The following is a 57671-nucleotide window of genomic DNA, read 5'->3' as shown; positions in this document are numbered from 1 at the left end:
CCAGCTGCAGCCAGGATGATGGCATCGAAATTGCCTTCTTGCAGTTTACGCATGCGTGTATCGATATTTCCTCGAAGAGATTCGATTTGAATGTCCGGGCGGTGCGCCAAAATCTGTGCGGAGCGGCGCAGGCTGCTTGTGCCCACGAGTGCTCCCTCTGGCAATTCATCCAGCGTTTTGCCGTCCTTGGACAGCAGTACATCACGTGGGTCCACACGCTTCGGAATTGCCCCGATGACCAAGCCCTCCGGCAGCTCTGATGGCATGTCCTTACAGCTGTGAACGGCAAAATCTGTCTCCTTGTCAAAAAGGGATTGCTCGATTTCTTTTACGAACAGCCCTTTTCCGCCTACCTTGGACAGCGTTACATCCAGAATGCGGTCTCCTTTTGTCACGATTTCATGCAATTCAAAATTAGCTTCAGGCGTAATGCCTTTCAATTGATCGACGACCCAATTTGTCTGGGTAAGCGCCAGATTGCTGCGGCGCGTTCCTACTTTCCAGTTTCCCATGACAGCCTCCTCAAACAGCGGTTACCACCAGCTGTGAAATGTATAAGTATTTGCGCCCAAAAAGTTAATGAGCAGAAGCAAAAACGCCAGTAGGTTCCATTGTGCCAGCCTGCGCCTTTGCATCGTATCGCGGTACCTTTGATACAGCCACAAGGAATAGCTGGCGAGCACTGTGACCGAAAGAACGACTTTGGTATCGAGCAGGAATTTTTCGGGCAACACCATTTTTCCCCAAATAATCCCCAAGACGATAGAGAGCAGCAGCATCGGCACCCCTAGCATGTTCATCCGATACGCGTAGCCTTCTAGCTGATCGAGACTCGGTAATCGGCGCAAAAGCGGCGACCAGCGGCGTTCCTTCAGCATCTTATGCTGCAGCAGATACATCGACGAAAAAATCATCGAGAGCGAAAACGCCCCATAGCTGAACATCGCGAGCGTCACGTGCGTCAAAAGCAGTTCAGAGGTCAATACACTGGATACGGCTACAATCGGTGTCTCTGGCATAAACATGGACATAACCAGGACGACAAACCCGATAATATTTGTAAAAAAAACCAGCAAATCAATTCGAAAAAAATAGTGAATAGCGAGCGAAAGGCTCACTAGCACCCAGGAATAAAAAAAGAGCGTCTCAAAAAGCGTAATGACAGGAAAATAGGCTTTCATGACAGTTTGTGAGACGAAAAAAGTGGTTTGCAAGGCCCAAACGACAACAAGCAACCCGAAAGCCAGACGATTGACTTTCTGGTTGCTCTGCAAGAAGTCGTTAAAATAGAAGAGAACACTTGCAGCGTAGAGAAAGATCGTCAGGTCGTAGATCCATCTCACCTCGGCCATGCATTCTCCCCTCTTTCTCTATCGATATCTATTCGTCGCAAATATGAATGATATGAATGGCTTACTCTCTGATTCTTGATACAAGTGCTTGCTCACGTGTGGACAGCTGTTTTTTTTTGTCGTCTGCCCAGATCGCTTCCTGCTCTGTGCGTTCCAGAATTTCTTCCAGCGCAAACATTTTGGAGAAAATGTCGAGTACCTCTTCCCCATGCTTGGCTGCCGCCATTTCTTTCAGACGAACGACAGGATCATGCATCAGTTGATTCACAATTCCTTTGGTTGTCTTCCGGATAATATGGATTTCTCTTTCAGACAGATTTGGCAGCTTGTTTTCGATCTTCCGCATGGCCTCCCCTTGAATGGTCAGCGCTTTTTCACGCAAGGCAGCGATCAATGGCGCTACTCCCAATGTTTGGTACCATGTCGTGAAAGCTACGATCTCTTCTGCAATCATAGCGTCCAGTCTCTCTGCTTCACGCGAACGCTCTGCAACGTTGCTGGCAACGATCCCTTCCAGATCGTCGATGTCGTACAAAAAGACGTTGTCGAGATCGTGCAGATCAGGATTCAAGTCACGCGGCACAGCAATATCTACCATGAACAACGGGCGATGCTTCCGCTGCTTCATGATCGGGGCCAGCTCTTTTTTGCCCAGGACATAGCCGTTTGCCCCAGTGGAGCTGATGACGATGTCTGCCACGAGCAGCGCCTCAGGCAGCTGCTCCATCGTACAGGAGTCTCCTTTGAACTTTTCAGCCAGCAGCTGTGCACGCTCTAAAGTACGGTTTGCTACCACCACATGCTCCGAGCCATTAGCATGCAGATGCTTTGCTGTCAGCTCGCTCATTTTGCCCGCGCCAACGATCAATACAGACTTGCCTGCGAAAGAGCCAAAAATCTTTTTCCCCAGCTCAACTGCCGCATAGCTGACGGAAACGGCGTTTTGTCCGATTGCTGTTTCGGTATGCGCCCGTTTGGCAAATGTAATAGCCTGTTTGAACAGCATATTGAACACGGTACCTGTCGTCTTGTGCTCTTGTGCCAGCAGAAACGCATCCCGCACTTGTCCCAAAATCTGCGTCTCTCCCATGACCATCGAATCCAGCCCAGACGAAACACGGAATAAGTGATCAATCGCCTGTTCGTTTTCTTTTATATAGAGATGATCCTTAAATTGCTCTTTCTCCACACCGAACCACTCTGCCAAAAAGCGGCGAGTATAGTCGCGACCGATGTTTGCCTGGTCGCAAACGACATAGATTTCTGTGCGGTTGCACGTTCCAAGAATGATACATTCCGCAATGCTCTTCGTCTGGGAGAGAAGATGAAGAGCGCGGGAGGTCCCGTCATCGCTGAATGTAAACTTTTCGCGAATTTCGACAGGCGCCGTTTTGTAGTTAAGGCCCAACAAAAGAATATCCATAATGTCCTCCCAGATTGTCTTTCCTGCTATGGCAATATGTAAAATGCACTATCATTATAACATTATGTCCAGAATCAGCCACGAGTAATTGTGAAAAGTTTATTAACGCAAGTGTAATTTGCCAAAAACAGGCACCCTATTTCCTGTCGAATCAGAAAGGTCGATGGCACTGTAAATCATCTTGCCATCCCCCAGCGAATACCGTATCATGCAGACTAGACAAAGAAACTATGTAAAAGATTCGGAAAACGTCGGGAGGAGAGCGGAAAGAATTGAGAAAACCATGGATGGCAGATATCACTCTGCTTCTAATCGCTTTTATTTGGGGGTCGACGTTTCTCATTGTTCAGCAAGCAATCGTTTCGTTGCCCCCTAATACGTTTAATGCAGTACGCTTCACCGTTGCGGCCTTGTTTCTATTACTTATCCTAGCGATCAAATCCCCTAAGCAGCTCATGGAGTGGCGCCGTCCTCTGCTCAAAGCAGGGATTATACTCGGCTTTTGGCTCTGTCTCGGATATGCGCTGCAAACAGTCGGACTGCTGTACACAACACCATCGAAAGCTGGCTTCATCACCGGCCTGTCTGTTGTTCTGGTTCCGTTATTCTCCTTTATGCTGATGCGCGAGCGTGTCAAGCCAGTAGCTGTGATCGGCGTCATTCTGGCTGCTGCCGGACTGTACCTGCTGACACAAAACCAGGAGTTTTCATTTAATCTGGGTGATATTCTCGTTTTTGGCTGTGCGATCTGTTTTGCGATGCAAATTGTGTTTACGGGCAAATACGCCCCAAGCTTTTCTGCACTGCCACTCGCCATAGTACAGCTTGGCACAGTAGCTATTATGAGCTGGATCTACGCCTTTTTCTTTGAAGATTGGAGCCGTGCTTTTGACCCCGCCATCATCTTCCTGCCGGAGGTAGCCACAGGGCTGGTCGTGACGTCTATTTTTGCAACAGCGCTCGCTTTTCTGGCTCAGACTGCTCTGCAAAAGCAAACCAGCTCTACCCGCGTCGCTCTTATTTTCGCTTTAGAGCCTGTGTTTGCTGCACTGACTTCATACGTGTTCATACATGAGGTATTAAACGGCAGACAGCTAACGGGCTGCCTGATGATTTTCACGGGAATGATTTTGGCAGAGCTACCTATTAAGGAATGGCTCGAAACCGCCCGCAAGCGAAGGGCAGACGGCGGCAGCAAATCCGCGTGAAAAAAGGTTCCTACTCCCTGAACGGGGTTAGGAACCTTTTTCATATCCATTTTTTACGTCGGCTTCTTAACTTCCTGCATGACGGCATCCACAAACAGCTTCATGACCTGACCGCACACTTTTTCTGGCAGACGCTCCGTCCGCTTGAGCCACTGCTTTAATTTAAGCAAATGAAAGGCCGCCTGCGGAATTCGACCACTTGTTCCGTTCTCAATCAGAGCCACGGCCGATTGGCCTACCTTTGCCCAGTGCCGATACTTCTCAATCCACGACCGCGCTTCCTGCGCCAGCTTTTGATTCGTCATGCCGCCTAATAGCTGGTGCGCATTTTGCTCCATCTCATGGAACAAACGTGTAAGCTCCTGGACAGCCTTTTGACGATCTCCCTGAAGGAATTGAAAGCGGAATGTCAGAAACGCTTCGAGCAGGCGCGGCGACTCCATCTCACATAAAAACGAGCCCTGGACATTATCGGCGAACGATAAAAACGCCTCCGCATCCTCTTTGCCTACGATGTCCTTCACCGCAAGCTCCCAGGCAGCTTCTGGATCATATCCTAGCGGATCACGCAAATACGCTGCTGTCGTAATCAAAGGAATCTTCGAGCACTCTGGTCTGGACATCGCATTCGCCACATAGCCTGCGGAATGATTCCACAAGTCCGGATCGCGATGCCTCAGTGGTCCGATATGAAGTTCATTTGCCATCGCCAAATCGTTAACAGGATAGTTATCCCAGTAAAGAGGCTTATGGCCTGTAAACTCCTGAAAGCGAATCGCGTCACCATCAGTCAAATACGGCGAGCAAACAAAGCGCCCTGTCCAAAAAAGGTCAATTTCTTGGGGCAAATGGCGCCCCAGATACATCACATAAGGCTCCTTGCCGATACCGTTGTACTGCGTCGGACAAACGACCAGCTTGACCTGCTCAGGCCAGCTGCACATTCGCTCCCATACACGCAAGGTAACCTGCACATGAGCATCAGCGAGATGATCAAAGCGGTCAATATCAGCATCGTGCAACAGGTGCATCGGGATGTCATCAAAGAACAAGCCAAATTGCCGTACGCCACGCTGATACATTTCCGAGTATTTCTTTATCAGCTGCTCCAAATGCTCTGAGCTGCTGTACTCCATGCTGAGGCCGGGACTCAGGCAATATACAAAATGCATGCTGCCTTTGTTTGCGCTTGCGATCAGCTCTTCGATTTGCACGAGCGCTGACCCCGGGTGTGGCTTCATCCATCTCTCTCGCAGGTACAAATCGTCCTTTGGCGAGTAAAAATACGCGTTGTAACCATAGCGTTGCAAAAAGTCGATCATGTCCAGCCGCTCCGCATGCGTCCAGGGCGTTCCGTAGAAGCCTTCAATCACACCGCGAACGGCAAAGCCCGCCAGCTCGCTCACGAAAGCTGCCTCCCCTTCTCCCCTCCGGTTTGGGGTCAGACTGCTAGGATGGTTCCGTAGTTTTGACGCTAGCCTGCTCAGTTGAAGCTGCTTCTTTCCTGACTTCGTCTCCAGCACGCAAGCGTCGCATGATTTCTCCCCACAGCTCATCCTTGCCTTGTCCTGTCTCCGAGGAAAAGATGATGATCGTATCATCACCGCGAAGCCTCAGGCTTTGACGGATGACTTTGGTATGCTGCAGCCAGCGGCCGCGCGCAATCTTATCTCCTTTGGTAGCAACAACGACGGTCGGAATACCGATCTGCTTGCACCAATCGTACATGGCAATATCGTCCTTGCTTGGAGCGTGGCGAATATCCACGAGCTGGATGACAAATCGCAATTCCTCACGATTTTTCAAATAGCCCTCGATCATTTTGCCCCATTGCTCTTTGATCGTTTTAGCGACCTTGGCATAGCCGTAACCGGGAAAGTCTACAAAATAGAGCATCTGGTTTACACGGAAATAGTTAAGGGTCTGTGTCTTTCCAGGGCGTGAGCTGATCCGTGCCAAGCCCTTGCGATTCATCATTTTGTTCAGCAAGGAAGATTTACCGACGTTGGAACGGCCTACCAACGCGATCTCATGCAGGCCATCCTCCGGGTATTGTTTAGGTCCTACAGCACTGATAACAAACTCTGAAGAGGTTACTTTCATGATTTGTCACCTGCTGGCTGTTTCGTTAATGCAATGCGCAGCACTTCGTCCAAATGCTCTACTGGGTGGAACGTCAGTTCATTGCGGACGCTCTCCGGAATATCCTCAATGTCCTTCTCGTTGTCTTTCGGCAAGATGATGGTCGTGAGGCCCGCGCGATGAGCGGACATGCATTTTTCTTTCAGTCCTCCGATTGGCAGCACGCGACCACGCAGAGTGATCTCGCCTGTCATCCCCACTTCCTTTTTAACGGGAATTTGGGTGAGCGCAGATACGAGAGCGGTAGCCATAGTGATCCCAGCAGATGGACCGTCTTTTGGAATCGCGCCTTCTGGGAAGTGAATGTGAATATCATTTTTCTCGTGGAAGGATGGGTCAATTCCCCATTGATCCGCACGTGAGCGAATATAGCTAAAGGCAGCCTGGGCAGATTCCTTCATGACGTCACCCAGCTTACCAGTCAAGGTCAGCTTGCCTTTTCCTGGCAAAATGCTGACTTCGACATTCAGCGTATCGCCACCAGCCTGAGTCCATGCAAGACCAGTAACAGAGCCGATCTGGTCGCTTTTCTCAGCCAATCCGTAGCGGAAGCGAGGCTTGCCGAGCAATGCTTCCAATGTGTTAGCTGTAACCACTACCCGTTTTTTCTCACCGCCCACAATCAGCTTCGCTGCTTTGCGGCATACGTTGGCTGCTTCGCGGTTGAGATTGCGCACCCCTGCTTCGCGTGTGTAAAGACGCACCAGCTTGAGCATCGCATCCTCGTTCATTTGCAGCTTATCTTTACCCAGGCCATGATCCTCCATTTGCTTAGGCAAAAGATATCCGCGCAAAATGTTCAGCTTCTCCAGCTCGGTGTAGCCAGAGATCGAGATGACCTCCATACGGTCCAATAGTGGGCGTGGAATCGTATCAAGGCTGTTCGCTGTCGTGATGAACATCACGTTTGTCAGGTCATACGTTTCTTCTATATAGTGATCACTGAACTTGTCGTTCTGGTTAGGGTCGAGCACTTCCAGCAATGCAGACGCCGGGTCGCCGCGGAAGTCCGAAGCCAGCTTGTCAATTTCGTCTAGCAAGAAAACAGGGTTAATCGTTCCTGCCTGCTTCATGCCCTGGATAATACGCCCTGGCAATGCGCCCACATACGTACGGCGATGACCGCGAATTTCTGCTTCGTCCCGCACCCCGCCAAGGGAAATGCGTACAAATTCGCGCTCCAGCGCCCGTGCAACGGAGCGAGCGAGAGATGTCTTACCCACACCTGGAGGGCCTACCAGACAAAGAATTGGACCACGCATGGCGTTTACGAGCTTTTGCACAGCCAAATACTCGAGCACACGCTCTTTTGGTTTTTCCAAGCCGTAGTGATCCTCATCGAGAACCTTTTTCGCATTGTGAATATCGAGGTTATCCACTGTTGTACGCGTCCAAGGGAGTGCGAGCAAGGTATCAATATAGGTACGAATGACCGAGCCTTCCGCAGAGGTCGCCGGCATTTTTTCCAGGCGCTCCAGCTCTTTCTCGATCTTGGTTTTGATGCGCTCGGGAGCATCGGAGTTCTCCAGCTGTGATCGGAGCTCATCTACCTCGCCCTGGCGACCGTCTTTGTCACCCAGCTCTTTTTGGATCGCTTTCATTTGTTCACGCAAGTAATATTCTTTTTGCGTCCGTTCCATCTGCTTTTTGACACGGTTGCCGATCTTGCGCTCCAGCTCCAACACTTCGCGCTCGTTGTTCAAAATGGTTAGGAGGATTTCAAGACGCTCCTGAATGTTGGTCGTCTCCAAAATCTCCTGTTTGTCCTTCATTTTTAGCGGAAGGTGGGAGGCAATGACATCTGCCAAACGTCCTGGTTCCTCGATGTCCGTCACAGAGGTCAGTGTCTCTGGGGAAACCTTTTTCGACAGCTTGATGTATTGCTCGAAGTGGTTTAAGAGCGACCGCATCAACGCTTCTACTTCGTTTTCCTCGGCCTTTTCCTCTTGCAGATATGTAATGGATACGACGAAGTAATCATCTTGTTGCAGATACTCATCGATCTTCGCCCGTTGCAAGCCCTCAACCAATACACGAATCGTGCCGTTTGGCAGCTTCAGCATTTGTTTGACACGCGCAACGGTACCGATGCTGTAGATTTGCTCAGCATCAGGTTCTTCTATGTGGACCTCTTCCTGCGTAGCAAGTAAGATCTTGTTATCGTCTACCATTGCCTGCTCCAATGCGCGGATGGACTTTTCCCGTCCAACGTCCAAATGGAGTACCATGGTCGGATACACAAGCAATCCTCGCAACGGGAGAAGGGGTAGTTCTCTTTTACCGGAACGTTCGCCCAAGCGGATGCACCTCTCCTTGTTGATCTATCCCTCTTACCAAGAGCCTTGTTAACAGACAAAAACGGCTTTTGAAGCCGTTTTTAAGTCCAGCCGGCAGAATTGAAAACACCCCAAAAAGTGAAGGTTCATGAGTCATTCCTGCCCATTCCAAGCACTTTTTGGGGACCCATTTCAATAGCCGGACGGGCCTTAAGGCTCTTTGCAAGCAGAAGCTTTTTTCCATTGTAGCGCAAACACAATCCGATGTCTAATCCACGGGCGCTCTGGACTGTTACAGGGACATAGGCGAGGAAGCCAAATCATCTGCAGGCAGCTGGAGCGTGAAGCCTGGCTCTTCGGTTTCAGTTTGAGACCCTTCTTGTATCGCGAGCTCAATGACCTGCGAGACAGTTGTAACTGGAATGATCTCGATCCCCTGGATATCGTTAAAAATGCTCTGCCAGTTTTCCTCCGGGATTAACACACGCGTCGCTCCCGCTTGTCTGGCTGCCTCTACTTTTGCTACGACTCCACCCACTGGTTTTACTTTCCCGTGAATACTGACTTCTCCCGTCATCGCGAGGAGATTGTCAACCGGCTTTTCTTTTATCGCTGAGTAAATCGCTGTGGCAATGGTAATACCCGCAGAAGGACCGTCTACCGGAATTCCCCCTGGAAAGTTAATGTGAAGATCGTAATCGCACGGACGAACTCCCATCCGCTGCAAAACGGTGATCACATTTTCGATAGAGCCTTTGGCCATCGACTTGCGGCGAATCGTCCGGCTGCGGCTACCCATTTCTTCTTCCTCAGCCATCCCCGTCATGGCAATACGCCCTTGGCCTGGAAGCTCTGCAAGTGAGGCTGTTACCTCCAGCTCCATGACGCTGCCCATATTTGGCCCATATACCGCCAGTCCGTTAACCAGCCCGACTTGTGGAGTATCGTGTACATGCTTTTCGGGTCGAGGTGATTTTTGACTACTGTGCATGACCCATTCCACGTCAGAGGCATGAATCTCCTTACGCTGTTCGGTCAGGGCAATCCCCGCTGCAATTTGAAGTGTATTTATCGCTTCCCGGCCATTGGTGGCATAACGCTCGATGACTGAAACAGCGTCATCGTCGATCGTCATTTGCATTTTCGGTACCGCAGTGCGAACAATGCTTCCAATCTCACCCGCTTTTAACGGACGGAAAAAGATTTCCAGACATCGCGATCGGAGTGCAGCAGGCAATTCATCCGGCAGCCTAGTCGTAGCTCCCACCAATCTGAAATCCGCTGGCAAGCCGTACTTGAAGACATCGTGAATATGCGAAGGAATCTGGTTGTTTTCCTCGCTGTAATAAGCGCTTTCCAGCATCACTTTCCGATCTTCCAGCACTTTGAGCAGCTTATTCATTTGAACTGGGTGCAGCTCACCAATCTCATCTAGGAAGAGCATTCCCCCATGGGCTTTGGTGACCGCTCCTGGCTTGGGCTGTGGAATTCCTGCTTGTCCGAGCGAGCCTGCGCCTTGGTAAATCGGATCATGGACAGATCCTATCAGCGGGTCCGCAATTCCTCGCTCGTCAAAACGTGCAATCGTAGCGTCAATCTCAATGAACTTGGCATCTGATGAAAAAGGAGAAAGCTGATTCTTTTTCGCTTCTTCCAGTACTACCCTCGCTGCTGCGGTTTTTCCCACACCTGGAGGGCCATAGATGATGACATGCTGTGGATTTGGTCCACACAAGGCTGCGCGCAAGGCACGAAGCCCATCCTCTTGTCCTACGATTTCTTCCAATGTACTCGGTCTTGTTTTTTCAGAAAGCGGCTCTGTCAAAGCAATCATTCTCATTTTTCGGATGGTGTCGAGGTCCTTGCGCGATTCTTTTTCCGTTGAGGTCTTGTTGTTTCTTTGCGCTCGCAGTAAGTTCCAGAAGTAGGTGCCAATAATGATTCCAACCACTACTTCTATAACTGCAATGACCAATGTATAGTTCATGTGAATCCCTCCCATTGCGGCTGGATGCTTTTTACCGATATGTAAAAGCGTCTCTTGAACGATATCAAGTAGTATTGCCCCGCAAACGAAGTCATAAACCATAAACCAGTACCGGCACAGGAGTTACCAAATCATTCAACCAGAATAAGAAAAAACCACCCCGCAATGTACGGGATGGCTCGTGTGTATAGAATCGTTGATTAAGCAGTTTCGCCGCGCATCTCTCTGCCGTCTTTGGTGGTAAGCTGCGGCTTCACTTTGTCGCGTACGGTTTCTTCCGTAATCACGCACTTGGTGACATCCTCGCGGGATGGCAGCTCATACATCATATCCAGCATGATTTGCTCGATAATCGCACGCAGTCCGCGCGCACCGGTGTTTCGCTTGATGGCTTCTTTCGCGATTTGCAAGAGAGCACCAGCATCAAACTCCAGCTCTACTCCATCGAGGCTCAGCAGCTTTTGATACTGTTTGACCAAGGAGTTTTTCGGTTCAGTCAGGATGCGGATGAGTGTTTCTTCATCCAATGGCTCCAGCGTCGCAAGGACTGGCAAACGTCCCACAAACTCTGGAATCAGACCGAACTTCAGCAGGTCTTCCGGCAATACATACTTCAAGTATTCGCCAGCTTTCAGATCTGCTTTGACGCCATCGCCGAAGTCTGCACCAAAGCCGATGACTTTTTTGCCCAGACGACGCTTGATGATTTGCTCTACGCCGTCAAACGCACCGCCACAAATGAACAAAATGTTGGAGGTATCGATCTGGATAAACTCCTGATGTGGATGCTTGCGTCCGCCTTGTGGTGGAACACTCGCTACCGTACCTTCCAAGATTTTGAGCAAAGCTTGCTGTACGCCTTCACCAGAAACATCACGAGTGATGGATGGATTTTCAGACTTACGTGCTACTTTGTCAATCTCATCGATGTAGATAATGCCTTTTTCCGCTTTTTCTACATCGTAATCAGCCGCTTGAATCAGCTTGAGCAAGATGTTTTCCACATCTTCACCAACGTAACCCGCCTCAGTCAAAGAGGTTGCATCCGCGATTGCGAATGGTACGTTCAGGATACGCGCCAATGTTTGTGCAAGCAACGTTTTACCGCTACCAGTCGGACCGATCAGCATGATGTTGGATTTTTGCAGCTCTACATCCTCGATCTTAGCTCCGGAGTTAATCCGTTTGTAGTGGTTGTATACCGCAACCGAGAGAGATTTTTTCGCCATGTCCTGTCCGATGACATAATCGTCGAGGATTTTGCGAATATCTACCGGTTTTGGGATTTCCTTCATATCAATTTCTTCTTCAGTGCCCAGCTCTTCCTGTACAATTTCGTTGCACAGTTCGATACACTCGTCACAAATGTATACACCAGGACCAGCTACCAGCTTGCGCACCTGTTCCTGGGACTTGCCGCAGAAGGAACACTTCAGTTGGCCTTTGTCGTCGTTAAACTTAAACATGCGCTTCACCTCACAACAGGTCAGTTTTTGCGTTCGATAATCGTGTCAATCAATCCATAGGCCTTTGCGTCTTCTGCGCTCATGAAATTGTCGCGATCGGTATCCTGCTCTACTCTCTCGTACGGCTGACCCGTGCGCTCAGACAAAATCTGATTGAGTTGGCGTTTCGTTTTGAGAATCCACTCCGCATGAATACGGATATCCTCAGCTTGGCCACGCACGCCGCCAAGTGGTTGGTGAATCATCACTTCACTGTTCGGCAATGCAAAACGTTTCCCTTTTGCACCAGCCGCGAGTAGGAATGCACCCATACTTGCAGCCATGCCCACACAAATCGTGGACACATCAGGTTTAATGTACTGCATCGTGTCGTAGATAGCCATGCCTGCTGTTACAGAACCACCTGGTGAGTTTATGTATAGGGATATGTCTTTGTCCGGATCCTCCGCCTGCAAAAAGAGCAGCTGGGCTACTACCAGATTGGCAATCTCGTCGTCAATCTCTGTACCCAGTAGAATAATCCGGTCCTTCAAGAGGCGCGAGTATATATCGTAGGAGCGCTCGCCTCTACTGGTTTGCTCGATGACCATAGGTATTAGCATATGTATCTTCCTCCTTTACCGGTAAAAGGGATTCCCCTTTAATTGAGAAGGATCGCGCAAAAAAAGTCCAATGGTGGAAAAACAAGGCACGATCTTCTCGTGCCTTGTAGTCTTCCAGCCAGCATTCAGGCGTTGCCTGCCCACTGACCAATCATGCGTTCTTCCTAAGCTTATGCATTTACCTTGCTTTCTGCAACTAGGAAATCAACGGTTTTGCGAGTTTGCACATCGCGGTACAGTGCTGCCATACCGTCTTGAGCGGAGAAGATTTTACGCAACTCGTCTGCAGGGCGGCCATAGGTTGCTGCCAGCTTTTCCAGCTCTGCTGTTACGTCTTCTTCAGTCGCTTCGATGTTTTCTGCTTTGCCGATTGCTTCCAAAGTCAGGGAAGTGCGAACACGGGATGTAGCGTCTGCACGCAATTGATCACGCAGCTGGCTCTCATCCATACCGGAGAACTGGTAGTACAGCTCCAGTGTCATGCCTTGGTATTGCAGGCGTTGACCAAATTCGGATACCATTTGATCCAGCTCATGCTCAACCATTACTTCTGGCAGTTCGATCTCAGCATTTTCAGCTGCTTTCAGCACGAGTTGTTCACGAACGTATTGATCTTTTTCTTGTGCTGTTTTTTCTTCGAGTTTTTTCTTGGTGTCAGCTTTCAGCTCTTCCAGCGTGTCGAACTCGCTCACGTCTTTTGCAAACTCATCGTCCAAAGCTGGCAGATTTTTGCGCTTCAGGCTGTTCAATTTCACTTTGAATACCGCTTCTTTACCTGCGAGGTTAGGAGAGTGGTACTCTTCTGGGAAAGTTACAGTGATTTCTTTTTCTTCGCCTACGTTCATTCCTACTACTTGCTCTTCGAAACCAGCGATGAAAGTACCGGAACCCAGCTCCAGGGAGTAGTCTTCTGCTTTACCGCCTTCAAAAGCTACACCATCTTGGAAGCCTTCGAAATCGATTACAGCCTGGTCAGTGTTTTGTGCGGCGCCTTCTTCAACTGCTACGAGTTCTGCGTGACGCTCTTGCATACGCTTCAGTTCAGCATCTACACTCTCGTCGCTTACAGTGAATTCTTTTTCTTCGATGCTGAGGTTTTTGTAGTCGCCCAGCTTCACTTCAGGCTTCACAGTTACAGTCGCCTTGAAGATCAGGTTTTTACCTTTCTCCATTTGCGATACGTCTACTTCTGGACGATCTACTGGCTCGATACCAGCTTCACGAACAGCTTGTCCGTAAGCATTTGGCAACAGGATGTCAAGAGCGTCTTGGTACAAAGATTCTACACCAAAACGAGCTTCGAACATTTTGCGTGGAATTTTTCCTTTACGGAACCCTGGAACCTGAACTTTTTGTACCACTTTTTTAAACGCCTGATCCAATGCTGCGTCTACTTGCGAAGCATCTACTTCAACCGTCAGGACTCCCTGGTTATTCTCTACCTTTTCCCAATTTGCTGCCACGTAAACTTCCCCTCCTAAATCGAATCAACAGAACATCGCCAGCCGCGCCGTGAAATCTTCGCAGGCTCGGATGATAATATTCTAGCCATTTTAACCATTCTAGTATAGCACAAATCTTTCACTTTACAAGAAGCCGCCGAATCAGCGCCGAAGCGAGTAATTCCCGCCCAGCTCCCGTACCGGATTGCCCATATGATCATAGAAAGAAACCGTTACATTCACAGCCTTTGGTGTGACCCCTGACTCCTCTAAAATCGCGTACGTCGGAACATCAAAGCCACGGGGCATTTGCAGGCTGCCTGGATTGAGAAACAAGATTCCCCTCTCCACACCACAGGCAGGGACATGAGAATGACCAAATACAACCACATTTGCCCCTGTCTCCTCCGCCCTGTAATGTAGACGCAAGAGCGAGCTTTTGACGCCATACAAATGGCCATGAGTCTGGAGAATGTTCAAGTCACGCCAATGGGTTTGCTGCTCTGTAGGCACTGCCTTGGTTGTGTCGCAGTTTCCGCGAACGAGAGTCATACCCGAAAACGGCTCGCGCTCGTGATCTACACAAAAGTCTCCACAGTGCAATATTTTCTCCACTGTATGCCGATCTGTCACCTGTCTGACCTCGCGTACCAGTCCATGACTGTCACTCATTACGAGAATCCCCATCGCGACTCACTCCCTTGTTCTCGCTCTCCTTGGAGGCTTTTATGTCCTCCTCTTCACTCTAAAGGGTTCCTGCAAGAGCCTATTTGAGTGCTTCTAGCAAATGATTCATGGCACGGGCTCTGTGGCTGATTTGATTCTTTTCCTCAGGCAAGAGCTGAGCCATCATCTTCTCCATTTCTGGAATATAGAAGACAGGATCGTATCCAAAGCCATTTGTTCCTTTTGGCTCTTTTGCAATCAATCCCTCACATGAGCCAGTCGTAATCACAGGCTCAAAGCCAGGCACCACGAATGCAATCGTACAGCGGAAACGCGCTGTCCGCCTTTCCATCGGCACACCATCCAGCTCATCCAGCAGCTTGCGCCAGTTTTTTTCATCAGTTGCATCCTCGCCAGCATATCTGGCGGAGTAGACGCCTGGTCGACCGTCCAGTGCATCTACCTCCAGCCCAGAATCATCGCCAAGTGCTGGCAGGTTTAAGTATGTAGAAATCTCAATCGCCTTTTTCAATGCATTGGCTTCAAATGTCTCGCCGTCCTCTATCACTTCTGGCACGCCCTCAAACTCGGCCAGACTGATTCCTTCCCATCCGAGATCAGCAAACAGCCGATTAAACTCTTTAACTTTCCCCTGGTTGCGTGTGGCCAGTACGACCCTTCTGCGCTCAGACATGGCTTTGCTCCGCTACGTTTTCTGCAAAGGAAAGCGACACACCTGTGAGGGCCTGTTTTTGACTTTGGATGAGATTATCGATACCGATTTTGGCAAGGGCGATCATTTCCTGTAGCTGTTCGGGTGAAAACGGTGCATCTTCACCAGTTCCTTGCAGCTCAACAAATTTGCCTTTGCCTGTCATGACAACGTTCATATCAACAGTCGCGCTCGAGTCTTCCTTATAATTCAGGTCAAGCACGGTCTCTTCACCAACGACACCGACTGAAGTCGCTGCAAGAAAATCGTTCAAGGGCAATTGCTTCCACGTGCCGCTGTCCACCAGCTTTTGCATCGCATCTACCATCGCTACATACGCTCCAGTAATCGAAGCGGTACGCGTTCCGCCATCTGCCTGAATGACGTCACAATCCAGCCAAATCGTACGCTCTCCCATCGCTTCTAAATGAACAACCGATCGAAGTGCGCGTCCGATCAGACGCTGAATCTCCATGGTGCGTCCTCCAACTTTTCCTTTGGACGACTCCCGGGCGTTACGTGTCGCTGTTGCTCTGGGAAGCATGGAATACTCGGCTGTGATCCAGCCCTTCCCGCCACCACGCATAAAAGGTGGAACCCGATCTTCCAGAGTCGCCGTACAAATCACCTTGGTATCTCCTACTTCGATTAGGCACGATCCTTCTGCGTGTTTAATGTAGTTGCGCGTAATAGTAACGGGACGCAACTGGTCATGGGCACGGCCATCCACTCTCATTCCAAGTTCCTCCTAAATCACTTTGATACACTTCGCTCATTATACCAGAGGCAGGAAACGATCTGCCACTGCCCAAACAACGATCCCCTATTTACATCAATTTCAAATATTCGCATGACTTTACCATCGCCAATTCCACTTCAAACAAAAAAACGCTTGCCACTTGATTTCGATTTAAATAATATCTAATTAGATAAATGACTAATAAAAGGTGATGAATTCATGTGAAACTGTACCCCGTCCTGCAAAAACCGAATGTAAGAAGGCTGCTCTCTGCAAATTTGTTAAGCGGTATTGGCGATTGGTTCAACAGTGTAGCTGTACTTAGCCTACTGCTCGAAATTACCGGTAGCGCCATGGCCATCGGCATAACACTGGCACTTCGAACCTTGCCACATCTCATTTTCGGCCCACTCGGCGGCTGGTTAGCCGATCGCTTCAATCGTAAAGGCGTACTCATCGCTTGTGATTTGGCCCGTGCTGTCATTGCGCTTTCTTTTCTATTCGTATCCAAGGAGGCTGATTTATGGATTGTGTACACGGGTACTTTTTTACTCGTCGCCTTTTCCGCGATGTATAATCCGTCCCGGCTCTCCATCCTCCCTCAAATCGTTTCCCAAAATGAATTGGCCTCCGCTAACGCACTTGATCAAAGCGTATTCGGGATCGTCATGGCCATCGGCTCGCTTGTCGGTGGTGTGTTTATCGCCCTGTGGGGGAGCGACATCGCCTTCATTTATAACTCCCTGTCGTTTGTGGCTTCAGCAATCCTATTAGTCAGATTGAACGTCCCAAAGAGTCAGATTCAGGAGGAGGTACAAAACCAAACAGCGTCCGAGCAAGCCACCTCTTACAAGGATGTGCTTCATTTCATCCAAAAGACGCCCATCGTTTATGCCGTTTTGCTGCTGACGACCCTTTGGCCAATCGGCGGCGGAATTATCAATGTGCTGATCAGTGTATATGCCTATCAAGTTTTTGATGCAGGAAAAATGGGAATCGGGCTACTGTACGGGGCGATCGGACTTGGCTTTATTGTCGGCGGACTGATTGCTGGACGGCTCCAACGCTACCCGTATGAGGTTGCTTCGGTCGGCCTTGCAGTTGAAGGATTTGCATTTTTGTTGACCAGCTTCTCCCCGACGATTTACGTCACGGCTCTTTTTTACGCGCTGTCTACGATTGCAGGTGGAATGGGCAATGCCAGCCTGAATACGCTATTGATGCGTCATGTCAGTCCGCAGTATCACGGGCGCGTGTTTGCCCTGGAAATGACTCTCTCCAACGTACTCATCGGCTTATCGATGCTGGTCGGCGGTTGGGTGCTGACCATAGCTGATCCTCGGTTGGTATGCTTTATCGCAGGATGTTTTGTTACGTTATTCTCGATCATGGTTGGCCGTTCCATCTGGCGGATGGCAAAAGCGAATCAAGCAAAAAACCACGCTCGCGGGGACGGGCGTGGCATAGAAACATTTGTGGATTAGAACTGCATCGAATTGAGTTGGATTGGGCGACTGACAGGCTTTGTAAAGTCTGTGTTGGCAAGTGGTTTTCCCTCAACCAGGAGCTGTACTTTTTTGGCCCCGGTGCTCTCCGTCAGTGAAAGAACGAGAGATTGCAAGGCTTCCGGACTTGCTTCTTTTCCGTCATCGTATTTGAGGATATCGCTGCTCAGGTTGACGGTAATCAATTCTTTTTCCTGTTTGACATCCAATACACGGGTAGTACGGAGCAGCGAGCTGAACAATTGGGAGCCTTGTTTTGGACCCTTGATCAACTCCTCCACCGTCGCCTTGGCTACGTCAGCCGTTTCGGGAACCAGACGAGTGACTGGCACATAGTAGGTACGTGCATCATCCAGCTGTCCCTGGAAATAGACCGTAACCGCGGAGGTGTTTCCAGGGATAGCACCATCAGCCAGCTCCAGATTGACCCCTTGATTGCGATCAAGCTGGGTAATCGGTGTATTCGCTGCTGGCATCTCGGTCAACGGGGTTCCATTCACCCAGATTTGCACGCTTTTTACCGTACTAAACTCAGTCATTGCTCGGGTAACCGCATCGAGAATCCGCTTTTCGTCCTTTTCGTCATAGGTTTTGAATTCCTTGGAAAAGTCGACTGTCGCAACTCCGTTTTTAATGAGTAAGCCTTTGACTTCAGTGCCCTGTGGCAATACGGCAGAGAATCCGCCTTGGAGCATTCCCTCTACTGGACCACCCTTCACCATGTAGCTTAACACTTGCTTGGCGGGGCCTTCCACTTTAGGGAGAACCAACGAAACGGGTACCACATATCCATTCGCATCCAAGAGATACACCGTATGTTCTGAGGTCGCTTGGACTGCAGGCTCCGTCCCTTCTGTTCCTGGCGCAACGGTACCAGCCGTCGGAGTTCCATTTTCGACTCCTGCGACTACCTCCGATTGCGGCGGTGCATCAATACTGATCGTTTCTTTTTCCGGGCCAAAGAGACCGCAGCCCGACAACAGCATGGCGCTGACCCCCAGCACAGCCGTCATTTTGCCTATGTGTCTTTTCTTCATATCCCCAGCCTCCTCCAGACACTTTGTACTACCATGTATACGAGCAGGGCTTGGGTTTATGCGTTGAAAGTTTGTCTGACGGCTGCTGTCTGAAAGTTATGCCTCGACCGATTTTTCCAGAGAGTGGTGCTGTACCTCGACGTGACAATCCAGCCACTCTTCTGCAATGGAACGAAAGCGATCTCTGTCACCGCTCGTAATGAACAGATGCTCCGGCTGAATGCTAACGCTATTGCGACTCTTGGCCTCCGCAATAATTTGGCTTGACAGCTCGCGTGCTGTTTCCTCAGCGGAATTGATCAAGCGCACCCGATCTCCCATGACCTCCTGAATAATCGGTGCCAGTAGCGGGTAATGGGTACAACCCAAAATCAGCGTATCCAGCTCTTCACGGATCAGTGGCGCAAGCGTCTCTTTTACTACTTCCCGGGCTTTATCTGAGCTGGCCAGATGATTTTCTACAAGAGGCACAAAATCGGGGCAGGCCAAGCCTGACACAAACAAATCTGGCTGAGCACGCAGCAAGGCACGCTCATATGCTTTTGTACGGATCGTTGTTTCGGTACCGATGACTCCGATTCGTCCGCTTTTGGTTGCTTGGACAGCTGCACGCGCCCCTGGTTCAATCACCCCGATGACGGGTAACGGTAAATAAGCCATCGCTTCATCCAAGACGACAGCTGTTGCTGTATTACAGGCAATGACCAGTGCTTTTAGTGGTGTCTGCCGAACAAAGTCAATCATTTGAAAGCTGAACGCGCGAATCTCCTCCGGTGACTTGGAGCCGTACGGACAACGTGCATTATCTCCTACATATAAGATCCGTTCCTCGGGCAACTGTCGCATGACTTCCTTGGCTACGGTTAATCCTCCCACTCCTGAATCAATTACGGCTATCGCGTATTCTCTACTCATGCAAATGTGTCTCCCCTGTTGTAATGAATATAGTACAGCATACCACTATGGCATTTGTGCTACTACCATATGCGGAGCCTAAATTTCTTGTACTCCGCGAATGCCGCACCTTCTCTGGGCTCCTGCCATAGATTGTAGAGGAGAATTGCCCACAAGAAGGAGGGACCTAAATTGGATGAGCAAACAAAACATTTACTGGATTGGAGCCAGTGGGGCCGCCAATGGATTGAACATCTGAGAAAAAGCAAACCGCTGGGTCGAGAGCTCGAACGGCATTTGCATAAATTCGAGGAGACGTTCACCCAAATCGGGAGAAAGGCTTCCTTGCTTGATGCAAATAAAAACAGGGAAGAGCTCCCTGCCCTTCTCTTTAAAGCTGAAGAGGTACAAAAACAATTTCATCACTTCTTGCGGTTGGCCCAGCTGCAGGAGGAAGAGCTTCCTGAGGAGACAACCACTACCTCCGTGGCCCAGCCTGCTCAAAGTATCCCTAGCATTCAGGAACCCGAGCCTATTCCTGAGGTCATGCACGATGCAATAATCGCCATCCCCACACCGATCTCCTATCCTTCTGCTCGTGAGCCCGTACGCGTCGCCAGGCCTGTCGGAGTCGGTCGACATACACTACCACCCTTGCCCTACGCCTACAATGCCCTGGAGCCTTATATTGATGAAGCAACCATGCATATCCACCATGACAAGCTGCATCAAAAGTACGTAGATGACCTCAATACAGCGGAACGCAAGCTGGCAGAAGCCCGAAACAGCGGCAATTTTGATTTAATTCGGCACTGGGAGCGTGAGCTGGCCTTTAACGGAGCCGGTCATTACTTGCACACCATTTTCTGGCCTTCGATGAGTCCAAATGGCGGCGGCGAGCCGTCCGGAGAGCTAGCAGAAGCGATCAATCGTTACTTTGGTAGCTACGCCGCTTTTCAAAAACAATTTAGCCAGGCTGCTGAAAAAGTGGAAGGCCCTGGCTGGGCAATCCTTGTTTGGTCACCGCGAGCCCAGCACCTGGAAATTCTCACCGCAGAAAAGCATCAAAACCTTTCACAATGGGATGTCGTACCGCTCCTTGTTCTCGACGTATGGGAACATGCTTATTTTCTGTTGTACCAAAACCAGCGCGACAAATATGTAGAGGGCTGGTGGAATATTGTAAATTGGCCGTATGTACTGGAACGATACACGCAGGCTCGCAAGCTGCGCTGGGAGCCGCATTGATTATTTTGGTGAAGATGTAAGCACCCCTCCATTATCCCGTGTTCGGGAGGGGGGGTGGATCTGTGTTACTGATTGGGTAACCAGCATGTAAAAGTACTGCCAGTACCAAGCTCGCTCTCGACCTCGATCACACCGCCCATCAAGATACAAAAGTGCCTGCTGATCGCCAGCCCGAGACCTGTTCCACCGTATTTTCGTGTGGTTGACGAGTCTGCTTGCATGAAAGGCTGGAATAGCTTGTCCGTTTGCTCAGGAGTCATGCCGATACCTGTATCTTGAATCCGAAAGCAAAAGCCCGCTTTACTGTCACGAGCTTGCGGAAAAATATCAAAACGGATCGTGCCTGCTGTCGTAAATTTGCTGGCATTACTGAGCAGGTTCATCAAAATTTGGCGCAGCTTCATGACATCTGTACGAAGCTGACCGTCTACTTTCGACACAATTAATTGGTTTTGATTTCGTTCGATCAGTGGCGCGATTGTGTTTTGCACCTCGCTAATCAAAACGGCCAAGTCGCAGCTTTCATAGAAGACATCCATTTTCCCCGCTTCAATCTTGGAAATATCCAATATGTCATTGATGAGCGAGAGCAGATGCTTCCCTGCTTTATTGATTTTCCCCAAGTCTTCTACAAAGACAGGCTCTCCCAAATCTTCAGCGTCTTCCATCAGCATCTCGCTATACCCGATAATGGCGTTCAAAGGAGTACGGAGCTCATGGCTCATATTGGCTAAAAACTGGCTTTTGACCTGATTCGCCTGTATCGCGTCATCATGAGCTTTTTCTAGCTGGGCTGTCCGTTCCTTGACCAGTTGCTCCAAATTCTCGTTTAGCTCACGCAATTCCTGATTCATCAGATAAATCTCATTCGTCTTTGCTTCGATCTCTGAATCTTTCGTGGACAAGCGCTTGGAGATGACGATACCGATCAGCGATAACCCTAGTGTCATCAAGGTACCAGCTGCAATAAAATAAGCGAGCCACTCCTGGTCCAAAAGTTTTCCTGAGGAAAGCGCAGTTCTGTCTTCGAACGAAAAATGCGCTGCCATCATCCCTGTGTAATGCATGCCTGTAATCGCAGCGCCCATGACGAGTCCACTGGCGAGCTTTCTCCAGACAGCCCCTTGCTTTTCCCCCCTGCGAAAGGAAATTGCCAGCCATAGTGCAGCCAGAGAGGCAACGATTGCATTTACGATCGAAAGTGAAAAATAAAGGGGATCGTACGTGATTTTAATGAGCATCGCAGACATCCCGATATAATGCATCGAGGCAATTCCAGCAGCGAGCAGCAGTCCACTACCTAGCAGCTGACGCGAAGTGACGTGCTGGCGGCAAACAATATGCAAAGCAATGAAAGATGCGATAATGGCAACAACCACAGAGAGAAATACAATGAGTAGATCGTATTCCACTGGAACCGGCAAGGAAAAGGCTAGCATCCCGACAAAATGCATCGACCAAATCCCCATTCCCATGGCAACCGCGCCAAATGAAATCCATAACCATCGCTTTTCCCCTGTGAGCGTGCTGATTCTCCCAACCAAGTCGAGAACGGTGTACGAGGAGACAACCGCAACGATATACGATAATACTACGAGTGCTGAGTCGTGTGAACCACTAAGATGTTCCACCTAAAATCCCTCTCTCTGCTTGTTCCTGCCCCCTATTATAGCGTAAAAATACGGACATTTTTCCATGAGAATCGCGTCCTGATTTCGTAAAACGGCAAAGAAAAGAAAAAATCCCCCTAGACCTGCTTGTTTCGGTCTCAAGGGGGGACTGGCTCGCTGCTTTATTCCAACGGCAAGCCTAATTCTCCTGCTATCGTTATATGCGCCTCACCGGCAACACGAATAACCGGATCTTGTGCCGATGTATTGATCGTAATGTAAAGCGTGCCTGGTCGATTAATCGCCTGTCCTTGACCGACCACGAGGTGATGCTCCTCACCTGCAGGGAGCAAATTCTCCAAGGCCAGATACCCAGCTAGCGCCCCGTTTGCAGCGCCTGTTACCGGATCTTCTGGAATCCCGATAGCAGGTGCAAAGTCACGGGTATACAGATTGTAGCCATCAGGAGCATCCCAAGAGAACAAATGTGTGGTCGTAATGCCATGCTCCTGGTTCATCGCAGCCAGCTCAGCCAGTGATGGTACTGCTTGATTAATCGCCTCTTTTGTTTGCACGGGGACAAGCAGATGCAGTCCTCCCGTAGAAGCCAGCTTCATGGGATAGCGTTCATCGATATCATCTGTCCGTATCCCCACCATCCTTGCAACTGCTGCAGGGTCCAAAGCTATTTCCTTGACGGAGGGCGTGATCTGTGTCATCGTTACCCGTTGCAATTGACCATCCTGTACTTCGAGCTCGACAGGAATCAATCCCACATTAGTTTCGAATACGATGCGCTTTCCTTTTTCCAGCCAACCAAACTCGGTTGCTAGCACCCATGTTGAGGCTACTGTTGCATGCCCACAAAAATTGATCTCGACGGTCGGCGAGAAATAGCGGATGCGATAATCTGCCTCTGGATGCGAAGACGGCAGCAAAAATGCTGATTCAGGCAGGTTCAGCTCATTGGCAATCTGCAGCATTTGCGGTAAAGTCAAAGTACTTGCATCTGGTATGACACCTGCTGGATTTCCGGCAAACGGTTTCCTGGTAAATGCATCTACATGGTATACCTTCACAGCTTTCATCGTTTTCTCTCCTTCATGAACCGATGGAATCGTTCTTGCTTTCATCATAAATACAAGAAGATTCCAAGTAAACTGAAGGTTTCGCATACCTAGCATGAATAAAACTTCATGGAAGGAAGAAGTCGAATGACTTTGTTTCAAATGGAGGTACTCGTCGCAGTCAGTGATAGTGGCAGCTTCACCCGTGCAGGTGAAAAAATCGGCTTGAGCCAATCAGGTGTCAGTCATACCATCCATGCGCTGGAAAAGGAGCTGGGCATTAGCCTGTTCACACGAAGTCGCACTGGCGTCAAGCTGACAGCAGCCGGAGGGCAGGTAGACGCCAGTGCGCGAATCATTTTAGAACAGACAGCTGCCATCAAGAGAATCTCTGCCCAAGCTGCTGGGATTCACCAAGCTACAATCCGCATCGGTTCCTTTCCCAGCATGACCACAAGCTTTTTGCCTGCTTTATTACAATCCATTCAAAAGCGCTATCCACAGATGGATACACGGGTGTTCGAAGGCTCCTATCAGGAAATCAAGCAATGGCTGCAAACTGGCGTGGTTGATGTCGGCTTTCATCCCTGGCCCGAAGCAGGATTAGAAGGAACCTTGCTGATTCGTGACAACCTGCATGCTGTACTGCCAGCTCACCATCCACTCGCGACAAAGTCCTCAGTGACGTTGGAGCAGCTAGCAGATGAACCCTTCATCATGCCTATGGCGGGCTGTGAACGATTGATCAGCAGCGAGTTTCAAAAGAAGGGATTAGAGCCCCAGACGGCATATGAGGTAGCTGACAACGCTACGATCCTTGCTATGGTAGAAGCCGGAGTCGGAGTCTCAGTCATACCTGCCCTCACCCTACCAGCCTCCTTGCCCCAGGTAGCAGTCATGGAGCTCTCCCCACTCGTTACCCGTCACATTGGATTAACAGTACCTACTTTGGCGAATGCTTCACCTGCAGTGCTCGCTTTTATGCGAGAGGCTGAGCGTATCGCTACAAATTTTCAAAAGGACGTGTTTTGTACGTGAAAAAATGGATAACTCTCCTACTCGCAATGGCAGTTATTAGCAGCCTAATCCTCGGAATGACTATGCAACCTATGCTTTTGTTATCCATCATTAATCAAAGCTTTTTATTCGGCCTTTTCTTTTTGATGGTCGGATGCTTAGCCCTTGTTGTTCGTTCCGGTTTCTTTGTCGTCTTCTTGCGCGGCTTCAAACAGCTGAAAGGCATGTTCTTCCGCAAGCCGCGCATGATCGAGAATGATATGTTCCAATCAAATGATCCTGCTTTTGAACAAAAAAAGGAAACAATTGCACGGCTTGGAACGTATCTTCTTTTGACAATAGGAGCCTGTCTGATTTTGTTCTCTCTGATTCTTACCTGCTTCTACTATATCTAAGTAAATTGCGAGACTTACACACTTTAAAAGAGGGAGGATTCCTCGCGTTGAGAACAGAGCATGAAATGATGAGTATGTTTGTAGATTTTGCCGTGAAGGATGATCGAATCCGCCTAGTCACATTGGAAGGATCTCGGACAAATAAAAACATTCCCTCAGACCAATTTCAGGATTATGACGTTTCTTATTTCATCACGGATATGGATTCTTTCAAGGAAAATGATCACTGGCTCGACCAATTCGGGAAACGGCTCATGATGCAAAAACCCGAAGACATGGAGCTGTTTCCGCCAGAACTAGGGAACTGGTTTTCCTATATCATTCTTTTTGAAGATGGCAACAAATTGGACCTGACGCTCATTCCTTGTGACGAGATAGATGATTATTTTGCCAGTAGTGACGGTTTAGTGGAGGTCTTGCTGGATAAAGATAGTCGCATCAAAGAAGAAGTGATTGCGAGCGACCGCAAGTATTGGATCAAAAAACCGACGGCAAGAGAGTTTGATGATTGCTGCAATGAATTTTGGAATGTCTCTACTTATGTCGTCAAAGGATTAGCGAGAAAAGAGATCCTGTTTGCGATTGACCATCTACATGAGGTCGCCAGGCCCAATTTGCTGCGTATGATGGCTTGGCAAATTGGTTCAGAGCAAGGCTATTCCTTTAGCGTCGGAAAGAACTACAAATTTATAGATCGCTATCTTCCAAAGGAAGATTGGGAGGCACTACTGTCCACCTATTCCGGAAAGAGCTATCAAAGCATGTGGGAGTCATTGTTTACTTGCTATGAGCTATTTCGAAAATATTCCAAAGCGGTTGCAAAAGACCTGGGGTATGCGTATCCGATGTATGACCATTCGATCAGTACGTATACGGACAAAATTTATGAAGCGTGGGCAGAAACGAAATGAGTTGGCTCATTTTCCACACTGTACGCAAAAAAGACGCTCCGGCATCGGAACGTCTTTTTATCATGCTCACACAGTCAATTTCCTCAAATCATATGACAAGCAACCCAGTGTCCAGCCTCTGCCTCCTGCCATACAGGCTCTTCCTCTGCACAGCGTGCTGTCGCCAGCGGGCAACGAGTGCGAAATCCACAGCCACTCGGCTTGTTCGCCGGACTTGGCAAATCCCCCTGGAGAACAATTCGCTCCCGCTTGACAGTCGGGTCTGGTACCGGCACGGAAGAGAGCAGCGCCTGCGTATACGGATGAAGCGGACGAGCATACAGCTCGTTACTCGTTGCCAGCTCTACCAGCTTGCCCAAGTACATGACACCAATCCGGTTTGATATGTGCTTAACCATAGACAAGTCATGCGCGATGAACAAATAGGTCAGACCGCGATCTTGCTGCAGGTCTTCCAGCAAATTCACGACCTGTGCTTGAATCGAGACGTCCAGTGCAGAGATCGGCTCGTCAGCAATGATAAACTCCGGCTCTACAGCTAGCGCTCGCGCAATCCCGATCCGCTGCCTCTGACCACCACTGAATTCATGTGGGAATCGCTGCGCGTGATCACGATGCAATCCTACCAGCTGCAACAGCTCCGCCACACGCTCCCGGCGCATTCCCCGGTTGAGACCGTGAATATCCAGACCTTCTGCAACGATATCCTCCACCGTCATGCGCGGGTTCAGACTCGCCTGCGGGTCTTGAAAAATCATCTGCACGTCGCGATTAAACTGACCTGCTTCCTTTCCACTCAGCTTGTGCACATTCTTTCCTTTAAACAAGACCTCTCCGTCCGTATTCTCATACAGTCTGATAATCGTACGTCCCAGCGTGGACTTTCCGCAGCCGCTCTCCCCTACCAGACCAAGCGTTTCGCCCTTATTGATCGTAAAGGAAACACCATCTACCGCTTTGAGGTCAAACTCTTGTCCAATTGAAAAGTACTTTTTCAAATTACGTACTTCTACAAGTGCCTGCGTCATACTCCTTGCCTCCCTGCTGCAACCAGCTCTTCGATACGTGGCGCCCGCGGGTCGTGCAGCCAGCATGCTGCCTGATGTCCCTCTGCAAACTCACTCGTTACCGGCATCTGTTGATCGCAAATTTCCATAGCAAAATCACATCGAGCAGCAAATGGGCAGCCCTTTGGCGGTTGGAATAAATCTGGCGGACTTCCTTCAATCGGTATCAAGCGCTGCTTCTCACCCTCATCCAGACGTGGCAGCGAACGCATCAGTCCCCATGTGTACGGATGGCGGGGATTGGCAAACACATCTTCGACGGTTCCCGTCTCTACGACCATTCCCGCATACATGACAACCATGCGATGAGCAACCTCTGCTACCACTCCCAGGTCATGGGTAATGATGACAACCGATAGCTCCTGCTCTTCCTGAAGTCGCTTCAACAGGTCAAGAATTTGCGCCTGGATGGTTACGTCGAGTGCAGTCGTCGGTTCATCAGCGATAACCAGCTTTGGCTGACAAGCGAGTGCGATGGCGATAACGACACGCTGACGCATTCCTCCACTAAATTGGTGCGGATATTGATCAATCCGTTTTTCCGGGTCAGGGATGCCTACCAGTCCGAGCATTTCAATTGCCCGTTTTCGCGCTTCTTCTCTCGTCACCTTTTGACTGCGAACGAAGCCTTCTACAATCTGGGTTCCTACCTTCATCGTCGGATTCAGGGCAGTCATCGGATCTTGGAAGACCATCCCGATCTGCGTCCCACGAATACCAAGCAGTTCCTTCTTCGGCAAATGCGTGATCTCTTTCCCTTCGAAATTCACCTTGCCCCCCACAATTTTACCTGGAGGATTCGGGATCAGCCCCATAATAGCTTGAGCCGTCACACTCTTGCCACAGCCGCTCTCTCCCACAATCGCGACCGTTTCGCCTTTGTCTACATGAAAGGAAACCCCGCGCACAGCCTGGACTTCCCCACCGTACGTCTTGAAGTTCACTTTTAAATTCTCGATTTCTAGCAAATGCTGCTTCATCGTTATTACTCCCCCCGTCTCTAGTCGCCTTTGCTGGGCAATCTATTAAACGACCCTAGTCACGCAACCGTGGGTCCAGCGCGTCCTGCAAGCCGTCACCAAATACGTTAAAGGCAAACATCGTCAAGGAAATCATCAAGGCAGGGAAAAACAGACGCCACCAATCGCCAGTCAAAATAACACCAAGGCCATCGTTTGTCATCGTTCCCCAGCTCGCTACAGGTGCTTGTACACCAAGCCCCAAAAAGCTCAGGAACGACTCGGCAAAGATCGCAGAGGGAATCGTAAAGGTCAGATTCACGATAATGACGCCAATTGTATTCGGAATCAAATGCTTCAATAAAATTCGTGTAAATTTGGCTCCCAGTACTTGAGCTGCCAAAATAAATTCCTGGTTCTTCAGCTGCAAAATTTGACCGCGCACCAGTCGCGCCATCCCGGTCCAGCCAGTCGCGGACAAAGCGATAATAATCGTAAGCATTCCTGGCTCCATGACTACCATCAGCAAAATGACAACCAACAGGTACGGAAGTCCATACAGTACCTCAATAACGCGCATGATAATTGTATCGATGCGATCGCCGCGCTTGCCACGCCCTGCCATGTAGCCAGCAATACCTCCAACCGTAACACCGATGACTAGGTCAATCAGCGCTGCTACGACACCAATCGTCAGTGAAATCCTCGCTCCATACCATGTACGGGCAAACATGTCGCGTCCCAGCTCGTCGGTACCAAACCAATGCTCCGAGGAAATCTCCTGGTTTTTTGTCAACAAGCTCTGATCCGAATAGCTGTACGGAACCATGCTCGGTCCAACAATCGCCATGCCCACCAGCAATACGATGATAACCAGCCCAAGCATCGCCAATTTGTTTTTGATCAGCTTGCGAATCACTTGCTGCGCATTGCTAAGACTCGGCCGTGAGATCACATTGGCCTGCGTGCTTTTGGTCAACGGGCGAAATAACGGGTCTATTCTTTGTTCCATTGCCAATGGTTATCTCTCCTTATTGGTCAGCTTGATCCGCGGGTCAATCAGGGTGTACGCGATATCGATCAAAAAGATCGTGACAATCAAAATCGCACTGTAAAAGATCGTCGTCCCCAAAATCACCGGATAGTCACGGTTGAAAATTCCATCTACGAAGTACTTCCCGATACCTGGAATCGCAAAAATTTTCTCCACGACAAAGGTTCCTGTAATCAAAGAAGCAATCAGTGGTCCCAAAAACGTAACGACTGGCAGAATCGCATTGCGAATACCATGACGAATGACAATGATCCACATCGGGATGCCTTTTGCCTCTGCTGTACGAATGTAGTTCTGATTCATGACTTCAATCATGCTGGCCCGCATGTATCGCGTGATCACCGCGACAGGACCGAATGCCAGGGCGAGAGACGGCAAAACGGTATGCATCCACGTCCCCCAAGTCGCAACTGGAAAGATCGTAACCTTGATTGCAAGATAGTTGATAAGAAGCGGTGCCATGATGAAGCTCGGAATCGCAACACCCATGACAGCGAGCGCCATCGCCACATAATCAAGCCACTTGTTGCGATTGAGTGCAGCAATAATTCCGAACAGAATACCGAATACGAGAGCAATGCTGATCGCTTGCGCACCCAACCAGGCTGAAGCGCCAAAGCCATCGGAGATCATATCATTGACCCCGCGCGAGTCGGATTTAATAGACGGACCCAAATCAAACATCAGCAAATTTTTCAAATAAAGCACGTACTGCACGGGCAAAGGCTGATCCAGATTGTATTTGGCCCGCAGGTTGTTGAGAATTTGCTCTGGAAGCTGATCCGATTCAGAGGCAAACGGATTGCCCGGGATCGCATGCATCAAGGAAAACGTCAGCGTCACAATGATCCAGAGCGTGACGATCATCATCAAAACGCGTTTTACCAGATAGTTTGACATCGAAGTCCTCCTCGTTTTATTTCGCCAGCTCGTAGATTGCATGGGCGTAAATGGCCATCGCCTTCAGCAGATCATCGATTTCGGCGTACTCATTCGCCAAATGAGCGGTGGATTCTTTTCCTGGGAAAAGCGGTCCGAAAGCAACACCGGCACTCATGATTTTCGCGTAGGTAGCTCCCCCGGAGGACAACAGATGAGCAGGTAGCCCAGTATGCTCCTCATAGACGCGAGACAATGTTTCTATGACGGGATGATCCTTTGGTACGTAATGCGATTTGGAGGTGCGCAGATTGGAGATCGTCCAGCCCAGCTCGTCCACTCGCCGCTCCAGCTTTTCCACGTATTCCTGACAGGAAATTGTTGCTGGGTAGCGGATATTCAGGCGGACACTGCCTCCTTCTAGTTGGTTGTAGCGCAATATCCCTGCATTGACGGTCAGCTTGCCTGATACCTCATCCTCGCAGGCCATGTGCAGCTGCTCGCCATAATGATCCTCATGCAAAATGTCCGAGAGAAGCGAAAGAAACGAAAACTCAGAAGCTTCAAACGAGAGCGTTTTCAAAAACGATGCGAGCAGTGTTCCTGCATTCACACCTCGGAATGGCTCCATCCCATGTGCAGGCTTGCCCGCTATCGAAAATTGCAGCTGCCCGACTTCTGTTTGCTCCAGTTCGCCAGTCGCTCGATGCATCTGAAGGAACTCCCTCCACTGCCCTACAATCTCCTGAAGGGCTGCTTCATCCTTTGCCTCATGATCGTAGTTAATAACGGCAACCGCTTTGTCCGGAACACTATTTCCCTGATCGCCTGAGACAAACGATACCAAGCTCCAACCATTTGCCTTGCCCGTAGGTACATGATGCGGGATTGTCAGTGTCGGATTGATTTGACCCTTTTCCGCATGTGTCATTGGAAAGGAAGAGTCGGGAGAGAAGCCGATTCTCGGAACCTGATCGTGCTCGGCAAAATATTTCATGCACAGCCAGCCGCTTTCTTCATCCGTTCCGATGATGAAGCGAACACGCTTCTGTAACGGCTGCCCCGAGTCCTTTACCATTTTCAGCGCATAATAGGCAGCAAGTGCCGGACCTTTGTCGTCGATCGCTCCACGCGCATAAATTTTCCCATCACGTATGCTCGGTTCAAATGGAGGGGTAATCCAGCCTTCTCCCACCGTCACGACGTCCACATGCACGAGGACGCCGACTTCCTCCTCTCCATCCCCGTACTCGATCGTTCCTGCATAGCCCTCCAGATTTTTCGTCTGGAAGCCGTCATTTTCGCCACGAGCGAGCATCGCTTCCAGTGCCTGTGCGACCCCTTCGCCAAAAGGCTTACCTTCTGTTGCCGTCGACATGTCTTCGATGCTGTTGATTGCAAGAAACGATTTCAGATCAGCGACATAGGCTTCTTTTTGCGCTAACGCTTGCTGCTCCCAGTACTCCTTCATGTCAGTTCGCCTCCATTTTCCTCATTTGAAAATAGGAAAGAAACGCCTCTCCCTTGGATGAAATCTGACTCCCTTGTCTTCCTTTCCCGACGTGAATCAGCTCTTCCTGCTGCAACAGCTTTAATCGGTAGCGTAGCTGCTGTGATGACATCGTAAGTCCAGTCTCCTGCAGCTGCTCCTGCAGCACGTATCTGCCCGTCCCGCCTCGCTTCAGATTGTGGAGGATCGATACCATTTCCTCAAGAAACCCTCGCTTCTCGAATTCTTCACAGATCGCAGCGCATTCGTCTGAGAGAGAATCCGCAGGCAAAGGCGAATCCATTACCTCGCGGAGAAATGGCAGCTGGTACACATACGCCTCATCCTCGACCACGTGTGCCAAATATTCCACGACATTCTCCAGCTCGCGGATATTTCCTGGCCACTCATACTGCTCCATCGCCTTTAGCGCTTCACTCGACAACGTGAAGGGAGCCCGCCGCAAATCGAACGAATACTTTTTCACGAATTGCTGAACCAGCCAGCCAATGTCCTCACGACGATTGCGAAGCGGCGGCAGATGGATTGGCAAAATGTTCAACCGATAGTAAAGATCAGCGCGAAAGGAGCCTTCGCGAATCATGCGTGGCAAATCCTGATTCGTCGCAGCGATGACGCGTATATCAGTCGGAATAACCTTATTGCCCCCAACTCGCATGATCTGGCGCTCCTGTAGTACGCGAAGCAGACGATTTTGAATCGCTCCGCTGGCGTCTCCGATCTCGTCGAGAAAGATCGTGCCCTTGTGAGCGAGCTCGAACCAGCCCATGTGTCCGCCCTTTCTCGCTCCTGTAAAAGCACCCTCCTCGTAGCCGAACAGCTCACTCTCCAAAAGCGTCTCGGAGATCGCTGCAAAGTTGACACCGACGAATGGCTCTCGTCTGCGCGGCGAGGCATTGTGGATAGCCTGGGCGAGCAATTCCTTTCCTGTCCCTGTTTCACCCAAAAGAAGCACAGTAGAGTTGCTACGGGCAATTTTCCGGGCGATCTGGATTACTTTTTGAAAGGAAGGGCTTTCCCCATAAATATCTTCAAACTGGTATTTGGCTACCAATCCCTTGCTGTAGAGACGCATGCGATAATCATGCTCCAGCTTTTCAATCTCTTGCGCTTTGCGAAACAACAGCAAGCTCCCGAGAAAACTGCCTTCCATGACAATATGCATTTTGCGGAAAAAGAAGGTTTTGTTCGCCCAATCTACCAAAATATCCTCGTTTTCTTCACATTGCGAAATACATTCGTAGAAATCCTGCGGCAAGCAGTTCACCGCTGCCTCACCCACGACTTGGCTTCCTCCGAGATTGAGCGTTTCAATCGCTTTTTGATTGACGAATCGAATCAGTTCTTTTTCATCAAAGGCGATAACCGCATCCTCGATCCGATTGACGATGGACTCCAAATACTGGCCGAGCAGACGAGCGTGCTGGATTTCATGACTTAATTGCTTGGTGATATACATGAGCGATTGCATGGCACGCGCTGTCACCCGTTGAAAATTGCCGCTGTTAAAATGAGCGTAGATTGCCAGCCACGTAGACAAATCAATGCTGCGCGAACCGATATCCACGACCTTGCGAATATGGGCCGGCACGTGCTCGGGCTCGCCCGGAGTTACAGCGATTTCGATATCTGCCGGATAATCCGCACCAGGATAGTACGGGTAGATGTCAAAGTCCATTCCCGATGCTCGCAGCAGCTCAGCATTTTCAAACGCCGTCTCTTCTGTGTCGCTGACGAGCAGCACCTTGACTCCCTTTGGAATCTCCAGGACACCGCGCAAATTGTTGTACGGCAGCATCCGTGTCGCCACAATTATTTTCGAGCCCTGTGGTACGTACGGCTCTACAAGTGGCATGATGCTATTGGTCGAAATAACCACCAACGCTCCCGGGCTAATCGATCGAAGCGGCAGCTGATCGACCCGAATGGCCTCAATGTGGATATCTTCAGAAACGCCCAGCTCATGACATTGACTCACAACGTTTTGCAAAAACTCATCCATCTTTGCAACAAAGGTGACGGTTTTTTTCTCCATTTCACTCGCTCCAGGATGTAAAGTGAAGACAAGAGCTGCAAAGAAACGTAGCCCTTGTCTTCGTCTATCTTACTATTTTTTACCGATCTCTACCCACTTGTAGTCGAGTGTTCCTACAGGATGGCGGATAATGCCTTTTACATTCTCTTGATCCATGAAGACTTTGGTAGCAAAATAGATTGGCACGAGCGGCATGTCATCCATGAAAATCTTCTCTGCATCATGCATTAGCTTGAAGCGCTCGGTCTCATCTGCGGTGTTGCGAATTTTTTCAACCAGTGCATCATACTCTTTGTTGCTGTAGTTAATCCGGTTACCTGGGTGATCGGTCACATACAGCTCCAAATAGTTGACTGGATCACCATAGTCGGCTGGGATAGTCGAACGGGAGAACTGCAAATTACGTGCGCGCTGATCGGACAAGAATACTTTCCATTCCTTGTTCTCCAGCTTTACATCGACACCGAGGTTTTTCTTGTACATTTCTTGCAAAACCTGCGCGATCGATTTGTGAGCATCGCTTGTATTGTAGGTCATGGTTACTGGCGGCAGTGTCGTCCAGCCTTCCTCTTCCATTCCCTTTTGTAGCAGTGCTTTTGCTTGTTCAATGTCGTTATCCTTGATGAAATCTCCGCCTTTTTCGCGGAAATCACCACCAGTCGGCTCAGGGAAACCGAGCGGTACGTGTGCGAGTGCAGGAGTCTGCTTACCCTGTACCACGTTGTCGATCAAGGTTTGACGATCGATTGCCAGCGCAAACGCTTTGCGGATGTTGACGTTGTTGAAAGGAGGCATCTTGGTATTCATACGGTAGTAGTAGATGGATGCTTCAGATTCTACTTTTGCCTCTCCTGAATCAATCAGCTTCTTTTTCATGTCATTCGGAACGGTCTGCACCATGTCGAGCTGACCAGTTTTATACATTTGGTACTGGGTATTTTCATCGTTTACCATGACCCAATCAATGCCCGCGTACTTCACGGAATCTTTATCCCAATATCCGTCGTTTTTCACGACCTTTACCGACTGATCATGCACCCAATCCTCCATTTTGAAAGGACCGTTTGTTACGAGAGTGGAAGCGTTCTCAGACCACTTCGGATTGCTCTCTGCTACCTTTTTGTTCACAGGGAAGAAGGTAGGCTGCGTGAGAATATGCAGGAAAAAGCCTGCTGGCGCCTTGAGCTGTACTTCCAGCGTCTTGTCGTCTACTGCTTTTACCTTGACTCCATCTGCGTTTCCTTTTCCGTTGTTGAACTCCTCAGCCCCAGCGATGTAGTAAGCGAGGAAAGCGGATGGGAATGCATTGTTCGGATCGAGGATACGCTTGAAGGCAAATTCGAAATCCTGAGCGGTAACCGGGTCTCCATTTGACCATTTGCTATCACGCAGGGTAAAGGTATACGTCTTGCCGTCTTCACTTACTGTCCACTTCTCTGCCATGGCAGGCTGTGGCTTGTGCTCCTTGTCGAGACGCGCCAAGCCTTCCATCGTCGCATTCAGCACCTCATTGGATGTACTGTCGAAGCCTTTTGGCGGATCAAGTGAAGGTGGCTCTGTCTTCAAATTGAGCTTGAGCATCGCCGTCATGTCCGCTTGTCCACTATCTGTTTGTGGTGCTTGTCCTGTAGCTCCTCCTGAGCCTCCTTGCTGTGTTGGCGCTGCTTGTTGGCTACAGCCAGTCACTGCCAGTACAGCTACCAGTGCAGCTGTGCTGAGAAGCCTCCATCCTTTTTGCAACTTCATGTCATGTGACCCCCTTTTTCTTTGTGAAGGAATGGTTATAGATAAACGGCTCCCGAATGAGATGCCATTTATGCACGTAAGGATTTTTCTGTCGCGCTGAGTGTGAAAGCCGCCTCAATACGACCGACAACCGTACCGCTCATGTTCGTAATCGCAGGGTTTGTATATTCTGCAAGATCGTTGAGCGGACCATCGATGCCAATCCCGAGCTGACGCAGGACTTCGTTGACTACCAAATTGATGGCTCGTGGTCCCCCGTCTTCGATTTTTACAGCAATTCCGAGCCCTGTTTGACGATCGCCCAGACAGTACACAGATTCTGCTCCTGCTTTTCCGACGATTCTGCCTTTAAAGGCTGTCATCAAATCAGTGCAGTAGCGATTGTTTCCACCTACCATCTCTGGATGAGCTGTCATGGCATCCGTAACACGAATAACTGCTTGCTGCCGCGTCGGATTCGAGATGACCTCTGGTTTCGCAAGCTTTGCAAAAGCCCACGCGTAATTCGCCAGAGGCAATTGATGAACAGGAACACCACAGCCATCTGTTCCCATGTAAATCTTATCTTTTGGATATCCCGTCATGTCTTCTACGACGTCGAGAATTCGCTGCTGAACAGGATGCTCCGGCAAGTGATACGTAGCAACGTCCTCTCCCATATGTGTCGCAGTCGCGATCATTCCGGAGTGTTTTCCAGAGCAATTGCTATAAATCGGCGTGAGTGGTTTTCCCTCGCGGATCAGCTGTTTGTAGCTCTCCTCATCACGTGGTACATGAGTGCCGCACTGCAAAACTTCCTCTGGCTGTCCAGCACGCTCTAGCATCGACATGGCACGCGATCGATGGCGCGGCTCTCCGCTATGGGACGCACAGCATAGAGACAAGTCTGCAGGCTCCAATTGATAGCGATCTGCAGTCCCTGTTTCGATGACCGGGATTGTCTGCATCGGCTTCATGCTGGAGCGCGCATACGTCAGCCGAAACGGATCACCGTATGAATAAAGTAATGTACCTTCTGAATTGACGACAGCGATGTGACCGAGATGGGAGCTTTCTACCTTTTCTCCCCTGTATACGTTGGCTACCACGTTCATAAGAAGTCTCCTTTGATAATGAATGTTAGAATGTTTGTATTTTTCTTTATAAGCAAGTGGCGTGCCAACTTATGAAGCCCACCCACAAAAACGAATTTTCTGCCTATTATCAATACTCTGGACTCATCAATCGTTACTTTTTATTCGAAATAGGTTATCCTATTTCCGTTAACGGGTTATCTCGTTAAATTAATAGGTTCATTTTAAATGATGCGCGCATAGAAATACCCCTTTTTCCTACTCATTTCTGGAAATAGGGGTACCAATCAGTTTTTTATGTTCTTCCTATTGGACGAAACGATCATCTTACGTTACTTTTATGTATAGAGCATTCACTTGTTTTACCGTCGTATATATGAATAGAAAGAGGGATCTCAATCTATGTTGAAAATAGGTTCACATGTATCTTTCTCTGGCAAAGGACTTCTAAATTCTGCCCAAGAAGCGACTGCGTATGGCTCTAGCACGTTCATGATCTATACGGGCGCTCCGCAAAACACGCGTCGCAAGCCGATCGAAGAGCAGTTCATCGCAGAAGGAAAAGAAGTCATGGACAAGCACGATATAAACGAGATCGTCGTCCATGCCCCATACATCATCAACCTCGGTTCTTATAAGGACGACACCTACGAGCTGGCTGTTCGCTTTTTACAGGAAGAAATACGCCGTACGGACTACCTCGGCGTAAAAAACATCGTACTGCACCCTGGTGCCTACACCGATAAAGATGCGGAATACGGCGTTGCACGTATCGCTGAGGGTCTTAACGAGGTGCTTAGCGGCGTCAAGGACACTAATGTAAACATCGCGCTGGAAACGATGGCTGGCAAAGGGACAGAAATTGGCCGCAGCTTCGAAGAGCTAGCGGGGATCATGGAAAAAGTGGAAGACAATCGCAGGCTGCGCGTATGCATGGATACTTGCCATATTCACGATGCCGGCTACGATATTGTCAATGATTTCGATGGTGTACTCGAGCAATTCGACCGGGTCATCGGTCTGGATCGTCTGTCCGTCGTCCACCTGAATGACAGCAAAAACTTCCGTGCAGCGGGCAAGGACCGCCATGCTCCTGTAGGTGCTGGCTTGATTGGGTTTGATGCGATGAAATACATCGTCGATCACGAAAAGATTCGCCATTTGCCGCTCATCTTGGAGACACCGTGGATTTCAAAGGAAAAAGGTAATGAGCGCCCAATGTATGAGGCTGAGATCGCTTTGCTTCGCGGCAACGTAGAGAGCCGCTTCGGCAGCGACTTCCTCGACCATGTGGAGCGTATGGAATTCTTTTTCCACAAGCACGAAGTAGATCGTCGTCTGTTTGTCGTAAATACCTGGAACCTGCTCAAAAATGATGCCAAGGCAAAGAAAGCTGACGGCCGCGAGCCGATGGAGCGCCTGTACGACATGATTGTCGATGCTAAGCTGTTCGAGGAGCTAAGTGAGGAGCAAATCAATCAGCGTATGGTGGCATGGTTTGCTGGCAAGCAAGCATTTTAACGGATAATCACCTGTTCCTTGGAACGAAAGCACGTACAAAAAACGAGGTTGCACCTGTGATGTGCAGCCTCGTTTTTTTCTCATATGTTTTTGGTTATAGGGTACTCGCAACCCGCTGCAAATCCGCTTCCACCATCATGTGAATCAATTGCTCCAGATTCGTTTTCGGCTTCCACCCTAATTGCTGCTTCGCCTTTTCCGGATTCCCCAGCAATAGATCAACTTCTGCTGGCCGATACAGCTCAGGATCGATTACCACATAATCCTGGTAGTCTAATCCCACGTAGTCGAAAGCAATCTTGCACATTTCCTCAACCGTAGAAGTTTTTCCTGTGGCAATGACAAAATCATCCGGATTATCCTGCTGAAGCATCAGCCACATCGCTTCCACATAATCGCCGGCAAAGCCCCAATCTCGCTTGGCCTGAATGTTGCCGAGGCGCAGCTCCTTTTGCTTTCTTCCCGCTATTCTGGCTACAGCATGTGTCACCTTTCTCGTAACAAATTCTAACCCGCGCAGCGGTGACTCATGATTAAACAATATTCCGTTACAGCTATACATTTGAAAGCTTTCCCGATAGTTCTTGGTCATCCAATATCCAAACAGCTTTGACACAGCATAAGGACTGCGGGGATAAAAAGGGGTATTTTCTGACTGCATCGGTTCCTGAATCAGCCCATACAGCTCACTAGAAGACGCTTGGTACATTTTTATGCCTGGGTCCGTTTCGCGGATCGCTTCCAATACGTGCAGGACTCCCATCCCCGTCACTTGTGCTGTAAGAATCGGTTGCTCCCAGGACGAGCCGACAAAGCTCTGCGCGGCCAAATGATAGACCTCATCTGGTTTACATGCTTTCATGGCACGAGTCAGAGAAGAAACATCAAGCAAATCTCCGTCTTTGTACTCCACCTGATCGGCAATCCCCAAGTACTCCAGCCGCCACCTGTCGATGGTAGCGCGACGAGGAACCAGTCCAACCACTCGATACCCTTTTTCCAACAATAGCTTTGCCAGATAAGCGCCGTCTTGTCCGGTGATTCCTGTTAGGAAAGCCGTTTTCATTAGGCACTTCCCCTCCTTCAGGCTCTGTCAAGATTTACTCTCCCGCAAGTTCCATTGATCATCTCTTAAGCATATGCCAAACCATACAAATGCGTTCAACGCCCAAGGATAATGCTGGAGACGACAAAGGCTCATGAGCGATAGGGCAATGCTAGAATCTGGTTTCCTCTATACTTCAATCATACTCTTCAAGTCGCCATTTCATGTCGAAGTACCTCTTGCGCTTCACTCCCTTCTGGTATCGGTAATACCTTACATAACAAGGACTTTTTTTCGATGAGGAGTGAATCGAGCAATGAAAGCTGATTGGCAAACAAACTATACTCGCTGGAATGAGTTTGCTGCTCTCGACCCTGCGCTGCGGGAGCAATTAGATTTGATCCAAATGGATAGCAAGCATCTGGAGGATTGCTTTTATAAACCGATTGATTTTGGAACAGGGGGCATGCGTGGTGTCATGGCACCAGGAATTAACCGAATAAACCTGTACACCATTCGTAAAGTAAGTGCTGGTCTTGCTCTCTATTTACTTGAGCAAAATGCCGATGTCGCGGAAATGAAAGTCGTGATCGCATATGATTCCAGACAGCACGCCAAGGCTTTTGCCATGGAAACAGCAAAGGTTCTAGGAAAGTACGGCATAACCTCTTGTTTGTTCTCCAAGCTGACACCGACACCCCTGCTCTCTTTTGCCGTACGCCAACTTGGTGCTTGTGCAGGAGTTGTAATCACCGCCAGCCATAATCCTCCCGAATACAACGGCTACAAAATTTACGGCAGTGACGGAGGACAAATCCCACCCCATACGGCCTCACGAATCCTTGAAAAAATGGACGAGGTAGGAGACGAGCTGCTTGTCGAGGTCGTCGATGAAAGCGAGCTGCTCGCATCTGGACGTCTACGCATGGTGGAGAATGAAATTTTTGATACGTATTTGGCTTCCCAGGAGCAGCTTCGCTTTTCCTCAGCTCGTCTCGTTTTGAAAACACACCAGCCACGTATTGTTTTTTCGCCATTGCACGGAACTACGCACGACCCGATCCTGCATGGACTTGTCGATCGTGGCTTCCAACAAGTAAGAGTCGTACCCGAACAGGCCAATCCTGATCCTGAATTCACGTATGCAAGCTCACCGAACCCCGAGAATCCCGAAGCGTTCAGACTCGCCTTGAAATATGCTCGCAAAAAAGGAGCAGACCTGATTATTTGCACCGATCCTGATGGCGATCGTCTAGGTGTTGCCGTACGCACAAAACCCAATCAGCACATCATTCTGACCGGCAATCAGATCGGAGTGCTCCTACTTGACTATCTCCTCTCACACAAAAAAGCTGAGAGCAGTCTCCCAGCTAACAGCGTGGTAGTAAAAACCATTGTGACATCGGAAATGGTCCGTGCAATCGCAGCGTCCTACCATATCAGCACTGTGGACACCCTTACCGGCTTTAAGCATATCGGTGAAAAAATGTACGAATTTGAGCAAACCAGGCTGTATCATTTCCTGTTCGGCCTGGAAGAAAGCTGCGGGTATTTATACGGTGATTTCGTCCGTGACAAGGATGGTGTGCAAGCCGCCTATTTACTTGCCGACGCCTGTGCCTATCAGCTTTCCCAAGGCTCAAGCCTCTATCAGCAATTACAGCTGCTTTATCAAAAGTACGGCTACTACCAGGAGGATTTAGTCTCCATTACGTATACGGGCCGAGACGGGATGGAAAAAATGACAACACTCCTCACTTCCATCCGCCACGCACCACCAAACGCAATCAGCTGCCAGAGCATAGCAACTGTTGAGGATTATAAGACAGGATTACGCCATGACCTTTTGTCAGGAGAAACCACTGGCCTTTCCCTGCCCACAAGTGACGTTTTGAAATTCCATTTGGAAAATGAAGCCTGGTTTTGCATCCGCCCTTCTGGCACAGAACCGAAGCTAAAGCTGTATTTCGGCGTCAAGGAGCAGTCACAAGAGTCCGCTCAGACTCAGCTTGCAGCGTTGAAGCAGCACGTACTTGCTTACCTGCGCCGTCTTATGCCCAGCTAAATTTCTACGGTTGGTCCACTTCCTTGTGGATGCCCGCCTTGGTTCAGTCCATAGCTCGGCGGATGATACGCTTGCTCAGGTGTCAGCGCAGGAAAGCCCGATTTCTTGCATAAATCACGCCTGATAAAGAACGCATTTACGCCCTTCGAATCTGTTCCAATCAAATCATAGCCGAGCTGGTTGCCCAATTCTGCCAATGAGGTCAGGCTCGCACCGAAATAGGTGGTTCCATTCCACATAAACTGCGGATCATATGCGACCACCATTTTTTGCGGCGGCGGAAAAGAGGCATTGTACTCCATGATGACGACACGCGGCTTGTAGGAAGCAAGTGCTTGCCACACCCAGTAATCAATACCATCTAGATCGATGGTAAGCAGGTCAAATTCTATCGGTACTTGCAGCTGTGCGAAAATCGCAGCAATATTTTCTCTCGTAATAAAAGAATAGTGCGTGACAACGTTAGGAAATGCAGCATAGTTTGCTCGCAAATGCTGGTAGTTTAGTGGGTGACCCTCGATCATGACCCCGGACCAGTGATGCGAGCATGCTAAATTTTTGGACATGCATTCCAAACCGCTCTGCACGCCGAATTCAACGAAATAGCGATTGGTCGTTCCGATCCGTGAAAACAGCTCTTCGATGATACCATCTTCGCCGTTTTGTGAGAAAAGCCGTTTTTCGTACTTGTTAATCCTCTCCATTAGTCTAGCCTCCCTTCTCTTCCTCCCTATTCTTCATCGTATTTGACTCTTCTCCAAAAGGTATTAGTCGTCTGCTCCCTGTTTGAAAAAAGGCAATTCCACACGCCAGTGTATTCATATGATTAAGGAAGGAAAGAAAAGGAGTGCATGACATGGGCATACCCATCATTTTTTTCCAGCGAAACTTCCAAGAACATGTGTTCTTTAGTTTACAACAAGCAAAGCTTAGCAATAAGTTTTCACGTGTCATCCTTCTGGGAACAGAGGATACCCATCCGTTATGCAAGAATAACATGGAGCACTACCTAATCAGCGATTACTGCAGAGGTGCCCGTCAATTTGAAGCCATTTATGTGCACCAATCCACGAATTCCTACGAATACAGCCTTTTTAATTTTCAGCGCCGGTTCATCTTGAAGGATTTTATGAAACAGCAAAACTTGGAGCTGTGCTTAGTAATAGACTCCGATGTTCTTTTATTCACTCCCATTGATTCTTCTGACTTTCATTCTTTTTCCATGGAGTTTTCATGGACTTCGTTTATTTCCCTCGAAAAGGCAAATGCCTTTTGTAGCTACGTTATGATGCAGTTTCAAAATCCCGTTCTTCTTTCCAGAACCTTGTTCTACGCTCAAAAACTCGGGCATGGTCTCGTATCCGACATGGTTTTGTGTGATCTCTTTCATCTCGATCACCCGGAATTTCCTAAGTGCTTTGGTATTTTTTCCGACTGCTTTTTTGATCATAATCTGAACTGTTCCTTGCCCCTCTACCTCCCTCAATTAGAGCTATTGGATGGCAGAAAAAAAGTATATCTACGTAATAACCAGCTCTATTGCCAAAAGGTGAACTCCCGTGATTTGCTGCGTGTCTGCTCCCTGCATTTTCAAGGGCATGCAAAACCATTTATGAAACACTTCATATCCTCTAGCTTCCCCTCTTCCTCTTCCCCTTTATTTTTCGATTACCAGTTCTCCCGGTGGATTCCTTGTGATCCTTAGCTTTTCGTAATCAGTCTTCGGCAAAAAAGACATTCGCCGTGCCAGTGTGCTCTTGATTGTACTATATATAAAACATCTGCTTCCTTGACAAATGATTATCCAGCTCGCTTTGTAAGGAACATCATGAACAAGGGGGGGCGCCTCTTGAAAGCACTCATTACGGGCATTACCGGCTTTGCAGGAAGTCATTTAGCTGAGTATTTGCTCGCTCGCGGCAATATCGAAATCTATGGAACATACCGCATACGTAGCCGGATGGACCATATATCGCATCTGGTAGATCACATTTCGCTGGTCGAATGCGAACTTACGGACCCCCATGCGGTCGATCAGATGATTAAGCTCATCCGACCAGAACAGATTTACCATCTCGCAGCGCAGAGCTTTGTCCCAACCTCCTGGAACTCCCCTGCCGATACACTCACGAACAATATTGTCAGCCAGCTGCATCTTTTTGAAGCGGTGCGAAAATGGGATGTAGACTGCAAAATTCAAGTGGCATGCTCCAGTGAAGAGTACGGTATGGTTTATCCGGGGGAAATCCCTGTGCAAGAAAATAATCCACTGCGCCCGCTCAGTCCTTATGCGGTGAGTAAAATCGCGCAGGATTTCCTCGGCTATCAGTACTTTCAGAGCTACGGTCTCTCGATCGTTCGTACACGTACCTTTAATCATACTGGGCCACGGCGTGGAGAACACTTCGTCACCTCCAATTTTGCCAAGCAAATTGCACAAATTGAACTAGGCTTGCAGCCCCCGTTTGTCGATGTGGGAAATCTGCAGGCCAGACGTGATTTTACAGATGTCAGAGATGTTGTCAAAGCATATTGGCTCTCTCTTGAGCGCGGAGAACCGGGAAGCGTCTATAACATTTCCTCAGGGACGACGAGAACCATCGAAGAAGTTCTCCAGATACTCCTGACCTTCACCACGGCCAATGTCCAGATCCGCGTTGATCCCAAAAGGCTTCGCCCATCCGATGTAGATGTTCTACTCGGCGACTCCAGTCTGTTTCAGGAAAAAACCGGATGGAAGCCGGAAATTCCCTTTCACCAGACATTAAAGGATCTGCTTGAATATTGGAGAAACATCCTGCGCTGCAAGCAGCAAAGGGAGGGAGACCAAAAATGAGGAACCAGGAACTGCCTCTGATCAGCGTCATTACCCCCTCCTATAACCAGGCTACCTTCATCAAACAAACAATCGAGAGTGTTCTCATGCAGGATTACCCCAATATCGAGCATATTGTGGTCGATGGAGGATCAACTGATGGGACACTGGAGATTTTGAACAGCTACCGTTATTTAGGCGATCGCTTTCGCTTTGTTTCCGAACAGGATCGTGGACAATCCGATGCCATTAACAAAGGGATGAGCATGGCGAGGGGTGAGATCATCGGATGGTTGAATTCGGATGATACGTATTTGCCTGGTGCTGTTTCCAAAGCCATGCACGCTCTTGCCCAGAATCCTGCATGGTCGATGGTGTATGGAAACGCCTACCACATTAACGAGCAAAATAAATTCATAGGTGTATATCCTACCAAACCATTTTCACGCCAAAGCCTTTTTCTGTTCTGCATCATCTGTCAGCCTTCTGCTTTTGTGAGAAAAGAAGTCTTCCAGTCTGTCGGCGGTGTCGATGAGAGTCTTCATTATTGCATGGATTACGATTTGTGGATGCGTATCTCCAAATCCCATCAGGTTGGACACATCGGCGATTTTCTTGCCGCTTCACGCTTGCACGCAGCCTGCAAATCCATTGCTCTGGAGATCGAGCTCGGACTCCCAGAAATTCTCAAGACGAGCATACGCCATTTCGGTACGGTGGCGAACGACTGGCTCTACCACTTTTTAACTCACTATCCGCAAAAAGGCGTCCACTGGTTTCTCGATCTGTTCAAGGCACACCACGTATTCGGAAACACGCCGATTTTGGTTGACAGCAATCGTTATTCAAGCTCCTGGGTTCCACCACGCTACCGTTTATCGTTGTTCGTCGATCCGCTCACCCCTATGCAGGCGCTTCTAATCAAGGGTGTAAATACACTGTTCAACCAACCCGTGCACGCTCATGTCCTAGTCAACAACGTCCCAGCTGCCTACCATGTCATTCCTGCCGGTCATTTTGAGACATGTATCACTCTCCCCGTCCACGAACCCAATTCTACAGTAGAACTCGTATGCAGCCGCCAGCAGCTCATCTCTTCCCCTGAGGATGAGTCGATTCGCCAGCCTGTCAGCTTTCAGGTTCAGCATGTGTTTCCCTTGTCCGCACAGGAGCATCAATTTTATATGCAGTTCAAGAAAAATCCCCAGCAAGTGGCTGGTTGGCTGCTGAAAAATCGTCATCCTGTGCCAGCGTTATGAGCCTAAAAAGGAAGGTGTTGCATACATGAATCTGTCGGAAAAACGGATCGTTGTTACCGGCGGAGCAGGATTTCTGGGTAAACACGTCGTGGAAGAGCTTCACGTAAAGCAATGCCAGCACGTGTACGTTCCCCGAAGTCGCGACTTTGACCTACGCAAAGAAAACGACATCCGCCACATGCTGCAAGCCTTCAAACCAGAAATCATTATCCATCTCGCTGCAGTTGTCGGTGGGATCGGCGCCAACCAAAAGAATCCTGGCAAATTTTTTTATGACAACCTCATTATGGGCACCCAGTTGATTGAGCAAGCTCGACTTTTTGGCGTCGAAAAGTTTGTAGCGATCGGGACGATTTGCTCGTACCCTAAATTTGCAACAGTGCCTTTTATGGAGGAAGATTTGTGGAGCGGTTACCCGGAAGAAACGAATGCCCCTTATGGTATGGCGAAAAAAATGATGCTGGTTCAGTCGCAGGCTTACCGCGAGCAATACGGCTTTAACTCCATTTACTTGTTACCCGTTAATTTGTACGGTCCACACGACAACTTCGACCTGGAAACCTCTCATGTAATCCCAGCGATCATTCGAAAATGCATCGAAGCGAAGCAAAGGAAGGAAGAGCAGATTGTTTTGTGGGGAACCGGAAATGTAACACGGGAATTCATCTATGTAGAGGATGCAGCTCGTGCCATCGTGAGCGCGACGGAATGCTTTAATGCCTCAGACCCCATCAATATCGGCTCTGGCGAAGAGACCACTATTCGCCAGCTGGCAGAAACGATACAACAGCTCTGTGGCTATACGGGACGGATCGTTTGGGACGCAAGCAAGCCGGATGGCCAGCCACGCAGGCAGCTCGACACTCGCAAAGCAAAGACAGCTTTTGGCTTTAAGGCGAGTACTCCCCTGCTCTCTGGCTTGCAAAAAACCATTGAATGGTACTGTCAGCATTCGCTCAGTAACGAGGTGAAGGCTCCATGAGAATCGGTGTGAATTTGCTTGCTGTCATTCCTGGCAAAATCGGGGGCATGGAGCAATATGTACGCAATTTGCTCTCCTACTCCATTCAAACCCATGACCAGAATCAGTGGTTTCTTTTCCTGACCAAAACCAATTACCATACGTTTCCGAACCACCCCAAAATTCAAAAGGTCATGATGCATGAGCATATCGATTCCCAGACCCAGTTTCATAGCTGGATTCGCAGTCTTCGTCTGGACCTTTGGTTCTGTCCTTTGCTGGTCCTCAATCCGTTTGACGTTTCCATACCGAGTGTGATTAATATTCCGGACATTCAACACGAGTACTATCCGCAATTTTTTGATGCCAATCAATTATCATGGAGAAAAACAACCTATCAGGCTTCAGCGCAGCGGACCAATGCCGTACTGACGCTTTCTGAGTTTTCCCGGGCAAGCATGATCGAAAAATTTGGGCTGCCTGCCCACCAGGTTCATGCCATCCACCTCGACTCTGCACACGAATTCTCTCTTCCCTTTGATGCGGCGATGAACCAACGCGTCAAGCAAAAGTACGCATTACCAGACCATTACGGCTTTTATCCAGCCAATACGTGGTGGCATAAAAATCACGTCAGCCTTCTTTCGGCCATCGCTTATTTGCGCGATGTACATCAGGTACGAATTCATATGGTTTTCACTGGCGCTCCCCAGGAAGCTCACGGACAAGTGATGCGCTCCATTGCCGAGCATCATTTAGAAAATCAGATCACGTGGCTAGATTACATTCCGCAAAATGAAATGCCTTACGTGTTCCGTAACGCTTACTTCCTCTGCTTCCCCTCCCTTTTTGAGGGCTTCGGTATTCCTTTGGTTGAGGCGATGCGGACCGAGCTTCCCATCATCTGCTCCAATTCTGGCAGTATTCCCGAAATTGTGGGAGAAGCAGCTCTGCAATTCGATCCAGTGTCTCCTGAGGATATCGCCAAAAAAATCGTAGAAATACACGATGTCAACACGAGAGAAAGCCTGATCAAAAAAGGCATGGCACAAGCAAGCAGATTTTCCTGGGCAAAATGCGCGCAACAAACGCTGTCGGTCTTGCACCGCGTCGCAGGGAGATCATTTTCCTAGAAAGGAGTATGCATATGTCGCGAATGAATCAAATTCGCCAGATGTGGCAAACGGAAATGCGCGTTCCCTCTGGTCTTACTGCACAGGAGGCTTGGGACTTCTGGATACTGGAATCCCCTCCTTACGATGTAAAAACGGCAGCTGTCAAAGAGTATGGAAGCAAGCACCAAATACGTACACTTGTCGAAACTGGAACCTTTCACGGATACATGGTGGCAGCTCAGAAACAGCATTTTGACCAGATTTATTCCATTGAATTGGACGAAGCGCTATTTCTGGCAGCCAAAAACAACTTTGCAGGAGAGTCCCATATCTCCATCCTGCACGGGGATAGCAGCAAGGTGCTTCCGAGCTTACTGGCATCGATTAACGAGCCATGTCTGTTCTGGCTTGACGGTCACTACATTCCTCTTTCCATAGAGTCAGCCAAGGGGGATCTCGACACTCCCATTTTGGAAGAGCTGGCCACTATTTTATCGCATCACGTAACAGACCATGTCATTTTGATTGACGATGCACGCTGTTTTATCGGACCCAATCCGTTGCTTAAGGATTACCCTACGATCGAGGAGCTGAAGCAGTACGTCGCCACTCTGCGTCCTGACCTGCATTTCGAGGTGAAAAATGACATCATACGTATCCACCCGCCTCGAACAGTAAGTGCGACAAAGACGGTTCAGTTTCGTCTGCCATTTGATCAGAAAAGCTTCTTGATCCACGGCAGCCATTCTGATCAGAGTGTTCTTTATTATGTGGAAATGGCCGATGGTCTATATGAGGATTATGTCATCAACCTATTGCGAAAGGTTGTCCAGCCCGACTATGTTTGCCTGGATATTGGTGCCAATCTCGGTACCATATCGCTTGCCCTGAGCTATCTAGCACCATCTGGCAAGGTATATGCGTTTGAACCCTCGAGCATCAACTACCACTTTTTAACGAAAACGCTTGAGGATAATCAGATCCAAAATGTAGAACCGGTTCCATTGGGCGTATTTGACCGAAACGGTACCGTCGAATTTTGCGAGGTCGATCGCGGTGGCGGCTGGTCCTTCGTCGCCAGCGAAGCAACCTCCGCTGCAACGGATACCATTACCTGCACACGTCTGGATGACTGGGTTGCGAAGAATCATTTGTCCCGAATTGACCTGATAAAAATCGATGTAGAGGGCTCAGAGGTCCAGGCATTAACTGGCGCTGTCCAGACGTTCAAAAATTTCAATCCTGATCTCGTCATTGAGTTCAATCCTGACAATCTGCGTGGCTATTTCGGCAAAGATCCCAATGAGCTCTTTCTCAGGATCTTCTCCCTCTACAACCATGTCTATTTGATTAAAAGGGATGAGTCATTAGTTGAGATCAGTACCTATCATGAACTGCTTGAATTAATCAAGCCATTCCACGGGGATTTGTTCTGCACAAACAAGACCATTCTTTGATAAACTCAAATCCACCTAATGTGGGCTACTCAGAAAACGTGGCAGCTAAAGCTGACCATGTTTTTTGGTCTATACTCCGTTCTATACAAAAAAGACGGACAGAGGAAGCTTGCGCCCTGTCCGTTTTCTTCATTCTTTTGTTTATACGAGTCCTTCTAGTTTCATCATCTTAGCAAGCCCAGCGTCTAGCTCCACTTTACTTTTCCAGCCAAGCATTTGGAGAGCTGTCGTGTCAGCTTGTGAGCACATAATCTCCTGCTCACGATACGGAATCGCCCCAAATTTCAACTGCGCAGATGACTTAGTCAACGCATGTATTTTTTGTACCAGTACGCGAATGGAGGTAGCGTGACCTGTTCCCACCTGATATTCGTTAAACCCTTTTGGCAATACCGTACTTTCACTTAGAAGTGCGAGATACGCCTCTACTACATCATCTACGTACACAAAATCTCTCTTCTGTTCTCCGGCGGTGAGCGCTATTTCTACGTTTCTTCTCATACATTGCCTAATCACAAATGGGATGAACTTGGTCGGTTGATCCATTGGTCCGTACACATGCTCCAGCCGTATATTGACGAAGCTTGTTTGGTGCATCGCAGAGAAATATTCGCCCCACTCCGCGAACTGTTTTTTGGTCAGGTGATATCCCAGCATGTACGTTGCTTGCCAAGAGAGTGCCCTACGTGAAAAAGTGTCTGTATTCAGGAACAGACTGATGCCATACTTGATCGAAGCTTGCAGGAGTCGGAGCGGAAAGACGACGTTCGTCTCAAGCAGTGCTGCATCCGATTCATCACGACGCCCATATGCAGTTGCCGTATGAATAATGGCATCAAAAGGCTGATGGCGCTCAAACGGTACGCATAAATCTGTCGTATCCAGATCGTAGCTGGTGATATCGCTCGCAATATCTGTCAGGCGCGCGCAATCCGAAAAGCTTCTCTTGAGAATGACGACATGATGATGATTTCGCACCAGAGCTCTTGCCAGATGGCTTCCCAAAAATCCGGTAGCTCCCGTAAGCATGATTCTCAAGCTCTTCTGCCTCCCCGCATCTGTCCTCCTACTTCCACTCCGCTTTTCCGCTTTTCCATAACGACTCCAGGTAGTTTTTATCCCGCATCGTATCCATCGGGTGCCAAAAACCTGTATGCTTGTATGCAGCGAGCTGCCCGTTCTGCGCTAATTGCTCCAGTGGCTCGCGCTCAAAGACCGTTTCATCCCCATCCAAATAAGAAAAAACATCTGGCTCCAGAACGAAAAATCCGGCATTTATCCATCCTCCGTCGCCATTTGGCTTTTCTTGAAAGCCCCTCACTTGATTATCACTGCCAAGGTCCAAAGCACCAAAGCGACCTGGAGGCTGTGTAGCTGTAATCGTAGCCAGCTTTCCATGGCCGCGGTGATAGGAGACCAGCTTTTCAATATTGATGCTGGAGACACCATCTCCATAAGTGAGCATAAATGGAGCGTCCCCTACGTATGACTGGATTCGCTTGATTCTGCCCCCTGTCATTGTATCCTTGCCTGTGTCAATGAGCGTGACCTTCCACGGGTCCTGGCATGGATTATGCAAAGTCATCTCATTGCCCTTTGAAAAATCAAATGTGACATCTGACTGATGCAAAAAATAGTGTGCAAAGTATTCTTTGATCATGTAGCCTTTGTAGCCCAGACAGATGATAAAGTCGTTGTAGCCGTACCGGGAATAGGTGGACATGATATGGCAAATAATCGGTTTATCTCCTATCGCTATCAGGGGCTTTGGTTTAAGCTGTGATTCTTCGCCAATTCGTGTGCCATATCCACCCGCCAAGATGACCACCTTCATGAAGCCCCCTCCTTCAAGTAATGATCAATCTGCTCCAAGCAAACTTCCTTCATATCCTTTTTTTGCTGATAGGCTCTTGTCCATTCCATAATAGCATCGAGCGCTTGCTCCAGTGACCAGCGAGGATGCCACCCCAGCTGTGTGATCGCTTTTGCACAATCTAGCTTTAAGTACGTCGCTTCGTGAAAGGGAGAGTCTGAAGTGATTTGGTAGGAAGCCTGTGCCCCCCATTTCTCACACATACGCGCTGTGATCCACTCTACCGTTTTGGCATCTCCTGGGTCGGGACCAAAATTCCAGCTTGATGAATAGCGCCGTGGGTCCTCCCAAAGCTTCTCTGCCAGCAGTAGATAGCCGCACACCGATTCGAGAACGTGCTGCCACGGTCGTATAGCTTGCGGATTTCGAAGCACGACCTTATCTTTGTTCAATAGGCTTTGAATCAAATCGGGGATGAGCCTGCCAAAGGTCCAGTCTCCTCCTCCTATCACATTGCCTGCCCGCGCAGTAGCTATCCCGAGCTTTCCGCCTGAGGCATCGGATTGAAAAAAGGATTGTCGATAGCTGGCTGTCACCAATTCGGAGCACGCCTTGCTATTCGAATAAGGATCATGCCCACCCAGCGTGTCCACCTCGCGATAGCCCCAGGGCCATTCCTTGTTTTCGTAGCATTTGTCCGTCGTTACATTAATGACAGTCCTGATCGGAACCTGTGCCAGTGCGGCTCTTCGTACCGCTTCTAGCACATGAACCGTCCCCATCACATTTGTCTCATAGGTTGTGAGCGGGTCGAGATAGGACATGCCAACCAAAGGCTGTGCTGCCATATGAATGACGATATCTGGCCGTGCCTCCATGACTGCCTTTGTTATGTCTTCCTTTTTGCGGATATCTGCGCAAATATGCTTATGGAGTACTGATTCCAGGCTACAAAGCTCAAATAAATTGGGCTTTGTCTGCGGGGCAAGTGCGTATCCTGTTATCTGTGCACCGAGCGCGTGCAGGACCAGACACATCCATGAGCCTTTGAAGCCTGTATGGCCTGTCAAAAAGACTCTTTTATTTTTCCAGAATACGTTATCTAGCATCATTGCTACTCACTTACCATTTCGAGAATGTCGTTCCAGCTCATGCCTATGCGAACAATATCCTCTTCTATTAATTTGCTGCCCATCTGCACCTCGATGATATCCAGATCACTGATTGCTTTGATGGCATGCTTGGCACCTACAGGTATTTCTAACACATCCCCTGGGCGAATGCGAAATAAGCGGTCATTCAGGACAAAATCTCCTTCACCCTCCACGACCATCCACACCTCGCTTCGATAGTGATGGTATTGGTAGCTCAAATTTTTGCCGGCATGAATATGAAGCCGCTTCGTCAAAACCTCTACTTTTTCACTCATTTTTTGAAGTTGCAAAACATGGTACCAGCCCCATCTTCTCTCCTCAAACATAGGACGCTGGCTCCAGTCCCTTGCGATATCCTTGACGACATGACTTTTATCCTTAGCAGAAACCAGGATGCCATCTGGACTAGCCGCAATTACTAGATCTGACACCCCAATCGACACGATCGGCAGGTCCAACTCGTTGATGACATGCGTATTGCTGCTCTCTTCCAGATACACGCGTCCCACAGAATGCTCGCTCATTTCTTCTGTCAGCGTATTCCATGTCCCCAAGTCTTTCCAATCACCTGCATAAGGGACGACCACTACATGCTTTGCCTTTTCCACTACTTCGTAGTCAAAGCTAATTTTGGGCAGCTGAGTGTATGTTTGGAGCAATTGGTCATGGTCGATTGGTATGTTTCTTTTATTCATTTCCTTCAGCAAATAGCCCAAACGAAATGCAAAGACGCCGCAATTCCATAATGCCTGTTCGGAAAGGAGTCCTCTCGCCTGTTCTTCCGTTGGTTTTTCCGTAAATCTCGCTACTTTTTGATAAAGCTGAGATTCGTCTGTTACGGGCTTTGGCACAATATAGCCGTATTTGGTTGACGGGTACGTAGGTTTCACACCCATTAAGGCCAAATCAGCACCCGAAGCCTCGATCACTATCTCCAATTGCTTTAGCTTCTGGAAAAAATGATCCTCCACAAACGAGTCGACAGGCATAACCGTTACTATCTCGTCACGTCCTAATTTTTTAACAGTGTGCAAGTAGCTCGCTACTAGAGCAATTGCTGGAAACGTATCCCGCTTCTGGGGTTCCAGTATGAGTGGTACATTCATTCCGAGCTGACTATATATCAGATCTACTTGTGATTGGCTTGTCGAGATAAAGGTCATATCCAGACACTGATTGGAAGCTAACTGCCGCCACATTCTCTGCACCATCGATTCTGGACCGCCGTTTGGACTCTCGATTAGTTTTAAAAATTGTTTGGAGCGAACATCATTGGAGAGCGGCCACAACCTTTTCCCTGAACCGCCCGATAGCAATACCAGTTTCATCTAGGCCACCTCTGTCCGTTATACTTCATGCATGAACCATCATATGAAAGCAGAAATAGCGATGACCGTTTTACCCGCTAAAATGGTCGATTCTCCCGACTGTCACGACTTTTTCCATAGACAAAACCCCCGTTAGTCACATAACGGGGGTACACAGGGACAATCATTACATCACAGGTGTCCATTGTCCTGTCAGATAATCGTAATACTGGGCGCCTGTACTTTGTGGAATGTTGGAAAATAAGAAATCGTGCATGAAGTTTTTTGACTCTAATCCTTGAAAATGCAGGGAGTTTATTCGTTTGTACGAGCCGCTGGTCAGGTCCTTGCAGTAGAGGAGTCCTTGATTCACATACACTTTTTTCTTGTCGGCAAGTGCTTCAGCCCAAAGTGGCCGATTTATATTTTCATCGAAAAAGGAATCTCCGAATGTCCCATGCGTGTGCGTCTGCCCAGAGTAGTGTCGAAAATACAGCAAGCAGAGCACCATGTCAGAGACGAGAGGGACTCCATTTATGACTTGATCATATTCGATCGTAATTTGTACGAGCTGACGGAATAACGAGGGATTGACAAAGTACTTCATCATGAGGTTACAAAAACGATCCAATGTGTCGATGCCTACGAAACTTGTCCATGCAAATTCCATGGAAAATGGGCGAAACTCCGGATTGGAAACATTTGTATACAACATCACATCAGAATCGACATAAAAGCAGCTCTGCATTCCTCTCTTTCGCATAAAATCACGCAATATGAACCAGCGCTGAAAGCAAAAAAGATTATATTCGTAGCTCATCACGTGCATATGCTGATAAACCTTGGCAAAGCTTTGGGCAGTCACCATATGGTAATCCATCAGCTCGTGGATGATTCCGGCCGTCGCAAATTTTCGATTCGTGACTTTCCCAAGCAGGTAGACGGGTGAATGGGGGTTGCTTAACTTGGCTTGCCGCAGGCTGTAGGTAAGATAATCGTCATCTCCCCTGTGCATGAATATGATAGGCAAGGTCATCGCTTCCGCCCCTCCTTTGGCTTTCATTCTTCCTTTCACCGTATTCACAAGAAGCAGGCTCGGAAACGGCCAACTGTCGTGGGCTTCCTGCCTAAATTTTTGTTCATCTATGTGAATTTGGGGCTTCTCCCCCGTATCCCGTCAACCTATGTGTACATATCGTAAAGATAGCGTGATGACATTTTTTGATCGCTTTTTTGCCAAAAGGAGGGAACAAAAGTGGGAGGAACATGGACAGACAGTGAAATTTTAGCTGAGATCGGAAAACGCAGCTGGTACCATAAAATCTCGCTTCGCCCAGGTATATCTACACCAGGTCTCGCGATCTTGGAACCACTGTGGGAGAGTACTCGCAGATCAAGGCAGCATTTGAATTATGCAGGTAAACGAGTCCTCGACGTCGCCAGCTTTGACGGCATGTGGGCTTTTGAGGCAGAACAGCTCGGGGCATCTCTTGTTGTAGCAACCGACTGCATGCAGCCCCTTTACTCCAATTTTGAGCTGTGCAAGGATATTCTGGGCAGTAAGGTTCTTCCCTTGTACAACATCTCTCCCTATACCCTCTGGGAGGGCCTGAAAGTCTTGTTGATGGACGACTTTAGCGCCCCACTCCCGTTTCCTCAGCAAATCCGTCACAACTTGTTCGACATCGTCCAGCATACCGGACTGCTTTATCACGTACGCGACCCGTTGTGGACCATTTCGCAAGCACGGAGCGTCGTCAAAACGGGTGGACACCTGCTCATCGAAACAGCTTGTATTCTTGATGACAAGGAATCAAGAATGATCTTTAACGGGCCTCCCGGAAGCATGAATCGAATTTATCATGATATCACTACTTATTGGGTGCCATCCATAAAATGTCTGAAGGAAATGCTTGCAAGCACGCTCTTTGAACCTCTTCCCCACACGATTCAAACGATCAGCTCTGGCACCAAAAATAACTACCCGATCGGACGCGTCACCATGGTGGCAAGGGCAATTAGCGCCCAGGAAACAGCCGCAGACTCTTATGCAGAATTACTGCGCATTTATCGAAATCCAGGGTTAGTCCCAGACTATCTGTAAGGAATTTACTTTTTATATCGGAGTGTGTGCCATTCTGCGGGAGGCCACACTCTTTTGTTATTTTGCTTCAAGCTGTGCCATTGTTTGGATTCAAAATAAGAAATGTATCCCGATACCAATGCTTCTCCTTGTACATATCCTATTTCAGGCGTGCCGTTTTTTGGCGCTGGAAATTTTTGAAAGGAGTGGCGCACATGTCTACCCCCCAGCTTCCTCTCGTCAGTATCGTGACTCCTTCCTTTAACCAGGGAAGATTTATCCGAGAGACGATTAACAGTGTTCTTCTTCAGGATTACACCAACATTGAGATGATTGTCATAGATGGCGGCTCGACAGATGATACACTCGCTATTTTACAGGAGTACGCACAAGCAGACAGTCGCTTTCGATATATCTCTGAACCAGACCGTGGACAATCCCACGCAATTAACAAAGGGTTTGCCAGAGCACAAGGGTCCATTATCGGCTGGCTGAACTCTGATGATACTTATTTGCCAGGTGCGATTCGCAAAGCCGTGCAAGCCTTTTTACAAAACCCGCAATGGGGTATGATTCATGGCAAATGTCAGGTCGTGAATGAACACAGCCTGGCAGTGAATACGTTTCCTTCCGATCACGCAGATGCCAAGCGCTTATTTTATACATGCTGTGTCTGCCAGCCGGCCGCTTTTATTCGCAGTCATGTGATTGCACAAATGGGTGGTGTGGATGAAAAGCTGCACTTTTGTATGGACTACGAGCTGTGGATGCGGATTGCCAAATTTCATCAAATCGGCTTTATACCCGAGTTTTTTGCAAATGCACGCATCCATACCACGTGCAAATCCATGACCCAGTGGCACTCGATCGGGATTCCGGAAGTGTTTAAATCGTTAGCGAAGCATTATTTGAGCATTCCAAGCGGATGGGTGTCCCACGTTTCACAATATCGAGGTCTGGGCGTGATTGAATTATTAAAGCAGTACAAGACCTTCCCTTCCAACTCGTCTCGAATCGCGAGCATGAACCGATTCCCTGACTTGTGGGCACCGCCTGTCCTGCGGGTTATGGTCGAATCTGATCCCAGCAACCCGTCACACATTCTGTTGCTGAAAGGTTCTGTTCCTGGTCCGACTGCCAAAGTGACAAAACCGTTCACCTTGACTGCTTTGGTAAACGGCGTCAAGGCTAAATCATTTACAGTCGAAAAGCCCATTTTCGCAATTGAAGTCCCACTCGATCCACGGACACATATTCATCGGGTAGATATTGCTTCCTCCAGTATTGGTCCTGCTACTCCGCCACAAATCCACAACAAGCTCGTAGGCGGTTACCGAGCTGATGAAGTGATCCCGCTTTCACACGATGAGTTTATCGTTTACCATACCTTTTCACGCAGCTAATTTTGTCATCACATATACAGCTTCGTTTCGATTACAGCCGCCGCTCCCGCTATCGCCAAAATAAGCAGGATAGGATAGGCGGCTGGTACATACATGTACAGCGCAACAATGAGCACTCCAATCCAAATGCCGACACACCAATGGCAGCTAAGTAGCTTTCCAATCCATTGGCGCACCGCTCCCCCTTTGAATTGGAAATCACGAACGACTTGACCCGATGAATCGGTGACATAAGTGACCTTTATAAAGGGCTCGCGCAAAAAAGAAGTAATCTCATCAAAGACAATCAGATGGGTAAGTCGAAAGCTTGCCAGCACAAGGATAACCATGTCGATCCAGGAGAGATCAAACACCTCTTCTCCACCTCTTTCCAATATTTTGAGCTTTTTTATTCCACTGGCAATTTAGTACCATTACAAGGAGCGACAAACCAGAGAAAGGCGTGATGACATGAATCGCAGCATGAAGAAGATTGCCGCTATCCTTTCCCTGTCCGTCTCCGTCACCATGATCGGACAACCTGCCTTTGCGAAATCGACTTTTACCCCTTTGAAAAAAGGGATGAATAACGCACGGGTTTTAGAAGTGGAAAAGATGCTCGACGCTTTGAAATTTGATCACAAATTAAAGGTAGACAAGCTCTATAACAGCTACACTGCTTACAACGTCAAGCAATTCCAGAAGAAGTACAAGCTAAAGCAAACAGGAATTGTAAACAAAGCCACGTACGATAAAATGAAAAAGACTTATGCCTCTCTAAACAAAAAGCCGGAAACAAAACCGGAGACTCCGTCAAAGCCAGCCGATCAAACGGGAACGCTGAAGCTGGGATCTAGTGGAGAACGAGTCAAAGAGCTGCAAAAAATGCTTGCTGCCCTCGGCTATAAAATAACAGTGAATGGCACGTATGATGATTCCACTCGTTTTAATGTGATGCTATTCCAGTCGCGAAACAAGCAGACCTTGACAGGCGAAGCAGACGCAAAAACGTACAGTACAATCCAGACGCAATACAAGAACAACAAAGGGCAAACAAAGCCTGATCCAGTGACTCCTGTTACTCCTTCTAATCCTGATCAGCCGCAAAAGCCTGGCACAGGAACTGTAAATCCAAGCGTTCCGTTGCCTTCTGAATTGACTGCTGATGAAAAGGAAATGGTCCAGCTCGTGAACAAGGAGCGTGCCAACAGCGGGCTTGCGCCATATCAGGTCGACATGCAATTAGTGAAGGTAGCACGTGTGAAGGCACAGGAGATGGTCGATAAAGGGTACTTCAGCCACACCTCTCCTACGTATGGCTCGCCGTTTCAAATGATGGAAAGCTTTGGCATTAACTACCGAGCAGCTGCTGAAAACATTGCTCAGAATCCATCCGTAAGTGGCGCTCATCAAATGTTTATGAATTCTTCGGGACACAAAGCCAATATTATGAGCTCTGCTTATGATTATGTGGGGATTGCTGTAGTGAACGGCGGCCCACACGGAAAAACATTCGTGCAGATGTTCCTGAAAAAATAGCCTTGGAATCGAGTAGGAGGGGGTGACTAACCCCCGACCTCTCACACCACCGTACGTACCGTTCGGTATACGGCGGTTCATCTAAGTTTGACGTAAAAGAAAATACCTATCCTTAAGACTCTTAAGACCTTCG

The 57671-nt window shown here is 48.8% G+C and carries 51 protein-coding genes (1 of these 51 running past the window's edge); 16 read left to right on the top strand and 35 right to left on the bottom strand.

Going from position 1 to position 57671, the window contains the following annotated elements; translation table 11 throughout:
• From hemC to hemA, 3 genes are all read right to left on the bottom strand, one after another.
• On the bottom strand, positions 1 to 512 hold the 5' portion of the coding sequence (hemC, locus tag C3B52_RS20325) for a hydroxymethylbilane synthase (protein ID WP_103108234.1). The gene continues 418 nt to the left of window position 1, outside the view; only the first 512 of its 930 coding nucleotides appear in the window; it begins with the start codon at positions 510 to 512; the stop codon falls past the left edge of the window.
• Positions 513 to 533: 21 nt separating this feature from the next.
• Complete coding sequence (locus C3B52_RS20320; RefSeq protein ID WP_103108233.1) at positions 534 to 1352, bottom strand: cytochrome C assembly family protein; 819 nt, start codon at positions 1350 to 1352, stop codon at positions 534 to 536.
• Positions 1353 to 1413: 61 nt separating this feature from the next.
• The gene (gene hemA / locus C3B52_RS20315; protein WP_103108232.1) at positions 1414 to 2775 is read right to left on the bottom strand and encodes a glutamyl-tRNA reductase; all 1362 of its coding nucleotides are present in this window, start codon (positions 2773 to 2775) and stop codon (positions 1414 to 1416) included.
• A 272-nt stretch (positions 2776 to 3047) separates the two neighbouring features.
• On the opposite strand from hemA, the gene C3B52_RS20310 reads away from it, so the two are divergent.
• Entirely contained in the window at positions 3048 to 3983 is a 936-nt protein-coding gene (locus tag C3B52_RS20310; protein ID WP_305765423.1) for a DMT family transporter, read from the top strand.
• A gap of 53 nt (positions 3984 to 4036) precedes the next feature.
• Here C3B52_RS20310 and C3B52_RS20305 read toward each other — a convergent pair whose 3' ends face one another.
• The 10 genes from C3B52_RS20305 to rph all read right to left on the bottom strand — a co-directional run bounded on the left by C3B52_RS20305 (position 4037) and on the right by rph (position 16012).
• Positions 4037 to 5389 (bottom strand): protein O-GlcNAcase, encoded by a 1353-nt coding sequence (locus C3B52_RS20305; RefSeq protein ID WP_103108230.1) that lies wholly within the window; start codon positions 5387 to 5389, stop codon positions 4037 to 4039.
• 43 nt (positions 5390 to 5432) lie between these two features.
• Entirely contained in the window at positions 5433 to 6086 is a 654-nt protein-coding gene (gene yihA, locus C3B52_RS20300) for a ribosome biogenesis GTP-binding protein YihA/YsxC (protein WP_103108229.1), read from the bottom strand.
• Positions 6083 to 8422, bottom strand: coding sequence for an endopeptidase La (gene lon, locus C3B52_RS20295; RefSeq protein WP_103108228.1), 2340 nt, complete (start codon positions 8420 to 8422; stop codon positions 6083 to 6085). The genes yihA and lon overlap by 4 nt, the downstream gene beginning before the upstream one ends.
• Positions 8423 to 8693: 271 nt before the next feature.
• A complete protein-coding gene (lonB, locus tag C3B52_RS20290) occupies positions 8694 to 10388 on the bottom strand; it encodes an ATP-dependent protease LonB (protein WP_103108227.1) in 1695 nt (564 codons plus the stop codon).
• Between the two features lie 200 nt (positions 10389 to 10588).
• Positions 10589 to 11854, bottom strand: coding sequence for an ATP-dependent protease ATP-binding subunit ClpX (gene clpX / locus C3B52_RS20285; RefSeq protein WP_049737871.1), 1266 nt, complete (start codon positions 11852 to 11854; stop codon positions 10589 to 10591).
• Between the two features lie 20 nt (positions 11855 to 11874).
• A complete protein-coding gene (clpP, locus tag C3B52_RS20280) occupies positions 11875 to 12456 on the bottom strand; it encodes an ATP-dependent Clp endopeptidase proteolytic subunit ClpP (protein ID WP_049737870.1) in 582 nt (193 codons plus the stop codon).
• 170 nt (positions 12457 to 12626) lie between these two features.
• Positions 12627 to 13919, bottom strand: coding sequence for a trigger factor (tig, locus tag C3B52_RS20275; protein ID WP_103108226.1), 1293 nt, complete (start codon positions 13917 to 13919; stop codon positions 12627 to 12629).
• A 141-nt stretch (positions 13920 to 14060) separates the two neighbouring features.
• Positions 14061 to 14585: a metallophosphoesterase family protein gene (locus tag C3B52_RS20270; RefSeq protein ID WP_103108225.1), complete on the bottom strand. Its 525-nt coding sequence runs from the start codon at positions 14583 to 14585 to the stop codon at positions 14061 to 14063.
• A 79-nt stretch (positions 14586 to 14664) separates the two neighbouring features.
• Entirely contained in the window at positions 14665 to 15258 is a 594-nt protein-coding gene (locus tag C3B52_RS20265) for an XTP/dITP diphosphatase (RefSeq protein WP_103108224.1), read from the bottom strand.
• Positions 15251 to 16012, bottom strand: a complete 762-nt coding sequence (rph, locus tag C3B52_RS20260; RefSeq protein ID WP_103108223.1) for a ribonuclease PH — start codon at positions 16010 to 16012, stop codon at positions 15251 to 15253. Before rph ends, C3B52_RS20265 begins: the two co-directional genes overlap by 8 nt.
• 224 nt (positions 16013 to 16236) lie before the next feature.
• On the opposite strand from rph, the gene C3B52_RS20255 reads away from it, so the two are divergent.
• Positions 16237 to 17499, top strand: a complete 1263-nt coding sequence (locus tag C3B52_RS20255) for an MFS transporter (RefSeq protein WP_103108222.1) — start codon at positions 16237 to 16239, stop codon at positions 17497 to 17499.
• Here C3B52_RS20255 and C3B52_RS20250 read toward each other — a convergent pair.
• Both C3B52_RS20250 and racE read right to left on the bottom strand, forming a co-directional pair.
• Positions 17496 to 18557, bottom strand: coding sequence for a GerMN domain-containing protein (locus C3B52_RS20250; RefSeq protein ID WP_103108221.1), 1062 nt, complete (start codon positions 18555 to 18557; stop codon positions 17496 to 17498). The genes C3B52_RS20255 and C3B52_RS20250 overlap by 4 nt on opposite strands.
• A 96-nt stretch (positions 18558 to 18653) precedes the next feature.
• Positions 18654 to 19472: a glutamate racemase gene (racE, locus tag C3B52_RS20245; RefSeq protein ID WP_103108220.1), complete on the bottom strand. Its 819-nt coding sequence runs from the start codon at positions 19470 to 19472 to the stop codon at positions 18654 to 18656.
• Between the two features lie 171 nt (positions 19473 to 19643).
• Here racE and C3B52_RS20240 point away from each other — a divergent pair, with 171 nt between their 5' ends.
• Positions 19644 to 20699: a superoxide dismutase gene (locus C3B52_RS20240; RefSeq protein ID WP_103108219.1), complete on the top strand. Its 1056-nt coding sequence runs from the start codon at positions 19644 to 19646 to the stop codon at positions 20697 to 20699.
• A gap of 65 nt (positions 20700 to 20764) precedes the next feature.
• On the opposite strand, the gene C3B52_RS20235 is transcribed toward C3B52_RS20240, so the two are convergent.
• Together C3B52_RS20235 and C3B52_RS20230 are read right to left on the bottom strand one after the other, a co-directional pair.
• Positions 20765 to 22330 (bottom strand): MHYT domain-containing protein, encoded by a 1566-nt coding sequence (locus C3B52_RS20235; protein WP_103108218.1) that lies wholly within the window; start codon positions 22328 to 22330, stop codon positions 20765 to 20767.
• A 161-nt stretch (positions 22331 to 22491) separates the two neighbouring features.
• Positions 22492 to 23397 carry a PhzF family phenazine biosynthesis protein gene (locus C3B52_RS20230; protein ID WP_103108217.1) on the bottom strand — a complete coding sequence of 302 codons (906 nt, stop codon included), beginning with the start codon at positions 23395 to 23397 and terminating at the stop codon, positions 22492 to 22494.
• Between the two features lie 126 nt (positions 23398 to 23523).
• Between C3B52_RS20230 and C3B52_RS20225 the strand changes: the two genes are divergently transcribed.
• Genes C3B52_RS20225 through ant(6) form a run of 3 tightly spaced genes read left to right on the top strand, consistent with a single transcriptional unit; the run spans position 23524 to position 25699 of the window.
• The gene (locus C3B52_RS20225) at positions 23524 to 24414 is read left to right on the top strand and encodes a LysR family transcriptional regulator (protein ID WP_103108216.1); all 891 of its coding nucleotides are present in this window, start codon (positions 23524 to 23526) and stop codon (positions 24412 to 24414) included.
• Positions 24411 to 24788: a DUF3899 domain-containing protein gene (locus C3B52_RS20220; protein ID WP_103108323.1), complete on the top strand. Its 378-nt coding sequence runs from the start codon at positions 24411 to 24413 to the stop codon at positions 24786 to 24788. Before C3B52_RS20225 ends, C3B52_RS20220 begins: the two co-directional genes overlap by 4 nt.
• Before the next feature lie 47 nt (positions 24789 to 24835).
• On the top strand, positions 24836 to 25699 hold the full coding sequence (gene ant(6), locus C3B52_RS20215; RefSeq protein ID WP_103108215.1) for an aminoglycoside 6-adenylyltransferase: 864 nt from the start codon (positions 24836 to 24838) through the stop codon (positions 25697 to 25699).
• 83 nt (positions 25700 to 25782) lie between these two features.
• On the opposite strand, the gene C3B52_RS20210 is transcribed toward ant(6), so the two are convergent.
• From C3B52_RS20210 to C3B52_RS20175, 8 genes are all read right to left on the bottom strand, one after another.
• Positions 25783 to 26727 carry an ABC transporter ATP-binding protein gene (locus C3B52_RS20210; RefSeq protein ID WP_103108214.1) on the bottom strand — a complete coding sequence of 315 codons (945 nt, stop codon included), beginning with the start codon at positions 26725 to 26727 and terminating at the stop codon, positions 25783 to 25785.
• Positions 26724 to 27746, bottom strand: a complete 1023-nt coding sequence (locus tag C3B52_RS20205) for an ABC transporter ATP-binding protein (RefSeq protein WP_103108213.1) — start codon at positions 27744 to 27746, stop codon at positions 26724 to 26726. The genes C3B52_RS20210 and C3B52_RS20205 overlap by 4 nt, the downstream gene beginning before the upstream one ends.
• Positions 27747 to 27801: 55 nt before the next feature.
• Complete coding sequence (locus tag C3B52_RS20200; RefSeq protein WP_235615801.1) at positions 27802 to 28737, bottom strand: ABC transporter permease; 936 nt, start codon at positions 28735 to 28737, stop codon at positions 27802 to 27804.
• 9 nt (positions 28738 to 28746) lie between these two features.
• Positions 28747 to 29679, bottom strand: coding sequence for an ABC transporter permease (locus C3B52_RS20195; RefSeq protein ID WP_103108211.1), 933 nt, complete (start codon positions 29677 to 29679; stop codon positions 28747 to 28749).
• Between the two features lie 16 nt (positions 29680 to 29695).
• The gene (pepV, locus tag C3B52_RS20190) at positions 29696 to 31129 is read right to left on the bottom strand and encodes a dipeptidase PepV (RefSeq protein WP_103108210.1); all 1434 of its coding nucleotides are present in this window, start codon (positions 31127 to 31129) and stop codon (positions 29696 to 29698) included.
• 1 nt (position 31130) lies between these two features.
• Positions 31131 to 33203, bottom strand: a complete 2073-nt coding sequence (locus C3B52_RS20185) for a sigma-54 interaction domain-containing protein (protein WP_103108209.1) — start codon at positions 33201 to 33203, stop codon at positions 31131 to 31133.
• A gap of 72 nt (positions 33204 to 33275) precedes the next feature.
• Complete coding sequence (locus tag C3B52_RS20180) at positions 33276 to 34949, bottom strand: peptide ABC transporter substrate-binding protein (RefSeq protein WP_103108208.1); 1674 nt, start codon at positions 34947 to 34949, stop codon at positions 33276 to 33278.
• 68 nt (positions 34950 to 35017) lie between these two features.
• Positions 35018 to 36043 carry an asparaginase gene (locus tag C3B52_RS20175; RefSeq protein ID WP_103108207.1) on the bottom strand — a complete coding sequence of 342 codons (1026 nt, stop codon included), beginning with the start codon at positions 36041 to 36043 and terminating at the stop codon, positions 35018 to 35020.
• Positions 36044 to 36424: 381 nt separating this feature from the next.
• Between C3B52_RS20175 and C3B52_RS20170 the strand changes: the two genes are divergently transcribed.
• Positions 36425 to 37543: a deoxyribonuclease IV gene (locus C3B52_RS20170; RefSeq protein WP_103108206.1), complete on the top strand. Its 1119-nt coding sequence runs from the start codon at positions 36425 to 36427 to the stop codon at positions 37541 to 37543.
• A 94-nt stretch (positions 37544 to 37637) separates the two neighbouring features.
• On the opposite strand, the gene gmd is transcribed toward C3B52_RS20170, so the two are convergent.
• Entirely contained in the window at positions 37638 to 38609 is a 972-nt protein-coding gene (gmd, locus tag C3B52_RS20165) for a GDP-mannose 4,6-dehydratase (RefSeq protein ID WP_103108205.1), read from the bottom strand.
• A gap of 295 nt (positions 38610 to 38904) precedes the next feature.
• On the opposite strand from gmd, the gene C3B52_RS20160 reads away from it, so the two are divergent.
• Entirely contained in the window at positions 38905 to 40653 is a 1749-nt protein-coding gene (locus tag C3B52_RS20160; protein ID WP_103108204.1) for a phospho-sugar mutase, read from the top strand.
• On the opposite strand, the gene C3B52_RS20155 is transcribed toward C3B52_RS20160, so the two are convergent.
• The 3 genes from C3B52_RS20155 to C3B52_RS37360 all read right to left on the bottom strand — a co-directional run bounded on the left by C3B52_RS20155 (position 40650) and on the right by C3B52_RS37360 (position 42103).
• Entirely contained in the window at positions 40650 to 41357 is a 708-nt protein-coding gene (locus C3B52_RS20155) for a hypothetical protein (RefSeq protein ID WP_103108203.1), read from the bottom strand. The genes C3B52_RS20160 and C3B52_RS20155 overlap by 4 nt on opposite strands.
• Before the next feature lie 305 nt (positions 41358 to 41662).
• On the bottom strand, positions 41663 to 41794 hold the full coding sequence (locus tag C3B52_RS37835; protein ID WP_268811897.1) for a hypothetical protein: 132 nt from the start codon (positions 41792 to 41794) through the stop codon (positions 41663 to 41665).
• A 90-nt stretch (positions 41795 to 41884) separates the two neighbouring features.
• On the bottom strand, positions 41885 to 42103 hold the full coding sequence (locus tag C3B52_RS37360) for a hypothetical protein (protein WP_103108202.1): 219 nt from the start codon (positions 42101 to 42103) through the stop codon (positions 41885 to 41887).
• 399 nt (positions 42104 to 42502) lie between these two features.
• On the opposite strand from C3B52_RS37360, the gene C3B52_RS20145 reads away from it, so the two are divergent.
• From C3B52_RS20145 to C3B52_RS20125, 5 genes are read left to right on the top strand one after another with little or no spacing between them, the layout of a single operon-like run.
• The gene (locus C3B52_RS20145; protein ID WP_103108201.1) at positions 42503 to 43489 is read left to right on the top strand and encodes a GDP-mannose 4,6-dehydratase; all 987 of its coding nucleotides are present in this window, start codon (positions 42503 to 42505) and stop codon (positions 43487 to 43489) included.
• Positions 43486 to 44727 (top strand): glycosyltransferase family 2 protein, encoded by a 1242-nt coding sequence (locus tag C3B52_RS20140; RefSeq protein WP_103108200.1) that lies wholly within the window; start codon positions 43486 to 43488, stop codon positions 44725 to 44727. Before C3B52_RS20145 ends, C3B52_RS20140 begins: the two co-directional genes overlap by 4 nt.
• A 25-nt stretch (positions 44728 to 44752) precedes the next feature.
• Positions 44753 to 45709 carry a GDP-L-fucose synthase family protein gene (locus C3B52_RS20135; RefSeq protein ID WP_103108199.1) on the top strand — a complete coding sequence of 319 codons (957 nt, stop codon included), beginning with the start codon at positions 44753 to 44755 and terminating at the stop codon, positions 45707 to 45709.
• A complete protein-coding gene (locus C3B52_RS20130) occupies positions 45706 to 46821 on the top strand; it encodes a glycosyltransferase family 4 protein (RefSeq protein WP_103108198.1) in 1116 nt (371 codons plus the stop codon). The genes C3B52_RS20135 and C3B52_RS20130 overlap by 4 nt, the downstream gene beginning before the upstream one ends.
• A complete protein-coding gene (locus C3B52_RS20125) occupies positions 46764 to 48260 on the top strand; it encodes an FkbM family methyltransferase (RefSeq protein WP_235615791.1) in 1497 nt (498 codons plus the stop codon). Before C3B52_RS20130 ends, C3B52_RS20125 begins: the two co-directional genes overlap by 58 nt.
• Before the next feature lie 141 nt (positions 48261 to 48401).
• On the opposite strand, the gene C3B52_RS20120 is transcribed toward C3B52_RS20125, so the two are convergent.
• The 5 genes from C3B52_RS20120 to C3B52_RS20100 form a co-directional block, all read right to left on the bottom strand.
• The gene (locus C3B52_RS20120) at positions 48402 to 49289 is read right to left on the bottom strand and encodes an NAD-dependent epimerase/dehydratase family protein (RefSeq protein ID WP_235615800.1); all 888 of its coding nucleotides are present in this window, start codon (positions 49287 to 49289) and stop codon (positions 48402 to 48404) included.
• Between the two features lie 37 nt (positions 49290 to 49326).
• A complete protein-coding gene (rfbF, locus tag C3B52_RS20115; RefSeq protein WP_103108195.1) occupies positions 49327 to 50094 on the bottom strand; it encodes a glucose-1-phosphate cytidylyltransferase in 768 nt (255 codons plus the stop codon).
• A complete protein-coding gene (rfbG, locus tag C3B52_RS20110) occupies positions 50091 to 51182 on the bottom strand; it encodes a CDP-glucose 4,6-dehydratase (protein WP_103108322.1) in 1092 nt (363 codons plus the stop codon). The genes rfbF and rfbG overlap by 4 nt, the downstream gene beginning before the upstream one ends.
• 5 nt (positions 51183 to 51187) lie before the next feature.
• Positions 51188 to 52555, bottom strand: coding sequence for a sugar phosphate nucleotidyltransferase (locus C3B52_RS20105; protein ID WP_103108194.1), 1368 nt, complete (start codon positions 52553 to 52555; stop codon positions 51188 to 51190).
• A gap of 166 nt (positions 52556 to 52721) precedes the next feature.
• Positions 52722 to 53618: a hypothetical protein gene (locus C3B52_RS20100; RefSeq protein WP_235615790.1), complete on the bottom strand. Its 897-nt coding sequence runs from the start codon at positions 53616 to 53618 to the stop codon at positions 52722 to 52724.
• Between the two features lie 171 nt (positions 53619 to 53789).
• Between C3B52_RS20100 and C3B52_RS20095 the strand changes: the two genes are divergently transcribed.
• Complete coding sequence (locus C3B52_RS20095) at positions 53790 to 54638, top strand: DUF1698 domain-containing protein (protein ID WP_103108192.1); 849 nt, start codon at positions 53790 to 53792, stop codon at positions 54636 to 54638.
• Between the two features lie 194 nt (positions 54639 to 54832).
• Positions 54833 to 56020 carry a glycosyltransferase family 2 protein gene (locus C3B52_RS20085; RefSeq protein WP_103108190.1) on the top strand — a complete coding sequence of 396 codons (1188 nt, stop codon included), beginning with the start codon at positions 54833 to 54835 and terminating at the stop codon, positions 56018 to 56020.
• Positions 56021 to 56028: 8 nt separating this feature from the next.
• Here C3B52_RS20085 and C3B52_RS20080 read toward each other — a convergent pair whose 3' ends face one another.
• Entirely contained in the window at positions 56029 to 56373 is a 345-nt protein-coding gene (locus C3B52_RS20080) for a DUF1360 domain-containing protein (RefSeq protein ID WP_103108189.1), read from the bottom strand.
• A gap of 97 nt (positions 56374 to 56470) precedes the next feature.
• Between C3B52_RS20080 and C3B52_RS20075 the strand changes: the two genes are divergently transcribed.
• Positions 56471 to 57538 carry a peptidoglycan-binding protein gene (locus C3B52_RS20075; protein ID WP_103108188.1) on the top strand — a complete coding sequence of 356 codons (1068 nt, stop codon included), beginning with the start codon at positions 56471 to 56473 and terminating at the stop codon, positions 57536 to 57538.
• Positions 57539 to 57671: the final 133 nt, after the last annotated feature.

Origin of the sequence: Brevibacillus reuszeri, from assembly GCF_002897295.1 — a bacterium.
Taxonomy (GTDB): domain Bacteria; phylum Bacillota; class Bacilli; order Brevibacillales; family Brevibacillaceae; genus Brevibacillus; species Brevibacillus reuszeri_A.
The sequence above is the reverse complement of the archived record's forward strand: the minus strand, read 5'-3'. Positions and strand labels throughout refer to the sequence as shown.

Coding starts and splice junctions, on each gene's coding strand:
- C3B52_RS20320 (WP_103108233.1), bottom strand. CDS start 1,352: ATGGCCGAGGTGAGATGGATCTACGACCTGACGATCTTTCTCTACGCT.
- hemA (WP_103108232.1), bottom strand. CDS start 2,775: ATGGATATTCTTTTGTTGGGCCTTAACTACAAAACGGCGCCTGTCGAA.
- yihA (WP_103108229.1), bottom strand. CDS start 6,086: ATGAAAGTAACCTCTTCAGAGTTTGTTATCAGTGCTGTAGGACCTAAA.
- lonB (WP_103108227.1), bottom strand. CDS start 10,388: ATGAACTATACATTGGTCATTGCAGTTATAGAAGTAGTGGTTGGAATC.
- clpX (WP_049737871.1), bottom strand. CDS start 11,854: ATGTTTAAGTTTAACGACGACAAAGGCCAACTGAAGTGTTCCTTCTGC.
- clpP (WP_049737870.1), bottom strand. CDS start 12,456: ATGCTAATACCTATGGTCATCGAGCAAACCAGTAGAGGCGAGCGCTCC.
- C3B52_RS20270 (WP_103108225.1), bottom strand. CDS start 14,585: ATGGGGATTCTCGTAATGAGTGACAGTCATGGACTGGTACGCGAGGTC.
- C3B52_RS20265 (WP_103108224.1), bottom strand. CDS start 15,258: ATGTCTGAGCGCAGAAGGGTCGTACTGGCCACACGCAACCAGGGGAAA.
- rph (WP_103108223.1), bottom strand. CDS start 16,012: ATGAGAGTGGATGGCCGTGCCCATGACCAGTTGCGTCCCGTTACTATT.
- C3B52_RS20250 (WP_103108221.1), bottom strand. CDS start 18,557: ATGAAGAAAAGACACATAGGCAAAATGACGGCTGTGCTGGGGGTCAGC.
- racE (WP_103108220.1), bottom strand. CDS start 19,472: ATGAGTAGAGAATACGCGATAGCCGTAATTGATTCAGGAGTGGGAGGA.
- C3B52_RS20230 (WP_103108217.1), bottom strand. CDS start 23,397: ATGAAAGCTGTGAAGGTATACCATGTAGATGCATTTACCAGGAAACCG.
- C3B52_RS20225 (WP_103108216.1), top strand. CDS start 23,524: ATGACTTTGTTTCAAATGGAGGTACTCGTCGCAGTCAGTGATAGTGGC.
- C3B52_RS20210 (WP_103108214.1), bottom strand. CDS start 26,727: ATGACGCAGGCACTTGTAGAAGTACGTAATTTGAAAAAGTACTTTTCA.
- C3B52_RS20205 (WP_103108213.1), bottom strand. CDS start 27,746: ATGAAGCAGCATTTGCTAGAAATCGAGAATTTAAAAGTGAACTTCAAG.
- C3B52_RS20200 (WP_235615801.1), bottom strand. CDS start 28,737: ATGGAACAAAGAATAGACCCGTTATTTCGCCCGTTGACCAAAAGCACG.
- C3B52_RS20195 (WP_103108211.1), bottom strand. CDS start 29,679: ATGTCAAACTATCTGGTAAAACGCGTTTTGATGATGATCGTCACGCTC.
- pepV (WP_103108210.1), bottom strand. CDS start 31,129: ATGAAGGAGTACTGGGAGCAGCAAGCGTTAGCGCAAAAAGAAGCCTAT.
- C3B52_RS20185 (WP_103108209.1), bottom strand. CDS start 33,203: ATGGAGAAAAAAACCGTCACCTTTGTTGCAAAGATGGATGAGTTTTTG.
- C3B52_RS20180 (WP_103108208.1), bottom strand. CDS start 34,949: ATGAAGTTGCAAAAAGGATGGAGGCTTCTCAGCACAGCTGCACTGGTA.
- C3B52_RS20175 (WP_103108207.1), bottom strand. CDS start 36,043: ATGAACGTGGTAGCCAACGTATACAGGGGAGAAAAGGTAGAAAGCTCC.
- C3B52_RS20170 (WP_103108206.1), top strand. CDS start 36,425: ATGTTGAAAATAGGTTCACATGTATCTTTCTCTGGCAAAGGACTTCTA.
- gmd (WP_103108205.1), bottom strand. CDS start 38,609: ATGAAAACGGCTTTCCTAACAGGAATCACCGGACAAGACGGCGCTTAT.
- C3B52_RS20160 (WP_103108204.1), top strand. CDS start 38,905: ATGAAAGCTGATTGGCAAACAAACTATACTCGCTGGAATGAGTTTGCT.
- C3B52_RS20155 (WP_103108203.1), bottom strand. CDS start 41,357: ATGGAGAGGATTAACAAGTACGAAAAACGGCTTTTCTCACAAAACGGC.
- C3B52_RS37360 (WP_103108202.1), bottom strand. CDS start 42,103: ATGATCAAAAAAGCAGTCGGAAAAAATACCAAAGCACTTAGGAAATTC.
- C3B52_RS20140 (WP_103108200.1), top strand. CDS start 43,486: ATGAGGAACCAGGAACTGCCTCTGATCAGCGTCATTACCCCCTCCTAT.
- C3B52_RS20135 (WP_103108199.1), top strand. CDS start 44,753: ATGAATCTGTCGGAAAAACGGATCGTTGTTACCGGCGGAGCAGGATTT.
- C3B52_RS20130 (WP_103108198.1), top strand. CDS start 45,706: ATGAGAATCGGTGTGAATTTGCTTGCTGTCATTCCTGGCAAAATCGGG.
- C3B52_RS20125 (WP_235615791.1), top strand. CDS start 46,764: ATGCGCGCAACAAACGCTGTCGGTCTTGCACCGCGTCGCAGGGAGATC.
- C3B52_RS20120 (WP_235615800.1), bottom strand. CDS start 49,289: ATGCTTACGGGAGCTACCGGATTTTTGGGAAGCCATCTGGCAAGAGCT.
- rfbF (WP_103108195.1), bottom strand. CDS start 50,094: ATGAAGGTGGTCATCTTGGCGGGTGGATATGGCACACGAATTGGCGAA.
- rfbG (WP_103108322.1), bottom strand. CDS start 51,182: ATGCTAGATAACGTATTCTGGAAAAATAAAAGAGTCTTTTTGACAGGC.
- C3B52_RS20105 (WP_103108194.1), bottom strand. CDS start 52,555: ATGAAACTGGTATTGCTATCGGGCGGTTCAGGGAAAAGGTTGTGGCCG.
- C3B52_RS20085 (WP_103108190.1), top strand. CDS start 54,833: ATGTCTACCCCCCAGCTTCCTCTCGTCAGTATCGTGACTCCTTCCTTT.
- C3B52_RS20075 (WP_103108188.1), top strand. CDS start 56,471: ATGAATCGCAGCATGAAGAAGATTGCCGCTATCCTTTCCCTGTCCGTC.